Below are 57671 nucleotides of genomic sequence, written 5' to 3' on the forward strand. Positions count from 1 at the left end.
CCCTCCACCCCCCATGGAGGTGCGGTGTCGGAAGCTTGTGCTCCAGAGGTGGTCGCCGTTCGCGCCGAACTTGGCCACGAAGCCATCGACGTAATCCACAGACGACGTGAAGGGTCCACCGCCGAGGTCCACAGTGCCGTGGAAGTATCCGAGGAGCAGGACATTGCCCGTGCTGTCGATCGCCGTCGTGTGGCGATCCGACGTGGCACCCCCGAAGTGTCTGCTCCACAGATGGCTGCCCACGGTGTTGAATTTGGCCACCCAGAGCTCCTGGGCACTCCCCGTGAAGGGTCCGCCACCGAAGTCCACGGTGCCATCGAGGGTTCCGGTGATGACGATGTCGCCTGCGCCGTCGATCACGACCGCATTGGCGAATTGGCCGGATCCATCTCCGAAGCTTCTGCTCCACTCATGATTGCCGCCGGCATCGAGCTCGACCACGAAGATGTCTGCATTCCCCGCGGAGACGAGGGGGCCGCCGCCGAAGTCCACGGTGCCCTCGAAGGATCCGGTGATGATGACATGGCCCGCGCTGTCGACCGCCGTCGCAGTATCTCCATGCCAGCCGCCACCGAAGGAATTGCTCCAGAGATGCTTGCCACTCGGGTCCAGTTTGACCGCGTAGACGCCATCCCCGGGGAGAGGCCCGCCGCCGAAGTCCGTGCCGGGCGGGGAGAATCCCGTGAGCACGACGTTATCCTCACCGTCGATCGCGACGGCAGTGAAGTTGGCCCCGCCGCCGAGGAAGCCCTTGCTCCAGAGGTGGTTGCCGCCAGCGTCGAACTTGGCCACGAAGATGCCATAGTCATCCGTACCCACGATCGGTCCGCCGCCGAAGTCCACGTTATCAGAAAAGTATCCGGTGATGACGACGTTGCCCGCGCTGTCGATCGCGGTCCCCGTGGCCTGCTGCCAGTGGCCCAGTCCGAAGCCCCTGCTCCAGAGGTGGTTGCCGCCGGCGTCGAGCTTAGCCACGAAGATGGTGCCGACGCCCCCACCTCGGAGTGGTTCGCCGCCGAAGTCCAGGAAACCGGCGAAGTATCCAGCGATCACGGCATTGTCCGCGCCGTCGACCGCGATCGAGCCGGCGGATACCTCGCCGTACCCCCAGTGCTTGCTCCACAGCGGGAGCCCCTGGCAGCTGCTGGTCCCGTCACAATTGTCGTCCACGTCCACCGTCGCGCAGTCCTCCGGCTGCGGGGTCACCTGCCCCAGGCACGGCCCGAAGAAGCCACTCTCGCACGTGCGCAGCCCCATCGCGCAGATGCCCACCCCCACGGTGCCCGCCGGACCCGTGTAGCAGGAGCTGGTCTCCCCCGCGCTGCAAGCGCAACCATTCCCCGCCTCGTTGAGGAGCCCATCACAATTGTCGTCCAGCGGTGAGTTGCAGTCCTCTGCCTGCGGCAAGACCTCGCCCATGCAGTCCGTCCAGCCAGTCCCGCTCTCATTGCAGTATTTCTTGTTGCCGGTGCAGATGCCCACCCCGAGCGTCCCCGGAGGACCACCATATCCACAATCCTGCCACATCCCCGGCGTGCAGACGGAGTTCAGCGGTATCGTGAGCGGGCTCAACACCTCGCACGCGGCGCCATGGTCCGCGCAATCTGCGGCAGGACCGGATCCGATCACGGTCTGCGTCGCGTGAGGAGCGCTCTTGGAGCCCACCAGGATCTTCGCCTCACCGTTCAACAAGACGTCCACGCAGGCGCGCCCGTTGGTATCCGTCAGCACATGGGACGACACGCCCGTGTAGCTGACCCCGACCGCGCTCACCGAGATGCCTGCGACGTCGAGCCCGTCCGCCGAGATCACCGGCACGATGAAGCAATGCCTCTGCGTCCACGGTAGGTCGGAATTCCACCAGGAAAAATGCCCCACCTCGGCTACCCAGGCCGTCTTCCCCGGCTCGGCCAGAGACCCCTGTACCGTTCCCGCGCCCTCCTCGCGCCAGATTCCCGCGTCGAGGTCGAAATACCACGCCGGGATCGTCGTCCCCACCTGCACCTCGGCCGCGATCGAATCCGGCAGCACCAGCTCCAGCGTGGCCTTCTTCCCCGGCGCGAGCTGTACCTTCCGGTTCCCCTGCCACAGCGTCACCTCCGCCATGAACACGCTCTCCAGCCCGACCACCGCGCCATCGCCAGCAGCGATCCCTTCGAGCGGCCCCGGGGCGTGCGCGAGGCCCTGACTGGGATCCAGCGGGACGATGGTGGCCTCTGCCGTCCCGGTGACGGGTTCGCCATTTTGGTCGACGAGCGCGTCCGAGGGAATGGTCACGTGCACCGGCCCCTGGTCGAGCGCCGCGCCGGCGGTCGCGTCGAAGGGAATACGCGGAGGAAGGGGAAGCAGGTGCAGGTCCGCCCCCCCATGCGCGCCCTCGGGCAATTCGACGACCACGCTCGCGGGCGCATACCCGAAGCGCTCGACGCGCGCGGAGAATCGACCGGGCGTGAGGTTCTCGAAGAGGATGTAGCCCGCGCCGTCGGTCGGGCGCGGCGTGCCTCCCTGGGCCGTGACGACCGCGGAGGGAACCGGCTGGTTCTGGGAATCGAGGACCCTGACGAGCAGGCTCGTGCCCACGGGCTCGTGGATCGCTACGCCGCCGGAGCCACCCGAGCCACCCGAGCCCGCCATTCCGCCGGAACCACCCGAGCCACCCGAGCCCGCCATTCCGCCGGGACCACCCGAGCCACCCGAGCCGCTAGAGCCACCCGAGCCCCCGCCTCCGCTCCCGTTCCCGCCACTGCTTCCGCTGCTCGATGACGTGACGTCCCCGCTCGTACCCGGTTCCGGCGCATCGATGCACGCTGCCAGCGGCAATAGCAACACGGTCGTGGCAAGCCAGCTCGAAAAACGACCCATCGTAGAAATTGGCATACGTGTACTCCAGTTGCGACGCCGGATGCGGTGCAAGACGTGACGAAGTCCGGCGGCTATCGCCTTGCCCGCGTCCATTCCCGCGCGCTGCGGATGTGCGGGTGAGGATCGTCGAGCATGGTCCGCAGGACGCCGCCGAGCTCTCCGGCGTCCTGCATTCCAATCGCCTTGCCCCGCGCCCCATCGGACGCGACGCCGGCGGCTGCCCCTGGACGCAGCTATTGACAGCCGCCGCTGACGCAGGTCTTCCCGGAGGGACAGTGCTTGTTGCAGCGGCACGCCGGGTAGGGCTTGAAGTCAGGGGTGCAGGTACCGCTCGAACACCTCATGGAGATGCCGCAATCACAATCGCTGCTGCAAGGCTCCTTCGGCGCCTCGCAGGTACCATACTGTGCCCCGGAGGGGAAGACACAGGTCGTGTAACCCGGACATTGGCATGAGGCTGCGCAAAGGGGGCTCGGCGGGGGCGGACTGAAATTACCGATCGGCGTACATACCTTTGGCGCGCCTTCATACGACTTGCAGGCGGTGCCCAGCTCGCATTGACAGTCCCTGGAACATGGCGCGCCCGCTGGCAGCAGCGCGCTGATCGCCTCGTCGGTGTTCGCCTCGACATTCTCCTCCCGGTCGGGGCTCTCCATGAGACATGCGGCCGGGGCAGCGCAGAAGAGCGCGAGCGCGGCCAACGATTGGATCAAAGTTGCGAATCGACGAAGCATCTTGAACCTCCTCAGTGAATCGCGAGCCGGCGACGGCGCCATCGCGCGGCGCGGGCTGCTGCATGAGCGCGGCAGCCGTTCGCAATCCACGTGCCAGCCAGGCCCATCCCCCACCCTGCGTCGAGCGGCTCGGCACGCGCTCTCCCCATCCTCACCGGCGCCCGTCAGCGGTTGAAAAGAACCATCGAAGGGACTGCGGAGTGGTTGAAAAGAACCATCGTGGGAGCGGAAAATCCCAGGGCGGGCGCAAGGCAAAAGTTGGCCCTCACCGGAAGAGCATGGCAGGACACCTCGATCGTCGGCCATGATGCACCTCGTCGTCCGCGGAACCGGCCTGGTCCCATTCTCGATCCCCCTCCAGGCGGAGATGTGCGTCGGGCGGCACGAGAAGAATGATCTGGTCCTCGCGGACCACCGGATCTCCCGGCGCCACGCGAGGTTTTCGCCGGTCGAGAACGACTGGATCGTCTCCGACGAGGGCTCCACCCACGGCACGTTCGTGAACGGCGTTCGCGCGACCCGCCATCGCCTGCGCGATGGGGATCGTATCCAGCTCGGGAATGTCCTGCTCGAAGTGTCGACGGCGGAGGAGGTCGTCGGCGTCCTTCACAGCCTGTCCACGGCGTCCCTTCCGTCGATCGGGGAGGGCGAGGCCGAACGCCGCCTCGCTGTCGTCTACGAGCTCGCTCATGCTTTGCGCGCGCTCGACGACTCCGAAGAGCTCCTCGAGCGCATGCTCGATGCCGTCTCGCGAGCGCTCGGCTGCGAGCGCGCGATGATCGGCCTCGGCAGCGAAATGAGCGGCCTGCGTCGCATCGTGCGAAAGCGCGAGGACGGCAGGCCCGACGACCTCGTCCTCAGCCGCGAGGTGCTCCACACAATGCTCGTCGAGCGCGAAGCCGTTCTGCTCGGCGAGCAGCGTGGTCGGGCCACCGCCCGCGGCCCGCAGCGGTCGTCGGCGATGGGCGCGCCGCTCGAAGCCGGCGGGCGTGTCCTCGGCTTCGTTTATGTCGATGATCGAAGGCGCGCCGCGCCGTTCGTGCAGCGGGACCTCGACTACCTGATTGCCATCGCTCGGCTCGTCGTGGGGGCGCTGGAGTGCGCCGAGCAGCGCCAGCGAGACATGGCCCTCACGAAGGCCGCCGCCGCGGCGCACGGCATCCTCGGCGAGAGCAAGGCCATCGTCGCCTTGCAGGCGGAGATCCGCAAATACGGCCCCGCGACCGGGACGCACGTGCTGATCCGGGGCGAGAGCGGTACGGGCAAGGAGCTCGTCGCGGCGGCTCTGCATGCGGCCTCGCCGCGGGCTTCTCGGCCTCTCATCCCCGTGAACTGCGCCGCCATCCCCGATTCGCTCATCGAAAGCGAGCTGTTTGGTCACGTCCGGGGTGCGTTCACCGGTGCCTTGCGGGATCGAAAAGGCAGCTTCGAGCTCGCCAGCGGCAGCACCCTGTTCCTCGACGAGATCGGCGATCTGAGCCTCCCGGCCCAGGCCAAGCTGCTCCGGGCGATTCAGGAGGGCGAGATCCTGCCGGTGGGCTCGGAGCGGCTCGTTCGCGTCGACGTACGGATCATCGCGGCGACGCACAAGGATCTGCTGCGGGAGATCGAGGCCGGGCGATTCCGCGAAGACCTCTATTATCGCATCGCGGTGATCGAGCTCATGGTGCCGCCTCTACGCGAGCGGACCGAGGACATCGAACCCCTGGCCCACGTCTTGCTGGAGGCACAGATGTCGAAGATGGGCAAACGCCTTCTCGGCTTCACGCCGGGCGCTCTGGACGCGCTCCGGCGTTATGCCTGGCCTGGCAACGTGCGTGAGCTGAAGAATGAGGTGGAGCTTTCGGCGCTCAATGCGGCGTCTGGCTGGATCGATGTCTGTGACCTGAGATCCCGGGTGGCATCCGCGGGACAACGGCAGGGCCCCCATGCACCGGGGGCCCCGGTGAGTTCATCGCTATCCGCGCGCTTTTCGTCGCTGGAAGAGCAGGAGCGCGCGCTGGTCGTGGAGGCGGTCGAGACTGCGGGAGGGAACCTGGCGGAGGCCGCGCGGCTCCTCGGGATCACCCGACAGATGATGCGAGGACGGGTGGAGCGGTTCTCGATCAAGCACGCGGACACGGACAGGTGAGGCGAAATTCGAGATGGATCAGATCAGTTCACATCCTATTGGAGGCGAGATCGAGTCATGTTGATGCATGAATGGAAGTGGGCAAGGCGAGCGCTCCTGCTCGGAGCTCTCGTGGCCGTTCCGGCCTGCGGCGGAGCCGGAAACGCGACCGGGGACATCGAAGAGGGCGCTTGCGCAGAGGACGACTGCGAGCCGCCGAAAGAAGAGGAGCCGGACGCCGATGGGCCAGGCGGTTGTCTCCCGCCCTGCACGCCAATCCCGAAGTCTCGCGTTCCCGGCAGTCCAGACAGCAAGTCGCAGTAATGGGCCTCCCTTCGGCCGATTCCACGGTCTCATTCGGAGAGCAACGACTGTAACCACTTCTGGCATCCCCGCTCCCATTCATGCGCCGGCTCGAGCTCGCCGAGGGCGCGACGCGCGCCCGCGTCGTCGCCGGCCATGTGGTGGAAGAGGGTGCGCGCGAGCACTTCGCGGTAGTTTTTGGGCGACCCGAGGCGCTGGATCCATACCAGCGCGGCCTCGGGGTCCACGAACTGGTACGCACCTGCAAGGACCCACGCGGTGCTGGGATCACGCGCCGTGGCAGCACCATACTCCTTTTCGATGATCGAGAGGCGGCGCACGAGCCAGGGCGGCGGAGGCACCTTCCGCTGTGTCGCGATCTGGAACAAGCCGCGGATCGCCTTCGGCTCGACCCATTTGTTTCCCAGGCCCGCGGTGATGTACCCGAGCTCCTTTTCCAGGTGAACCTGCGCCTCGTCGAGCTTGCCGCGGCGGAGGAGCACCTCGGCGCGGGCGCCATGGGCCCCTATGGCGCCCGGCACTCCAGCGCGGCGGCTCAACGCCCGCGCGCCGAGCTCCGCCTCCTCTTCCGAAAATTCGACGAACCGCTGTGACATTTCATCCGCGAGCTCCAGCCTTCCATTCTGCAAAGCCAGCGCGACGAGGTGCGCGAGAACCGGTCCTGAAAGGCTCCTGTCGATTTCCAGGGCACTTTTGAGCTGCGTCACGGCCAGGTCGTCCTGACATGTGAGGTCGCTGAACCGAGCCATGATTCGCAACATTTCCGCGGAGTGAGGGAGCGCTCTCGCCGCGGCGCTGCAGGCGGTCAATGCGTGGGAGAGCGTCTCGTCCGTGGGGTACCCGTTGTTGAGCATGTTGCGCTGCATTTGCTGGCATCGCAAGAGCAGGGCACGCGGGTCGTCGGGAGCTATCGCGAGCGCGCCCTCCACAACGGAGAGCGCCTCGGAGAGCTTCTGGTTGTCAGCTGTGGCCTGAGCTTCGAACATCAAGAGCTCGGCCTGTTCCAGGAGCGCAGGCACATACCCTGGATCGGCCGCGAGCGCGCCGGCGACGAGGCGCTTCGCGGCGTCGAGGACCTCGATGCGCGGGCCGGGGCCGATCAGATCATAATAGCGGAGCAGCTCCTCACGAGCCGTCTTGTTCGATGTCCCTCTCTCGGCCCGGAGCCGCCGCTCATGGTCGCGCTGGAGCAGACGTACCTCGTCCATCGCGTGAACGCGCAATCGCTCCAGCACGTCTCGTTTGCGGTCGGGCTCGCCCTCCGCGTTGATGGCGTCGCCGGCGATCGAGCCGTCCGGCGCGCGGATGCGGGCCGTGACGCGAATCTGGTTTCCGGCGAGCTGCAGGGCTCCGCCGAGCGACCAGGTCGAATTGGGCACTGCCGCTGCCACGGACGAGAGCGCAGGGGACCCTTCGATGGCGTGAATCGCGCGCTCCCGCTGTAGCTCCGCCTGCACGACAGACGTCGCGGTTTGCGCCAGGCCATCCCACTGAGGATCACCGGTACGATTCTCGAACGGCACCACGATCATGGTCAGGCGATCCTCTCGCGCAGCCAGATCCCTTGGACTGTCGACAGGCGCCGCGGCTGCACGTCCCTCGATCTTGGATGACCCATCGACGATGCTCGCCAACGAGAGGGCCGCGCCCGCAATCAGGCAAAGACCGAGGACGGCCACCGCGCCGACCGGACCTCGCCCCTCGCGCCGCCTCTTCGCTGCCGTCGCGAGCCCGTCCGTGCTCTGTCGTTCGCGAGGAATCTCGGCTCCTTTGGGGGACAGGCCGCGCCGCGCTGCCGCGAGGGCCGCGCCAAGCTCCTCGATCGCGCGAAATCGCTCTGCGGGTCGTTTTGCCAATGCCCGAGCCAGCACGGCCTCGAGGGCCTCCACCACGTCGGATGACAGTCCGGGCACGACGAGCGGCACAGGGGGGGCGTCGAGAATCGCGCTGAGGATCTGCGGCGTCGCCCGCTGTCCGAACGGCCCCTCGCCCGAGAGCAGCTCGAACGCCAGGATGCCCAGCGAAAACACGTCGCTGCGCGCGTCGAGCGGCTCCCCTCGTATCTGTTCGGGCGACATGTACGCCGGCGTTCCGGCGCGCGACCCGGAGGCGGTGAGCTCGTGCGTGAAGCTGCGCGCCAGCCCGAAATCGACGAGCGCCACGCGGCCCTCGCGGCAGATCATGACATTTTCGGGCTTCAGGTCGCGATGAAGCACGCCCTGCGCGTGGGCAGCACCGAGCCCTGCGATGATCTGCTCCAGGATGGCGAATGCACGCTCCGGTTCCACCCGGCCCCGCGCGAGCAGCTCTCGCAGGGGTTGGCCCTGCACGAGCTCCATCGTCAAGAACTTCAGCTCACCATCCTCGCCGAGGTCGAACACCCGACAGACATTCCGGTGGGTGATCCGCCGAGCGAGCTTCACCTCGCTTCGAAGCCGCGCGAGCGTTCGGTCCTCTCCGATCTGCCACGGGAGCAAAGCCTTCAGAGCGACCTCCTCCTCCAGCTCACGATCGTAAGCGCGAAAGACCACGCCCATGGCTCCGGCGCCGAGGCGAGCACGGAGCTCGTAACGCCCGGCGATCACCTGTCCGGTGGTGACCGGGGCGCTCGGCTCGCGGAAGAGCAGCGGCGGACTCGGATCCGTGAGAGCACCCGATGGTTGCCGAGCATGCTTCTCGCTCATGCCAGCCCCCTGGCATGGCTGCGCCGATCCGGGCAAGTTTGCGGCCCGCGAGGCGCAGGACCCGCTCGCCGCTTCCCTTCCGTCACCGCACCCGCTCCCGCGGTCTTCGCGAAAAAAAGGAAGCGCATCGAATCGCTCGGCTACCTGAACGTATACCAAGAAAATTATACGATTTGCCGATGGAGTATTCGCTGCTATATTCGGCGCCTCGACCTGCTTACCACGAGGTGTTTCCAATGCGCTGTCTCGCTCTGCCCTTTCTTGCCATGAGCTTGGTCATCGTTGGTTGTGGCGGTGCCGATTCCCAGGAGTCAGCGGAGCTGCTCGGGACGCAGCAAGCGCCGCTCACCGAGAGCGACGTCGATGTGGCGCCGGAATGCCAGGGAATCATCGACTTCGTCAACGCGGCATCGTTCCAGACGCTGGACGCTTATCTGCCGAGCGACGTCGCATCGAACCTCGTGGGGTATCGCGCGGTTTCGCCCTTCGCGACGCTGGCGGACGTCTCCTCCGTTCCGCTCGTCGGGCCCGCTCGCCTCGAGCAGATTGAAGGCGGGGCGCGGAGCGAGGGGTATATCGGCTCGAGCTGCGTCGGAATCATGGACGAGCTGGCTGTCTCCGCCGACGACGCGGCCAGGATGGTTTCGCTGGTGAATACCGTCAGCTCCACGGAGCTGCACGACATCCTGCCCTACGCGTGGAATGGCGCGACGAACCTCCTCAACCTGCGACCCTTCAGCACGGTCGAGAGCATCGCCGCCACGTCGGGGATCAGCTCGGTGAGCCTGCGGAACATCCGGAACGCCGCGACGTTGAGCGATCCCCTCGAGGACCTGATCGCGGCGGTGAACGCGCTGCCGCAGCCCGATTTCGGCGCGAGGATGGCCCGCCACTTCGACAGGTACGAACTCACGACGGGATCGCAATACTATTCCCTGAATGGGCTGGAGTGCTTCGGGATCGATCCGGACTCCCTCCCCTATGGCGCGAGCATCCGAGCCAACCTCGCCGACGCTGCAGAGGTGCGCGCGGAGGTCGAGGACACGGTCGATTATGCGAATCGCTCGAATCAGCTCCCCGCGAGCGTCATCTCGGCAGGGCTCGCGAACCTCGACGCGCGGATCGCAGGGCGCTCGTTCAAGGGCTGCTATTTCAGCTACTCGAATGATCCCTGGAGCGGGAACAACGTCGCGTTCTTCGTCGATACCGTTTCCGGCTTCAGCGTGCTGACGGAGACGTACTGGAGCGAATGAGCCGGGTCGCTCCTTGCGCGGACGCTCAGGGCAAGTGACCCGCCACGACCCACGCGTGGCGATCCTCTCAGGCTTCCGCTTCCGCCTCCGCTCCCGCTACCGCCTCCGCCTCCGCTTCCGCCCCCACCTCCACCGGATCCTCCTCCAATTCCGGCACCAAAAACAAACCGGAAAGCGGCGGCAACGTCAGCACGATCGACTGCTCGAACCCGTGTGAAGGCACGTCCTCGCAGTCCACGCTCCCCAGGTTCCCCACCCCGCTCCCGCCGTACACCCGCGCGTCCGTGTTCACCACCTCGATGTATCGACACCGCCGGGGCACGCCGACCCGATAACCATAACGCGGCAGCGGCGTGAAATTGCCGACGAACACCACGAAGATCCCCTTCTGGATCCGCTTCGGGCACGGCTCCTCCGAGCCGTCCGGCTGCCGCGGGAATCGCACGAACGAAGCCACGCTCTGGATCGCGTCGTTCGCGTCGATCCACGTGAACCCCGCCGGGCTCTCGTCGAGCTCCCAGAGCGCCTCGTATTTGCGGTAAACCCCGTTCAGATCCCGCAAGAGCCGCGACAACCCCGCGTGGTCCTCCTCGCCGAGCAGCTCCCAATCGAGCGCGCGATCGTGGTTCCACTCCCTCCATTGCCCGAGCTCGCCCCCCATGAAGACGAGCTTCTTCCCCGGGTGCGCCCACATCATCGCGTAAAGCGCGCGCAGGTTCGCGTGTTGCTTCCAGCGATCGCCCGGCATCTTCGAGAGCAGCGCGCGCTTCAAGTGCACGACCTCGTCGTGCGAGAGCGGCAGGAGGAACCGCTCCGAGAATGCGTACATCAATCCGAACGTGATCTTCGTGTGGTGGAAGGCGCGGAAGATCGGGTCGAGCGCGAAGTAATCGAGCGTGTCGTGCATCCACCCCATGTTCCACTTGAAATCGAAGCCGAGCCCGCCCACGTACGTCGGCCGCGTGACTCCCGGCCACGTCGTCGACTCCTCCGCGCAGAGCACCGCCCCCGGGAATTCCCGGTGTACGGCGTCCGAAAGCTCGCGCAAGAACTTCACCGCGTCGAGGTTCTCCCGGCCCCCGAACTCGTTCGGCTCCCACTCGTCCGGGTGCGTCGCGCCGTAATCGAGATACAGCATCGAGGCGACCGCGTCGACGCGCAGCCCGTCCACGTGAAACTCGTCGAGCCAGTAGAGCGCGCTCGCGATCAGGAAATTGCGCACCTCTTTTTTGCCGTAATCGAAGACGAACGTCCGCCACTCGCGGTGCTCGCCCCGGCGCGGGTCCGCGTGCTCGTAGAGCGGCTCGCCGTCGAAGCGGCCGAGCGCGAAGGCGTCCTTGGGGAAATGCGCGGGTGGCCAGTCGAGCAGGACGCCGAGCCCACGCGCATGGCAGCGGTCGACGAAATAACGAAAATCGTCCGGACTGCCGAAGCGCGAGGTCGCCGCGAAATACCCCGTCACCTGGTAGCCCCACGAGCCGTCGAACGGATGCTCCATCACGGGCAAGAGCTCGACGTGCGTGAAGCCGAGCGAGACCACGTATTCGACGAGCTCGTCCGCGAGCTCGCGATACGAGAGCCACGCCCCCGGTCCGTCCCCCTTCCCCGGCGCGCGCTTGCGCCGCCACGAGCCGAGGTGGACTTCGTAAATGCTCATCGGCCGCACGTGCGGATCCGCCTCGCCTCGCGCCGCGAGCCAGTCGCCGTCGGTGAACACGAACGACCTCTCCGCCACCTTCGACGCGTGGCTCGGCCGCAGCTCCGCCGAAAACGCCACGGGATCACTCTTCATGAGCACGAGCCCGCTCGCCGTCTTGATCTCGTACTTGTACGTCGCCCCCGCGCGCACGTCGGGCACGAAGATCTCCCAGACGCCGGCCTTCGTTCGGCGCATCGCGTGGCGCTTTCCATCCCACCGATTGAAATCGCCGACGACGCTCACCCGGCGCGCCGCGGGCGCCCACACGGCGAACGCCGTACCGACGACGCCCTGCACCTCGCCCACGTGCGCCCCGAGCCGCCGCGGAAGCTCCCGCGCCGCCCCCTCCCCCGCCGGATCGAATTCGCCTTCCGCGAGCGACGGCGGAAAGGCATACGCGTCCCGCCCGATCGTCGCCCCGCGCGACGAGCGCACCTCGAGCCGGTACGGAAACGGTCCCTCTACGCCCTCGAACACGGCCTGGAAGATGCCGCCCGGGTGCACCCGCGCCATCACGCGCGGCGATAGGCTCGGATCGTCGGGACGCACGACGATCGAGAGCGCCTCCGGCCGGAAAGCACGCACGACGAGCCGCCCGTCCTCGCGATGCGGGCCGAGCGACCGGTGCGGATCCGTGGACTCCCCCGCCGCGATTCGATCGAAATCCTCTGCTCCCATCGATTCACCGCCGCCCGGACCGCTCCGCGACGAGCCGCCGGATGGCCTTCAGGTTCAAGGGTTTGACCTCGTGCGCGTCGAAGCCCGCCACCTGCGACAAACGTCGATCCTCGTCCTGCCCGTATCCCGTCATCGCCACGATGAGCGTATCCGAGAGCCCATGCTCGCGCATCACCCGGCAAGCGTCGTACCCGTTTTGCCCCGGCAAGCCAATATCGAGCAGCACCACCTCCGGCCGCTCGCGCAGGGCGATCTCCACCGCCGCCACGCCGTCGTGGGCCGTCAGCACCTCGTGGCCGTCGAACTCGAGCAGCATCGCCATGCTCTCGGCCGCGTCGAGGTTGTCGTCCACCACGAGCACCCGCACGCCCGGCGTCGCGCTTTCGGCCACGACCGCCCCCTCCACCGGCTGCACCTTCGGCTCGTCCGGCAGGACGGGCAGACGCACCACGAACTCGCTGCCCGTCCCCCGCCCATCGCTGTAAGCCCGCACGGCGCCGCCGTGCATCTGGACCAGCGTGCGGACCAGGGACAAACCAATGCCGAGCCCGCCCTCCGACCGGTCGAGGTTCCGATCCACCTGGTAAAACAGGTCGAAGACGTGCGGGAGCGCCGCCGGATCGATCCCGCGGCCCGTGTCGCGGACGCGGAGGAGGACGAATTTCGCATCGCCTGGATCCCGCTCCACGACGAGCCGGATCGTGCCCCCCGCGTCCGTGTACTTCGCCGCGTTGTTGAGCAGGTTGCCCACCACCTGCCCGAGCCGGGTCAGGTCGCCCTCCACGCGGATCGGCACGAGGGGCAGGATCACCTGCGTGTCGTGCCGCCGTGCTTCGAGGATCGGCCCGCTCGTGTCGAGCGCCTGCCGCACCACGTCGGCCACGTCGATCGGCTGCTTCTGGAGCTGGACCTTGCCGAGCGTGATACGCGAGACGTCGAGCAGATCGTCGACGAGCCGGACCATGTGCGAGACCTGCCGCTCGATCATCTCGCGCGCGCTCTCGAGCGTGGGCTCCTGCGGCCCGATCCGCCGGAAGATCTCCACGGCGTTCGAGATGGGCGCGAGCGGGTTTCGGAGCTCGTGGGCCAGCGTGGCGAGGAACTCGTCCTTGCGACGATCCGCCTCGCGCAAGGCCTCCTCGGCCCGCTTGCGATCGGTGATGTCCATCCCCGAGGGGATGAGGTGCGTAACGCACCCCTTGGCGTCGCGCATCGGCGCGATCATGAAATCGATGTCGATCCGCCCGTCCCCCGCGACGCGCACGACGGCGTCGTAGCGAAGCGTCTCGCCGTCCGCGGCGCGCTCGACCGCGTTCTTGAGCCGCGCGACCTCGGCCTCGTCGTGCGTCCACCACGCGCACTGCCAGAACTTGCGCCCGATGACCTCCTCGCGCGAGCAACCGCCCACGTGCAGCGCGGCCTGGTTCACCTCCATCAACGTGCCGTCGAGATCGAGAACGGCGACGAACCCGAGCATGTTGTCGATGATCCGCCGCAGGCGCTGCTCGCTCTCGCGCACGGCCGCCTCGGCCCTGTTGCGCGCCGTCACGTCCGTGAACGTCACGACCACGCCGTCGGCCCGGCCCGCCTGGTTGCGGTACGGCAGCACGCGCCGGAGGAACGTCGCGCCGCTCGCCGCCTCGATCTCGTCCTCGATCGGCCCGTCCGCGCGTTGCACCTCGTCGGCCTCCGGCAAGACCGGCATCTGCTTCATGCGGTGCGTGAAGTGCGCGAGCGGCCGCCCCACGTCGGACGGCGTCACGTTGTAGATGTCCCCCATCGCGGGGGTGATGCGCTGGACGCACCCGTCGTCGTCGAGGAAAAGCGTGGCGATCCGCGTGCTCGTGAGGAGGTTTTCGAGGTCGGTGTGGGCGCGCGTCAAGGCCTCGTTCGCGTGCTGCACCTCCTCCTTCGAGGTCTCGAGCTCTTCGTTCGCCGACTGGAGCTCCTCGTTCATCGAGAGCAGCTCCTCGTTGCTCGACTTGAGCTCCTCGTTGGCGACCTCGAGCTCCTGGACCGTCTTTTCGAGGTCCGCGCGCGTCGTGACGAGCTCCTGTTCGAGCTGCTCGAGGAGCACGGCGGCGTCCTCGGCGGCCTTCGTCCGCGCCTCTTCCCGCGCGAGGGGCAGGCCGACGTCCTGGAAGACCACGAGGAACAGGCCCGATTGCTCGCCCATCTGGGGCATCGGCTGCACCGTGATCATCACGCGCTGCATGCCGCTCGTGGTCCGCACCGAGAGCCCCTCGTGGACCACCTTGCGCCGCTCCTTGATCGCGAGCGCGAGCGAAGTCCGGAGGCCCACGGCGAGCCCCTCGCGCACGAGGCGCACGAGGTTATTGTGGAACGCGCCGGCCGAGATCGTCAGGTACTTCTCGAGGTTCCCCGAGGCCGAGACGATCTGCCCGTCCTCGTCGACGACGACCGACTTCGGCGCGAACTCGTCGAGGACGATCCGTTGCATGAGCAGGTAGATGTCGGTCTCGCCCGCGGACGGCACGTTCGGCGGGCGCACCGTGGCCGGCGGCCCGTCGCGCCCGGGCATGAGCCCCGGGACGTGCACGGCGGTCGGCAATCGCTGCGAGATCCGGTGCCGCGCGTCGATCGGCCGGAAGAGCTCGCGGTGCGCCGAGAGGCTCTCCGAGGGGCCGAGGAAGAGATAACCGCCGGGCCGGAGCGCATAATGGAAGAGCGGGATGAGCTTCTTCTGGAGGTGCGGGCCGAGATAGATGAGCAGGTTGCGGCAGGAGATGAGGTCGAGCTTGGAGAATGGCGGGTCGTTGATGAGGTTGTGGACCGAAAAAAGGACGAGCTCCCGGATCTCCTTGGTGATGTGGTAGTGCTGCCCTTTGCGGACGAAAAAACGCCGCAGCCGCTCGGGCGGCACCTCGTCCGCGATGCCGAGCGGATAAGCGCCGAGCCGCGCCGTCGCGAGGGCCTGCTCGTCGATGTCCGTGGCGAAGATCTGGATCACCGGCGCGGCGCCCGCGTTGCCCTGCACCTCGCGCACGAGCATGGCGATCGAGTACGCCTCCTCGCCCGTCGCGCAGCCGGGGACCCAGATACGCAAGGCTTGATCGGGCGATCGATCCCGGACGAGCCGCGCGAGGACCTCCTTGGCGAGGACCTCGAATGCCTCCGGATCCCGAAAAAACGCGGTGACGCCGATCAAGAGGTCCTTGAAGAGCTCGTCGACCTCGGCTCTGTCGGCCCGGAGCCGCAGCAAGTATCCGTGGGCCGATTCGATCCGGAGCACCTGCAGCCTGCGCAGCGTGCGTCGGATGAGGGTGCTCGTCTTGTAGTGCTTGAAATTGTGCCCGGTGCCCAGGAGGAGGATCTCGCAGATCGCGGGCAAGGCACCTTCGATGTCGCGCCGGAGCGTGTCCTCGTCGCCGGAGGTCGTCTTCCTGTGCTCGGCGTAGGCCACGAGCTCGGCGGCCAGCTCGTCGGGCGGGCGCACGCAATCGACGGCGCCGGTCATGAGCGCGCTTTGCGGCATGCTGTCGTGGCGCGCGGTGGCCGGGTCCTGCACCATCGTGAAGCCGCCGCCCTCGCCCACGGCGCGGAGCCCGAGCGCCCCGTCGCTGCCGTCGCCCGACAGGATGACCGCGACCGCGGATTCGCCGTACTCGCGGGCGAGCCCGTGGAGGAGGTGATCGATCGGCGCGTGCCGCTCCTCGGGGCACTGCGCGGGTACGAGGTGCAGGACGTCGTCGCGGATGGTCAAAAGGCAGCGACTCGGCGCGGCGTAGACGTGATCGGGCTCGAGCGGCATACCATCCTCGGCCTCGACGACGGGCAGCGTCGTGGCCTTGGCCAAAAGCTCGGAGAGCAGGCCACCCGTCGAGGGTTTGAGGTGGAGGAGGACAACGATCGAGAGCCCCGCGCCCTCCGGAATGCCGCGCAGGAACTCCTGCACGGCCGAAAGCCCGCCCGCGGATGCGCCGACGCCGACGACCAAGGGGTAGCCGGGCAGGGACGAATCACGTGGGCCTGGGGAGGAGCGCGTCATGGTGGGTGGTTTTGTTATCCCCTGGATTCGCGTCGCGGAAGCGAAAAACGAAATCCAGTGCACCATGCACGACCATTTGCCGCTGGGTAGCCCACGTACGGTCCGGGCCGGACGGACGAAGAGCGGAGGCTCCCTACACGGAAAGCCGGGACGGTCCGAGTTCGCCCGAGGCGGCGGTCGGCCACGATAGCCTGCTTTTTCGGAGGGCCGGGGGTAAGGAGCGGCGATGGGCGAGGGACGAGCAAGCGCACCGGGCCTCGGGGCGCAGGAGGAGGACGACGCGAAGATCCACCTCCCGACGCCGAAGGTGCTGATCGTGGACGACACGCCCGCGAACCTCCTCGCCTTCGAGGTCGCGCTCGAGCCGCTCGGCTACGAGATCGTGAAAGCGGCGTCCGGCCGGGACGCCCTGCGATGCCTGCTCTCGACGGATGTTTCGCTGGTCCTCATGGACGTGCAGATGCCGGACATGAACGGCATCGAGACCGTCAAGCTCATCAAGCAGAGCCGGCGGCACCGTTACATCCCGATTCTCTTCATCACGGCCGTTCATCGCAGCATGTCCTTCATCCTCGAAGGCTACGAGACCGGCGCCGTCGATTACGTCTTGAAGCCTTGCCAGCCGAGCATCCTCCGGTCGAAGGTGATGGTGCTCGTCGAGCTCTTCCGGCAAAAGGAGATCGTCAAGCGGCAGGCCGCGCTCCTCCGCGAGCGCGAGCGCGAGGCGATGGAGCGGATGCACGCCCTGCGCTACCAGGGGGTCATCGAGGCCATGCCGATCTGCGTGTGGACCGCGAACGGCAAGGGGCACTTCGATTATGCCAATGCCGCCTGGTCCCGCTATGCAGGGCTCGGCAGCCGAAGGGGCGTGGGGCGCGGGCTGCTCGAAGCGCTGCACCCGGACGATCGGGCTCACGTGGTCGCGCTCTGGCGCAAGGCGTTCGGGCGGAGGCTCGGCGTGGACGTGCAGGCGCGGCTCAGGCGATCGGACGGGACGTACCGCTGGCACATCGCGCGCGCGGTGCCGCAGCGGGACCTCGGCCAGGTGACGGGGTGGATCATCACGGCGACCGACATCGACGAGCAGAAACGCGCCGAGGAGGCCGAGCACCGGGCGCGCAAGGAAGCCGAGGCGGCGAACTGCGAGATCATGAAAGACGAGTTCCTCGCGACGGTCTCGCACGAGCTCAACACGCCGCTCACGGCGATCGTCGGCTGGTCGAGCTTGCTCCGCGCGGGCGCGCTCGACGGCCCGAGCCGAGAGCGCGGGCTCGACACGATCGCGCGGAGCGCCGAGGCGGAGCGGCGGGTCGTCGAGGACATCCTCGACGCCTCGCGTATCGCGACGGGCCGTCTCCAGGTCCACCTCGCGCCGATCGACCCGACGGCGATCATCGACGAAGCGGCCTTCGCCCTGCGCCCGCTCGCGCGGGCGAAGGGGATCACGTTCGAATGCGAGGTGGAATCGCGCGGGGCGATGATGATGGCGGATCCCGATCGCCTGTGGCAGGTGACGTGGAAGCTCGTCTTCAATGCGATCAAATTCACGCCGTCGGGCGGACGCGTGGACGTGCGGTTCGAGCACCTCGGCAAGCGATTCTTGCTGACGGTATCGGACACGGGCGAGGGAATTGCACAGGGCCTGCTTTCGCACGTGTTCGGGTATTTCAGCCAGGAGGACGGGTCGACGAAGCGCAAGCACGGCGGGCTCGGGCTCGGGCTGGCGATCGTGCGCAAGCTCGTGGAGATGCACGGCGGGTCGGTGAGCGTGTCGAGCGCCGGCAAGGGGGCGGGCGCGACGTTCACGGTCTCGTTACCGTCGCGCGAGGTGCCGGAGGGCGCAGGGCTGCCGGACGTGACGAATTACGAGCGGCGGATCCTGGAGGGGATCCGGGTGCTCCTGGTCCTGCCGGACGCCGAATCGAAGGGGCTCGTCGCGGACGTATTGCAAAGGCGAGGCGCGGCGGTGTTTTCGGTGTCGTCGGCGGAGGAGGCGGTGGCCTTCGTGGCGGAGTCGGCGCTCGACGTGGTCGTGAGCGACATGGGGCTGCCGGGGAGCGACAGCATGACGTTCGTGGATCGATTGCGGATGCGGGACGGAAGGGCGCTGCCGTCGATTGCGGTGCTGGAGGCGGGGGAAGCGGATCAGACGTGGCAGGCGCTGGCCGCGGGGTTTCGCGGGTACGTCGCGAAGCCGATTCATCCGGCGCACCTCGTGGCGGCGATTGCGAGGATCGTGCGGGGGCGGGGCGCGGAAGCGGGGGCGGGCGCGGAAGCGGGGGCGGAGGCCTGATCGGCTCTGGCTCGCGGACGAGCAAGGCCCGTCGAGCCCTTGCCCGCGTAGAAACGAGCGAAGATCCGCGGCAGGATTTCGGCCACGCCCGGCCCCTCGTCCCCCACTTCGACGCATCCGACGTCGCCCTCGTCCAGATGTTCCTTGCTGACGGACACGACCATGCGCGCATTCGTCCTGCTCGGCGCGGCGCCGGATGAGATGCTCGTTCCCTCCACGGCGAGCTGCGGGGGGCACGAGCGGGCCCCCTACGAGCGGTCGGCAAAAAAAACGGCGTGGGGCGGCCACGGAGGGCAGCATGGGGCGCTCGGCTGCGCGTGGCCACCTTGAATGGTCACCGCGTCAACGTGCCGGCCTTGCAGACGTCGATCGGCGATGTCGTGGGTGTGCACGAGCGACACGGGCGGCTGCATCTCGTGTACGTGGCGAAGGGGAGGATCCCGCGGGTTTATTTGCTCGACGCCGGGGCCGAACTCGGGATTCTGATGGGATGGGCCGCTTCGCGGCGCGGGCGCTAGGACCGGCGGCCGCGAGGCGGGCGGGCCCCATTGCACTGAAATCGTTCATGTTCCCGCGTTTTGATCTCATACGATACCGAATTCCGCGACCCTGGCGCTCGCGTGCGACATCCCTGCACGAGCTGGCTCCGGGAGACGGTCCCAGCCTGGACGCGGTTTGTCCTACTTCAACTCCTGGATCGTATATTGCTGGCGCGGGGAACGACGGAGGTAGCCATGCGAAAGCTCATGTTGGGTGTGGCGGCTGCGGTGCTCCTCGTGGCATGCCAGACGGAGCGTGGCGGCGGCGAGGTGCGCGGTCAGGACACCGGGCGGCAGGGGGCCGGACAGCAAGGCGCCGGGCAGCAGGGAACTGGGCAGCAGGGAACTGGGCAGCAAGGCGCTGGACAGCAAGGCGCCGGGCAGCAAGGCGCCGGGCAGCAAGGCGCCGGGCAGCAGGGCAGCGGCACGGGGCAGGGCCGCGGCCATTGAAGACTTTCCTCATCGACGACCGGCGCATCCGCTTCTCCCATCGTTCATGCAGCGTCTTGGCTTGACTTGCCGCTCGTGCTCACGACGACGTCCGATCCCGCGCTGCTGCCATCCGATTTACGAGGCACAATCGATCTCAGCACGCTCCGGGGTGGGCTCGAGCAGCTTCTCCTCGCCGTGGGACAGGCTGTCGGTGCATCACCCGCCTCGCGGCGGTGAGACAGCGTGCCGATCGTGCCGGCTGGGCCGTAGTGGCACACCAAAAAAGCTCGCGCTAGAAAACCTCACGCGGCTCGAACAAAATCTGAACAACGGAATGCGTCCATGAACCTCCATGTCCCCTATCTCGGGTTTCCGAACCACGTGCGCCTCGCGAGCGACACGGTCGAGCTCCTCCTCAGCACCGATTATGGTCCACGCATCATCCGGTACGCGCCGCTCGGGGGTGACAACATCCTCGCGGAGATGCCGCCCGGCGCGGGGCAGCCGACGCCTTTCGGCGAGCCCTGGCATCCGTATGGCGGACACCGGCTCTGGCACGCGCCGGAACACCCGGAGCGAACGTACTGGCCAGACAACCGCCCCCTGGCGAGCTCGATGGACGGCGATACGGTGACGGTGGTCCAGCCCATGGAGGAAAACACGCGCCTGCAGAAATCGATGCGCGTAAGGCTCGGCCCGCGCGGCAGCGAGGTCCGCATCGTGCACCGTATCGAGAATCAGGGCGCGTTCGATGTCGAGCTCGCCCTCTGGGCGCTCACCGTCATGGCCGCCGGGGGCACAGGGATCTTCCCTCAATCGCCATTCCGCCCCTTTCCGGAGCAGCTCACCCCGGCTCGTCCGCTCGTCCTCTGGCCCTACACGCGCCTCCACGATCCGCGCTGGACCTTCGGCGATCACCTCTTCTTGCTGCGGCAGGACCCCCAACGCTCCGACCCGCAGAAGATTGGATTCTACAACGAGGAAGGATGGATCGCCTATCGTCGGCGGGACGTGCTCTTCGTGAAGCGGTACGCCCACCTGCCAGGCCCTCACGCCGATTTCGGCTGCAATACGGAGACGTTCACGAACGCGGACATGCTCGAGCTCGAGACCTTGAGCCCGCTCGTGCGAATCGCGCCGGGCGGATGGGCCGAGCACGAGGAACGCTGGTATCTCTTCACGGGAATCGATTTCGGCGAGGGGATGGAAGGAATGGAAGCCGCGTTGAATCGAGCCATCGCCTTGACAAATCCCGTGGGCGAGTAAGAGCGTCCACCCTCGGAAGCGCATGACGAGGACGACGCCCATGGCGAGCGCATTGCGGACGATCCCCCGGAATTCCACAGCCGCCACCGATGTCGGCGAACATGTCGAGACCCTGTATCGCGACGGCATCGTTTCCCTGAAGGGCGCGTTCCCGCGCGACTGGGTGGAGCGGATGCGCGAGGACATGATGGCGGCATTCTGGGACGCCATCCAGCGCCCGGGCGGCGCCGTCGGCCGCGGGCCCCGGCGCTGGTATGTCGAGATCCATCCGCAGAATTTTCGCGGCTTCGTCGATCTCGTCACGCACCCCTGGGTGACGGCGATGTGCGAGGCCGTGCTCGGGCCGCGCTACGAGATCGTCGAAATCGGCTTCGATACGCCATTCCAGGGCGCCAAGAACCAGCCCTGGCACCGAGATTTTCCCTCCCCGCCCGAGACCTACGAGGGGCGACGCATCACCTCGCTCGCCTTCAACCTCACCGGCGTCGACGTGTCCGAGGACATGGGTCCTTTCGAGGTGGCGCCCGGCACGCAATGGGACGACGCCCGCGACTGGAAGGACCAGATGTTCCCGCCGCAAGAGCTCTGGCCCCGCTTCGCCGAGCGCGGCGTGCGCAAATATCCGCAGATGGGCGATATCTCCTGCCGCTCGGCGCTGACGATCCACCGCGGCACGGCGCACCCCTCCCCGATCGCGCGCCCTGTCATGGTGCTCGGCGTCGACGCGCCCGGCGCCGGGCATGCAGCCCTGCACGACATGATGGTGACGCAGGATTATCATGACGCCCTGCCGCAATCGGTGCGCGACCACCTCGTCTGCCGCATCGCCGACAAACTCATCCCGGTGACGCAAAAGCACGACATCGAAGGGCTCGTGATGGCGACGGATTGAGGCGCCGCCGACACATGAGGGTGGCCGCCGCTGCCCTGGCACGGTTCTCCATTCGGCGCTCCTCCCGGGACGACGGGGCTAGCCACGTCATGGCTAGGTACTAGGTCGTCACCATGGGGCATCAGGAAGCGATCGACCTGCCGCTGGTTCACGGACAGGTCTCACAGGTGATCGCCGCTCGCGCTTTCGGAGACCCGAGGCGCGGGCGGACAAACCAGCGCCCTGCTCCTCAGGAGAATACATGATGCCGCCCCCTTGCCGGCCGGGAACGCGTGGCTATCCTCGCCCCCAGCTCCGCCGGGCCGGCTGGAAATCGCTGGACGGCATCTGGGACTTTGCGCTCGACCGGCCTGCGCGCTGGACCATTCCTGAAGACGTCGCCTGGGACCGTACGATCCTCGTGCCATTCGCGCCCGAGGCGCAGCGGAGCGGGATCGGCGAGACGGGTTTCTTCGATGCATGCTGGTATCGGCGGCGGGTCGAGCCCCCCGCCATGCGCCCAGGAGAGCGACTCCTCCTCCATTTCGGTGCCGTCGATTACGACGCGACCGTGTGGGTCCAGCGCTCCATGGTCGCGCGCCACGAAGGCGGCTACACGCCGTTTTCGGTCGACATCACCGAATATCTGCCGTCGTCCGGCCCCATCGAGATCGTCGTGCGCGCCTTCGACGATCCGGCCGATCTCGCGAAGCCGCGCGGCAAGCAGGACTGGCAGCTCGAGCCGCACTCGATATGGTATCCGCGCACGACGGGCATCTGGCAAACCGTATGGCTCGAGCGCCTGCCCGCCTGTGCCATCCGGAGCGTGCGCTGGACGCCGAGCCTCGAGCGATGGGAGCTCGATTGCTTCGCGAAGATCGACGGCCGCTCGGCCGATCGGATGCGCCTGCGCCTACGCCTCGTTTCCCGCGGCAATCTCCTCGTCGACGACACCTACGCGGTCGTTTCGGGCGAGGTCCACCGCCGCATCGCGCTCTCCGATCCGGGCATCGACGATTACCGGAACAACCTGCTGTGGCGGCCCGGCTCGCCGACGTTGATCGAAGCCGAGCTCGAGCTCATCGGGCAGGACGGGCGCACGATCGACCGCGTCGAGAGTTACACCGCGCTGCGGGCCATCGCGCTGCAGGGAGACCGGATCCTGCTCAATGGGCGGCCTTATCCGCTCCGGCTCGTGCTCGATCAGGGGTACTGGCCGGAGACGGGGATGACGGCGCCGGACGACGCGGCCTTGCGGCGCGACGTCGAGCTCGCCCGCGCGATGGGGTTCAATGGCGTACGTAAACACCAGAAAATCGAGGATCCCCGTTACCTTTACTGGGCCGACCGACTGGGGCTGCTCGTCTGGGCGGAAATGCCGAGCGCCTATCGCTTCACCCGGCAGTCCGTCGAGCGTTTGACCCGGGAGTGGCTGGAGGCGATGGAACGTGATCACAGCCACCCGTGCATCATGGCCTGGGTGCCCTTCAACGAGTCGTGGGGCGTGCCGAACCTGCCCGACAACGCCCCCGAGCGCCATTACGTGCAGGCGCTCTACCACCTCACCAAGACGCTCGACCCGAGCCGCCCCGTCGTCGGCAACGACGGCTGGGAGAGCGTCGCCACCGATATCATCGGCATTCACGATTACGACTCCGATCCCGATCGGATCGCGCGCCGCTACCACGCCGAGGAGGCGCGGCCGCGGCTCCTCCGGCGCGAGCGCCCCGGCGGACGGATGCTGGTCCTCGAGGGGCCCGCCGCGGGCGCCGAGCACCCGCTCGTGCTCTCGGAGTTCGGCGGGATCGCGTTCGCGCCGGGGCAAAGCGGCACCTGGGGATATTCGCGTTGCGACGACGCGGGGATGCTCGCTGCGGCTTACGAAGGGCTGCTCGCCGTCGTGCGTTCGGTCGAGATGTTCTCGGGGTTCTGTTATACGCAATTCGCCGATACCTACCAGGAGGCGAATGGCCTGCTTTACGCGGACCGCACGCCGAAGTTCTCGCTCGAGCGAATCGCCGCGGCCACGCGGGGCCGGCACGCGCGGCCCTGGGAGCTGCCTGATTCGATGGAGCTGATCGCGCTGGAGGGCCCGCGCCAGGAAGGCGCAGCGTCGGAGCTCGAGCTCGGTCCGCTCGGCGAGCTCGGCGGCGAGAGCGAAAAAGAGAGTTCGCTCGATACGTCGTCGCCGACCGAGGGCGCGCGCGAGGCGAACGAGGAGGCGCAGCATGATTGACGCGGGATCCGGCTTTGCAGCGCTCTTCGGCCGCGCGCCCGACGTCACCGCGGAGGCCCCCGGACGGGTCAACCTCATGGGCGAGCATACCGATTACAATGGGGGCTACGTGCTCCCGATCGCGACGCCGCAAACGACGATGGTCGAGCTCGGGCCGCGCCGTGACCGCCGGGTGCGGGTATGGAGCGCCGCCATCGGCGCGGAGCCTCTGGAATACGTGCTCGGGGAGGAGGTCCGGCGCGGCGCGTGGATCGATTACGTGCAAGGCGTCACGCGCGTGCTCGCCGACGAGGGCTTCGCGCTCGCGGGGTTCGATCTGCGGATCACTTCGAGCGTCCCGCTGGGCAGCGGTTTGTCCTCGAGCGCCGCGCTCGAGGTGAGCCTCGCCCGAGGCCTGCGCGACTTGTTCGGCCTTCCGCTCGACGACGTCCGCATCGCAGTCGTGGGCCGGCGCGCCGAGAACGAATTCGTCGGGGCCCCGGTGGGCATCATGGATCAGATGGCGGCGAGCCTCGCGAGCACGTGGGCGGCGCTTTTTCTGAACACGCGCACGCTCGCCTACGAAATCGTCCCGCTGCCGGTCGACATCGAGCTCGTCGTCATCGACTCCGGGATCAAGCACGAGCACGCCGGCGGTGATTACCGGCTACGAAAAGCAGAATGCGAGCGCGCAGCGGCCCTGCTCGGCGTGGAGCAGCTCTGTGATCTGGGCGAGGACGCCGACGACCGGATACGGGCGCTGCCCGAGCCGCTCGATCGCAGGGTGCGCCATGTCCTCTCCGAAAACGCGCGTGTGCCCGCCGCCGTAGCGGCGATGCGCAGGGGCGATCTCGATGGGCTCGGGAGCCTGTTTCGAGCCTCGCATGTTTCCATGCGTGACGATTACGAAGTGTCCACGCCCGAGATCGACACCCTGGTCGAGTTTGCCCACGGAGAGGCGGACGTCTTCGGCGCCCGCCTCACGGGGGGTGGATTCGGCGGTTCGGTCGTGATGATCGCGCGGCGGGGAAGCGGCGCGGCTGCGGGCGCGCGGATTGCACGCGCTTATGCCGAGCAAACGGGACAAACGCCTGCCGTCCTCTTGCCGGACGGCCGTGGGGCGCTTTCTCACTCCAGTTAGGGCAAACTTCGCACGCCCATGGCCGCCCCCTGCGGCACGGAGCTTGAAGGATCCCGGGGGTGGAGGAAGCGCGATGATGATTCGAGGAGCGACCGCCCGTGTTGCCCCCGGCAACCGGGACGAGCGGAACCCCGACGTCGTTTGTCTCTCCCATCTCCGGTGGAACTTCGTGTTCCAGCGGCCGCAGCACATCTTGACGCGCTGCGCCCGCAGGCGCCGCGTGTTTTTCTTCGAGGAGCCCATGCTCGAGCAGGGCCCGCCGCGCCTCGCGCTGCAATCCGTGCACGAGGGCGTGATGGTCGCGGTCCCGCATCTTCCGCCGGACATCCCTGAGCACGAGCGCGACGCGCTCCTCCGACACCTCGTCGGTGAGCTCATCGACGGGCACGCCATCGCCGATTACGTCCTCTGGTATTACACGCCGATGGCGGTCTCGTTCACGCGGCACCTCGAGCCGATCGCCGTCGTTTACGACTGCATGGACGAGCTCTCGGCTTTCGCACACGCGCCCCCGGCGCTGAGAGAGCGGGAGGTCGAGCTCTTGCGCCGTGCCGACGTGGTATTCACGGGGGGCCACAGCCTGTACGAGGCCAAGCGCGACCTGCACCCGAACATTCACCCCATCCCGAGCAGCGTGGACGTCTCCCATTTTGGCACGGCCCGATCCGCGGCGCGCGAGGGCGAGCCCATCGATCAGGCCGCCATCCCGCGGCCGCGGCTCGGCTTCTTCGGGGTCATCGACGAGCGAATGGATCTGGATCTGATCGCAGCCGTGGCCGACGCGCGGCGTGACTGGCATATCGTGATGCTGGGGCCGGTCGTGAAGATCGATCCCGCCACGTTGCCCCGGAGGCCCAACGTCCATTGGCTCGGCATGAAGAAGTACGAGGAGCTGCCCGCCTATCTCGCCGGGTGGGACGTGGCGCTCCTGCCGTTCGCGCGAAACCAGTCGACGCGCTTCATCAGCCCGACGAAGACGCCCGAGTATCTCGCCGCGGGCAAGCCCGTGGTCTCGACGTCGATCCGCGACGTGGTCCGGCCTTACGGCGAAATGGGCCTCGTCCGGATTGCGGACGCGCCCGGTGATTTCGTGACCGCGATCGAGGCCTACCTCGGCGAGGCGGCGGAGGCGCGCGCCGAGAGGATGTCGCGGACCGATGATCTCTTGGCCCGGACCTCGTGGGATCGCACGTATGACCGGGTCGAGGAGCTCCTCCGACGAGCCTGCGTCGCCGGAGAGAGCGCGCTCTGCTCGCGGGGGGCCCGTCATGTTTGATTATCTGATCGTCGGCGCCGGCTTCGCCGGGAGCGTGCTCGCCGAGCGGCTCGCGAGAGGCTCGGACAAAAGGGTCTTGCTCGTGGACAAGCGCCCGCACGTGGGGGGCAATGCCTACGACCACCATGACGACGACGGCATCCTGATTCATCGCTACGGGCCCCACATCTTCCACACGAACTCGCGCGAGGTCTTCGATTACCTCTCGCAGTTCACGGCGTGGCGCCCCTACCAGCACCGCGTGCTCGCGTCGGTCGACGGCCAGCTCGTGCCCATCCCGATCAACCTGGATACGGTGAACAGGCTCTACAACCTGCGGCTCACGTCGTTCGAGCTGGAGGCGTTCTTCGCGGAGAGGGCCGAAAAGAAGGAGCGGGTCCGGACCTCGGAGGACGTCATCGTCAGCAAGGTCGGCCGCGAGCTCTACGAGAAGTTTTTCCAGGGCTATACGCGCAAGCAATGGGGCCTCGATCCCTCCGAGCTCGACGCCTCGGTGACGGCGCGCATCCCCGTCCGGACGAACCGCGACGACAGGTACTTCACCGATACGTACCAGGTGATGCCGCTCCACGGATACACCCGCATGTTCGAGCGCATGCTCGCGCATCCGAACATCAAGATCATGCTCGGCACCGATTTTCGCGAGATCGAGGGGGCCATCCCCCACGACCAGGTGATCTACACGGGGCCGATCGACACCTACTTCGATTACAAGTACGGCAAGCTCCCGTATCGCTCGCTCGAGTTCCAGTTCGAGACGAAGAGCGCTCGCGTGTGGCAGCCGGCGCCCGTGGTCAATTACCCGAACGAGCACGCCTACACGCGTGTCACGGAGTTCAAGTACCTCACCGGCCAGGAGCACGAGAAGACGAGCATCGTCTACGAGTTCCCGCGGGCTGATGGAGATCCGTACTACCCGATCCCACGGCCCGAGAATGCCGAGCTTTATCGAAAATACGAAGCGCTCGCGGCCGCCACCCCGAACGTCCATTTCGTCGGTCGGCTCGCGACGTACCGCTATTACAACATGGATCAGGTGGTCGCGCAGGCGCTCACCCTCTACACGAAGCTCGCAGGTCTCCCGCGGCAGAAGGTCTTTCCGAGGAAGGCCGCATGAAGGCGGGTGGCGAGAGAGCGCGCGCTCTCGAGCTCTGGGCGGGGGTCGAGTGCACGGTCAACCGAGTCGGGCACGGTTATTTCGATCAGCTCCGCCAGAATGGCCACGAGACGCGGCTCGACGATCTCGATCGCATTCTGGCGCTCGGCGCGCGTGCGGTGCGCTACCCGGTGCTCTGGGAGCGCACCGCGCCCGAAGGGCTCGCGCGGGCGGATTGGTCCTGGGCGGATGAGCGCCTCCGCGGGCTCGCCGCGCGGGGCATGCGCCCGATCGTGGGGCTCGTCCACCACGGCAGCGGCCCGAGGCACACGTGCCTCATCGAGCCGGGCTTCGCCGACGGCTTGGCCGAGTTCGCGCAGGCCGTGGCGGAGCGTTATCCCTGGGTCGAGGACTATACGCCGGTCAACGAGCCGATGACGACGGCACGCTTCAGCGGCCTTTACGGGCTCTGGTATCCCCACCGCCGCGACGACCGGAGCTTCGTGCGAGCGCTGCTCACGCAATGCCGGGCCACGGTCCTCGCGATGCGCGCCGTGCGCGCGGTAAACCCCTCCGCGCGCCTCGTCCAAACCGAAGATTTCGGGACGACGACGAGCACGCCGGCGCTCGCATACCAGGCCGAGCACGAAAACCAGCGGCGGCTGCTCGGGCTCGATCTGCTCGTCGGGCGTGTGGACGGCCGGCATCCGCTGTACGAATACCTCGTCGAGCACGGGGCGAAGCCCGAGGAGCTCGCGTTTTTCCGCGAGGCCCCGTGCCCCCCCGATATCATCGGCATCAATTACTACGTGACCAGCGATCGCTTCCTGGACGACCGGCTCGAGGGTTATCCGCGCTGCCATCACGGCGGCAACGGGCGGCACGTGTATGCCGACGTCGAAACGGTCCGCATTTCGGGCCACGCGATCACGGGTCACCACGCGCTGCTCTCCCGGCTCTGGGAGCGCTACCGCATTCCTCTGGTGATCACCGAGGCGCACCTCGGCGGGACGCGTGACGAGCAGCTCCGGTGGTTCGTCTGGGCGTGGCGCGGGGCCGAGCGCGCGCGCGCGGAGGGCGTGGATGTCCGGGCCGTGACGATGTGGTCGCTCTTCGGCTCGTTCAACTGGGATTGCCTGGTCACCTGCGAGGGCGACCATTACGAGCCCGGGGCGTTCGACGTCCGTGGTCCGGCGCCGCGCCCGACGGCGCTCGTCGCGCTCGGGCGGGCCCTCTCCGAGGGGCGGGAGCCCGACCACCCGGTCCTCGCCACGCCGGGGTGGTGGCTGCGGCCCGATCGCGTCCTTTACCCGGCTTCCGCAGGGCCGCGTGTCGAGTCCGTGAACGCCGAGACGCGCGAGACGCGCGCCCGACCGCTCCTGATCACGGGCGCCACGGGCACGCTCGGGGGCGCATTCGGTCGGGCGTGCACGGCGCGCGCCATTCCATATCGGCTCGTCTCCCGGAGAGAGATGGATATCGCCGACCCGGAGGCCGTGGAACGAATGCTCGCGGCGCTGTCGCCGTGGGCGGTCATCAATACGGCCGGGTACGTGCGGGTCGACGACGCCGAGCGCGATCCGCACCGCTGCGAGCGCGAGAACGTGCTCGGCCCGAGCGTTCTGGCCCGCGCTTGCAGGGAGCGAACCATTCGGCTGGTCACGTTTTCTTCGGATCTCGTCTTCGACGGCGCGCGGCGGGAGCCCTACGTGGAGAGCGATCCGGTGAGCCCGCTCGGCGTTTATGGCCAGAGCAAGGCGCTCGCCGAACGGCTGAGCCTCTCGGCGTGCCCCGAAACGCTCGTCATACGCACGGCTGCGTTCTTCGGGCCGTGGGACGAGCACAACTTCGTTTTTCAGGCGCTGCGCGCGCTCGCTCAGGGGGAGAGCTTCGTGGCGGCCTCGGACCTCGTCATCTCGCCGACCTACGTGCCGGACCTCGTCGGCACGGCGCTCGATCTGCTCGTCGACGGGGAATCCGGGATATGGCATCTGACCAATCGCGGCGCGGTGACGTGGTTCGAGCTCGCGCGACAGAGCGCGGACCTCGCGGGGATCGATCGCTCGGGCCTCGTGGGGTGCCCCGCGAGCAGGCTCGGCCTGGCGGCGCCGCGCCCGCCCTATTGCGCGCTGGGGAGCGAGCGAGGAATCCTTTTGCCGGGGCTCGAGGACGCCCTCGCGCGATACACGAACGAGCGGGCGATCCCCATCGCAGGCGGCGGGATCGCTCGAGGGAGGGACCCATGCGCGTCTTTTTGACTGGCGGCGCCGGCTACATCGGCAGCGTGGTGGCGGAGGAGCTCGTCGCGAGCGGGCACGAGGTGATCGTGTACGACGACCTCTCCAAGGGCCATCGCGACGCGGTGATCGAGGAGGCGACGTTCGTCGAGGGGGATGTGCTCGATTACGACACCCTGCTCGGCGCCTTGCGCGAGCACGCGGTCGAGGCCGTCGTCCACATGGCGGCGCGCTCTCTGGTCGGCGAATCCGTCTCCCATCCGGCGGATTATTATCGGACGAACGTCACCGGAGGGCTCGTGCTGCTGGAGGCCATGCGCGCAGCGGGCGTCTCGCCGATCGTCTTCTCCTCGACCGCGGCCGTGTACGGCGAGTCGGCGAAGCAGCCCATCGAGGAGACGGACCCCATTTCCCCCACGAACCCCTATGGAGAGACGAAGCTCGCGTACGAGCACGCGCTCCGCTGGTTCGATCGAGCCTACGGGATCCGCTACGTCAGCCTCCGCTATTTCAATGCCGCGGGCGCGACCGCGAGGTGCGGGGAACGGCACGATCCGGAGACGCACCTCATCCCGCTGGTGCTGAAGGTGGCGGCCGGCGAGCTCCCGGAGGCCGTCGTCTTCGGCGACGATTATCCGACCAGGGACGGGACGTGCGTGCGCGACTACATCCACGTCAAGGACCTCGCGCGCGCGCACGTCCTTTCGCTCGAATCACTCGCGCGCGGCGCCGAGAGCCGCATTTACAACCTCGGCTGCGGCGGCGAGGGATATACGGTGCAGGAGGTCATCGAGGTCGCCCGCGACGTCAGCGGTCGGGACATCCCCGTCCGCAAGGGGCCGCGCCGGGCCGGCGATCCCGCAGTGCTCGTCGCGAGCTCCGCGCGGATCGCCGAGGAGCTCGGCTTCCGGCCAGCGCTGTCGGATTTGCGGGAAATCGTCGCGTCGGCGTGGAGCTGGATGCAGGCGAAGGCGTCCCATCGCGACGCGGCATGATGGCATCCATTCAAACGGAAAACCGCATGTCAATCCTCGGCGCTCTCAGTTGCACGCGCAAACCCCACCATGCCGCGAGCAACAGCCCCGATGCACCGTCGTGCAGGTCGGCGAGACCGTCCCATCGCAGCAGCAGACGCGCCCCACGGGCTCCTGGCGGGGCGTAGGGGGCGCGGGACGGGTCGGAGCCGGGTTCTGACGAGGCGGCGTCGCCTTGGACCGCTGGTGGGCGGCGGCCTCCAGGGTCGAGAGCTGATGCTCGAGCTTCTTGCGCTCCTGCGTGCTCGCGGCGGCGGCGAGGACGAGCTTCGTGGCCTCGGCGTCGCACGAGGTGCCCGCGCAGGCGCTCTGGAGCTCGTGCTCGCGTTGCGCGGGGGTCATTGCGGCGAGCTTCGCGTGACGGGCGGCGAGTTGCTTGTCCTCGGTCGAGGTCTGCTCGTGCATGCGTGACGGCGTGTACTCCGTGGTAACGGGCTCCGGGCGCGTGCGTTTGGAGTCGTCGCCGCCAAGGCCGCAGCAGCCCAAGCACACGCCGGCTGCGACCACGAGCACGCCCAGCCCTCCGAGCCCCACACCGCCCGCCCTGCGAACACGCTGACGTCCCATGTTGTCAGGATTGCAGAACTGGCGCGCGGATGTCCAGCGCTAAACCCGTATCGGGCATCAATGGCCTCCCCCCTTCGGGACCGCCGCCTGCGCGTCGAGCACGGTACGGAACCCGCGCGCAAGCTCGGCCACCGGGCCTTTCGCCCAGAAGTGCGTGAAATAAGAGCTCGGCTGCTCGCCGACCATGTGGTTGTGAATGGCGACGACATGGAAGCCGGCGCGGCGCATCGCCCGCAGCACAGGCTGCATCTCCTCCGCCGTCATCATGAAGTCACCGTCGATCGCAGCGAGCGCGTCGCTCCCCGAGAATGCCGCCCACGTGGTGAGCCCCATCGAACCGCCGACCCGCACACCATGCATGGTCCAATCGCGGCCGATGGTGACCTTGGCGACGCCGTCCTGCACCGTCACCTTTTGCCCCACGATGCGCTCGATGGCGGCGGCGTCGATGCTCCCGGCCGCAGGCACCTCGCCGGGGAAGCTGGTCGCAGGCTCGGGTTTGGCGCGTCGAACGTCTCGGATCGCACCCCAAACGGCCTTCACGCCCTCGGCCAGGCGTACCGGATCACCCATGCCGCCGATGTGCATGAAGTAGACCTTGGGCCGATCGAAGAAGAAATGGTTATGGAGCGCCGTGATTTCGAGACCGCTTGCGAATGCGGCGTCCATGGCGGGCGTCACCTCGTCCTCGAAGACGACGGTGTCCCCCATCATCATGGCGCCTCCGTGCGCCGCGGTGAACGCGGCCCAGGAAGACAGCCCTGCAACGGGCTTCAACGCCATGCCGTCCACGGACACCGGCGTTTCCTTTCGAGGCCACGAGAGCCGCACCACACCGTCGGGCGTCACGCTCGGCTCCGCGCCGGCTGCCTTCCCGATGGCGGCGGCGTCGAGGGGTGCCGAAGGTGCGGGCGCCTCCGCGCGGGGAGCATCGGCCGCTGGTGTGGCAGCACGGTCGCTCGAACACCCTGCGAAAGCATGCGCCGCGAAGAGCGCCGTCACGATGAGGGAAATGGTTCGCTTCACGGAAGACCTCCCGAGCCGAAGCTCGTCGCTGTCGCGTTTGTCAGAGTAGGTGATGGCGTCGTCCCTCGTCCACACGCCTCTGCATGCTCGTGCCGATGATGAATGTCCGAGACGTGCGGATGCTCGTGTTCGAGCGATTCGTGCCGGTGCATGTGCCCGTGCCGGGCACGCAGGATCATCACGACGCCGGCCAGCATGAGCGCCCCACCCACGGCATCCCAGGCCCTCGGTCGTTCGGTGAGGACCAAGATCGACACGAGCGCCCCGACGAATGGCGCCGTCGCGAAGATCGCCGCCTCTCTCGCGGCCCCGAGCAGCCGCAAAGCGATGTTGTCGAGCACGATGCTGAGGCCATAGCCGAGCGCCCCCACGAGCGCGATCCATGGGTACATCGAGGAGTGGCGGGCAGGGGGCCATCGGGCGAACGATGGCGGGGCCTGCTACGGCTTCCTGGTGGACCAAGCCCGTTTGGTCGGGCTCGTCCCCGAGGACACGCTCGCGCGCGCTCGGAGTGAGTGTGGGGGGCTCTGCCGAGAACAAGCGGCTCGGGGCTCCTTCAACCCTGGCGTCCTGGAGGGGAAGTGTCGAGAAGCGGGGCTCCTCCCGTGAACACGCGGAGCTCACACGGCCCCTTCCCACGAGGCTGCGAACAAGGCCGAGTCCATCGCGGGGGCGACCGTGGACGGCGAAACTTTTACGGTTGGATGAGCGAGCCTTGCCGGGGGTGCCTGCTCCGCGGGATGCGGGCAAGGGCGATTGAGGCAGGATAGGGGCCCCCCACCGACATCTCCCGAGCCGCCCGAGCCTCTTCTTTCCTCCGCTTCCTCCTCCGATCTCGCTGCCGCACCCTCCGCCAGGGTGCATTCCTTCCGTGCACATTCGTCCCCTGCCCATCCCCAGGGTGGCTCGACGATGTCCACGTACATTCCCTACCCACCCCCAGGGTACCTCTCCGAGAGGGACACACCACGCGTACCTCGCGGGAGGGGGCCGGGACGACGTGGCTCGATGGCCGCGAGCCTCCCTCGGGGTATCTCTCCGAAATGGACATGGGACGCCACGGTGCCCGGAGGATGGCTCCTGGCGATAGATCCATCGAGCACAGCCACCCTGGGGGTGGAGCGGCGCGTCGATGATTGTGGGGGCGGGGCCTTGCAGGGCCTCGTTGGTCTTGTCGGTTCGTCGAGGGATCCCGGGTCGGGGGCCGAGGACGATAGGGAGAGAGGGCGCGGAGCCTATTCGGGCCATGGTGCCGGAGGCCAGAGAAAAAGGGAGGTGTTTGTGAGGGGTATGTTGGGAAGTTGTCTGCTCTTGAAGTTTCGGATTCCTTGCCATCATGGCTCGCCGCCTCGTCGCCTGGTGCCTGCCGCTCGCCCTTCTCGTCCTATGCCTGCCGATGGTCGCCCATGCGGAGATCCCCGTCTGTGTGCGGCTCCCGGGGCAACCGAAGATGGACAGGTGGGCCCTCTCCGGGAGCGCGACCGTCATCACGAAAGACTGGGCGGTCTTCACGGCGAAGACGAGTGGCCTCACGGTCTTCGTGTACGCCCCCGATGCCCCGCACGAAAATTTGCGATGCGTGTTGCCGAAGCGGGACGAGGTGCACCCACCGAAGTGCCTGGACGAGCATTGCACGCTGGTGGATCGGGGCGGCGCATTGCCCGAGCGCGTATCTCGACCCGGAGCGCCGCTCTCCAGTGTGGCGTCCTGCGAGCAGACGAAGGAGGGTTGCAAGGGCAAGGGAAAGCCGAAGACGCGGCTCGAAGAGATCGCGCTGGAGCTCGCGATCGCGTCCGCCATCGCGAACGGCGAGATGAACGCCGACCTTGCGCGGAAGGACGGCAAGCAATTCGGCGTCATCGGGGGGTCGAACGAGGACGGCGTCGACAACCCCATCGTCCAGGCGGCCGTGGCTACCGCGGCGATCGCCTCGGGCGTGCTGCTCGGGCAGGCCGACAAGTTCGTGAAGAAGCTGGAGGAGGCGTGCGCGAAGAAGGCGCCGCTCATCCTTCAGGGGACCGGGAGCTGTCGAAGGAGACGGCCGAGTTCCTGGCCAAGCAGTACGGGGCGGACATCGCGCATGCGCTGGAGCAGAATGGCGTGATCGGCGCGTATGAGGTGATGAGCAAGTTCACGAAGGACCTCGGCGGGTCGTACCAGGCGCATCACATCCTGGAGGAGGCCATGGCGAGGAAGTTGGAGCTGGTGAAAAACTTCGACAAACTGCCGGCGGTGATCTTGACGGAGGCGCAGCACAAGAATATCACCCGATTTCTCAACAGGAAACGCCCGAATCTGAAAGCCGAGGAGCTGTGGAAGCTATACGAGGAGGTATACAAGCCATTCCCTCACTGGCTCGAAGCCATCAAGCCGTATTTTGGAAAGTAACCAAAATCGAGGCGCTACATGCGGACGGAAGTAGAAATCACGGTCATTCATGACCGCATTCCGGGTGGACCGCAAACGGTCCTCGGCCCAGCGGGGTGTGGTCCTGACGTGGCCGTCGCCGATGAAGGCAACTATTCGACCGACATTACCCTCGATGAAACGGATGAACGCCTGCCGCTCCTCCTCAGCTTACTCGAGGAGCGCGGAATCACCTGGCTCGAACGACGCCGTGACCGCTTCACCGACGAGGAGCTCGAAGCGGCGCATCTCCTCGTCGTCTAATATTTCTCACCGGAGGGAAGCATCTTCGCGGGGCCGCGGGTAGGCACGACCTATGACATGTCCGAGGCGTGCAAGCATTGCGGCGCCGGGGCCAGGCAGACGTCCGCGCAGGTTGTCGATGGCCAGGAGCTCCATGTCCTCGAGGGCCGGCGTGCGGCGGCGACCTGCTACAACGACATGCTCGTCGACGAGAAGCTGGCCGCCACGCTCGCGCAAAGCGGTGCTACCGGGATGTCGTTCCGCGGCGTCTTCGCGGCGTTCGAGAAGCGGGGCCACTTTCAGCTCCCGTGGCGGCAGCTCTGCGCCACCCATACCTTGCCGCGCATGTCGCCCCGATCGACGGGGGTCGAGCCCTACAAACCCTGCACGTGCGGGCGGAGTAGTTTCTCCTGGGAGGACAAGGTCCCTCTCCGCCTCGTCTACCGCGCCTCGGACGTCGCCGATATCCGCGACGTGAACGTGACCTGGGAATGGTTCGGCGAGGTGAAGTTCAACGGCGACGTGAGCGAAGCCCTCTTCCCGTATCCCCTGTTCCTCGTCACCCCCAAGGTCTGGCGCATCTACCGCGACGCCGGCGCCACCGGGTTCGATTGGATCCCCATTCGCATCGAGAACGACTGACCCCGGAAGACCGGAAGTGCTGAACGCCCCGAGGAGCTTCCTCCTCCAGGGAAAACGTTCAAGGGAACGACCCCTCGGGCCGTAGGAACTCCTTCCGAAGGATCCCCCATTCGTCCTCCGTCATCTCCCAGTCCGAGTAGAGCGCGATGCCCTGGTAGCTCGCCGGGAGAGCTGGATACGTCCGCAAGGCCGCGTGCGCCCCGGCGAGCGCATTCGGCACGTTCTCGACGGCCGCGTCGTGGTAACCGACGCCCGGATCGTCATAGGCAGGCAGCCCGAGGAGGACGGGCGTGGCCCCCGCCCAATCGAGCACCTCGCGTGTCCACTGCGTGATGAGGCTCTCGTAGAGCTTCACGTTCGTGAGCGCCGTGTCGTACAGCATCACCGCGAGCTGATCCGCACGCTTCGCGACCTCGCGGAAATAAGCTTCCTCCCAGTGGACGCCCGTGAAGGGATGCAAGACGGTCGGCGGCGGGTAAGCCGCGACCGACAAGAACTTTCCCTCCGGCATTCCCGCGCGCAGCTCGTCGAGCAGCGTCAAAAACGGCGCATGGCCGCTCGGGCAGGGCTCGATGTTGACGTGGATCCCGGCGAGGCGCGGGTGGGCGTCGAGGAGCGCGCGAATGGAGCGCGTGAAGGCACGACGAAAGGCCGGATCGCCCGGCCGGGCGGACACGTCGAGCACGCCGCCGACCCAGGGCATGACGCGAAAGGACGCGAATGCGTCGAGGAACCGCTCGGTCTGGATCGGGTCGTGGGACGCAATGGCCCCGCCGGGCTCCGCGGGGCAGAGGTGCGGGAAGACGTCGCGGATCCGGTGGCGGCGGAGCCGATCCGCGGCCTCGGCGAGCTTTCGCGGATCCCGGAAGAGCGGCTTCTTCGCCTCCTTGCCATACCGCGTGAACCAGACATCGCCGCCGAGCCAGCCGTGCTGCATCCAGATGCCGTTCGTGCCGAGATCGTGGCGGCCGTCCCCGACCTTCGCGCCGGGCGACCACACGACGTACGCGAGGGTCGATGCTCCCACGACGGCGGCGCCGGCGAGCAGTTGCCGGCGGGAGAGATGGTGCTGGGACCTGGAAGGGGGCATGGGATGAATGCGCTCGTGGTGAACGAATACCACAGGAGGCCCCGGAAGTTGCCGGTAAGCGGGCCCGAAGGTATCCCTCGGGCGATGAAACACATCGGCTGGCTGCTCGCGGCGCTGACCCTCCTCTGCGGCTGTGGCTCGGAGATCGGTCCGAATCAAGCGGACGGGAGCGATTGCAACGTCCTCAAGGACGAAGCCGCATGCGGCCCGGCGTCGTACTGCGATCCCGGGGACCGCGTGAACGGCGTATACCCGCGACGCCACACCTACGGGCTGACCCGCGACAAGAGCCACATGGTCGGCACCTGCAAGCCGAAGGGCGGCCCCGGCGCGGCGTGTATGAGCTCCGATGCATGCATCAGCAAGCGCTGCATGCACGCCGCGGTGGAGCCGGTGCCGGAGAGCAAGGGCGTCTGCGACTAGGCTTCGCGCTACGAAGCCCCGTCGAGCTCTTCCCCTATCTCGCTCAAGAGCCCCCGCAGCCAGCTCACCCCCGAATCTCCCTGCCGCCGCTCGTGCCACGCCGCGCGTACGAAAAATCCCGGTAGCTCGACCGGGAGCGGGAACGCGCGTACGGCGAGCCCGGCGGCGTGCGCGCGCGAGAGCCGCATGGGCGCCGTGAGCACCATGTCCGTCTCGGCGACCACACGCGGCGCAGCGAGATAAGTGCTGCACGCGCAGCGCGACCCGCCGCGAGAGCCCCATCCGTTCGAGCGCGCTGTCCACGAAGCTCCCCGGCCGCCCGCGCGGCGCCACGAGCACGTGGAGGAGCCCCGCGAACGTCTCCGGCGAGAGAGCATCCCGCCCCGCGAGCGCCGGATGCCCCGCCCTCGCCAGACACACGAAGTTCTCGCCGAAGAGCTTTCGCGTGTAACCCCGGGGCGCTCGTAAAACATCACGCCCACCGCCAGATCCACGGCCCCCTCCTCGAGCTGCCGCTCGATGTCGTCCCCGCTCGCCGTCACCGGATGCCCGGGTGGGTCGTGGACGCGCTCGTCGATTACGTGCGCTTCTGCATCGAAGGAGGCGCCGCGCCGGCGACGGACGATTTCGAGAAGCTCACCGGGAAAGCGCCCATCTCGTACGAGCAGTTCGTGCGCGACCACGCCGCGCAGTTTTGACGCTCGTCGTGGAAAGCGGTAAGACGGATGCATGCGCCTGCCCACCGATCTCACCGTGCTGCCTCCTCGATGCGCCCGCGTGGAGCGGCTTTTCGGGCCTCGGACTCAGCGAACGGGATCGAAGGATCCTCGAGCTGACGCGCGGCAAGCTCGTGCATGCTTCGGTCGATTTCGGCGAAGCCGTGCGTGCGCTCGGTGAGGCGGTCGAGGAAGTCATTCCCGCGGGGCACACGTACGTGCTCGGCCAGAGCGCGTCGGGTCCGATCATCGGCTCGCTCGTCTCGGGCGTCGGCATCGTCCCCGGCGACACGGGCATCCTCGTCGTACGTGTGGATCGTGAGGGCCTTCGGACGACGCTCGGAAGGCTCGTGCCATGAAGGCGTCGTTCGGATTCGACCCGGCGGACCACGAGTATGGCGCGGCGACGCCGTACGTACGGCGCGTCTTGAGCGAATTCTTGGCCATCGATTGGTTCGTCCCTCCGAGCTGCGCTTCCAATCGAGAGCGCGCCGTGGCACTGCTCGGCGAGCACAACGAGCTCGCGAGGATCTACGAGCCAGGGCTATTTCCGGCGCCGGAGGACATCACGATCCGCACGGAGATCGCAGATTGGTCGAGGTTCCTCGATCTGTGTGAGCTCGCCAGGGCCGTGTCAGGGGCATGGGATTGGAAATCCGGCGCGCTCAAGGAATTGCTGGTGCGCCACAGGAACGGCTGGAGTCGCCTGGAACAAGCGCGGGAGCTCCAGCCGCGCACCCCTGGCGAGCACCGCCCCGGTGATCTCTACATGTGCATGGGTGACAGCGTGCAGTGGTGCCTGCAATACAACCTGGACAGGAGTGGCCTTGCCAAGGACCAGGCGGATGCTGCATCCTGGTATTTCGAATATGCATACATCGACATGATCGAGTGCCTCGAATGGCAGTTCGCGCAAAAGAACACCGTCCTCGAGACGAATCCATTTTTCGCCCTCCTGCGCTGCTACGCGACCGGCTTTTATCCGTTCCGCCTGAAGCCCACCTCGTTCGTGCTCTGCGCGCTCGGGGCTTGACGAGCCACGGCCGGCTGGGATTTCCTGTCCCCACCGCTCGACCGGTATCGAGGCCCTCATGAGATCACTCCTCCTCGGGTGCGTGTTCGCCACCTGCGTACTCGCTTGCAGCAACAACTCTGCTCAGCAGCCGGCGCCGGGTCCCGGCGCGGCCCCCGAGGCGCGACCGATCGCGGCCGCCAGCACCCAGGCCGACGCGCGTGCCGCGGCGACCGCGGCCGATCTGCCGCTCCTCCGGACCGCCGATCGCGCGGTCGTGGCCTGGTCCGCCGGCGGCACGGCCGAGAAGCGCGGGCAGGAGCTTTCGGCGCTCGTGGAGGCCCTGCGCGTGACCGATGCGCAGCCGAGCGGCGGCAAACAGTTCGCGCAGATCACGTTCTATCGCGGCGAGACGCTTCTGCGCGAGGTGTGGGTCTTCGCCGACGGCGAGTGGGGGTTCGTGCGTCCTGGCACCGCCTGGACGGTGGGCGCGTCACCGGCCCTGGGTGATTTGGTCAAGCGTTAGTCCGCGATCGGCGCCCTCGAACCGTGGTAGAAGGGGGCATGGAATTCGATACCGCCTCCGGCCGCGCCTTCCTCGAGCTTCCGGAGGGCTACGCGCTCCCGGACATCGACAACCTGATGCACGACGCGCGAGCGATCCTGCTCCACACGGTGAACCTCCGGACCGAGACGCGCGCCGCCGGGATCCAGATCTCGCCCATATGGGAGCCCCACGACGGACAGGCCGCGCTCCGCGCGACGATCGTGCCCGCCGAGATCGAAGCGCGGCACTTCGAGGGCAAAGGCATGATGGCCCTCCGCAATCCGGAGGCGCTCACCATGATCGCCGACGTCGTCGAGATCCTCGCGGACGAGCCGGCCGTCGCCGCGCAGGCGCTCCTGGTGACCGCGTCGGTCTGGATCAGCAAGGAGGCGCCGATTCGTCCGCTCGGCCTGCCCTACAAGGGCCACTTCAAGCTCTTGACGCTGGTCATTGCGGATTTCTTGCGCAAGATCGGCGCCGGCTTCGACGAGCTCGAATGGCTCACGTCGATCGGGCTCCTCAGCGCCTACCACAATCCCGACGAAGACCCTCCGGCCGAGCAAGTGCGCGCCTCCGCGCGCGACAAGACGCTGCAGCTCGTCGCGGAAGAAGAGGCGTGGATGGCGGCGCTCATGAACAAAGCGGAGTGATCACCGCTTGAGCGACAAGAGCGCAGGCCCGGCGGACGTGTTTCCGCAGGTGGCCGTGAGCTCGTCGCAGGCCGAGACGTTCACGTCGACCACGACGTCCTTGCTCCGGCGGAACGGGGACGAGCCATTCGGTACCACGAGGATCAGCGTTTCCTTCGGCCCCCCGTCGCATACGAGGGCATCTTCGAAGGCAGACCCGTTCACGACCTCGCTCCCGGACGCCTGGTAAAGCTGCACGAACACGCTCGGGGACGTGCTGCCCTTGGGGCACGTGTACACGATCGGAATGCCGATCAAGGCTCCGTTCAGGAACTGGGCCTTGGCGCCCATCTCGATCGAGAGCCCCTCCATCGCGTGCGCCGTCCCCGGCACGAGCGGCAAAGCCGTCCCCGCGAGCCCGAGAACCGCCCCGAGCGTGCAAAGCATCTGTTTCATGTCCATTCCCCCCATGTGTGTATTCGGATCAGCCCCCATGAGCGCAAGAGGCCTACACGAAATCGAGGGGGGGACGCCCCAAATCGAGAGGCTGTCATCGTTCCGGACGAAGGGTTCGTTTCAGGCGCGACGTCGCCCGCGCGCAGGCGGAGCGGGCGCCGGCTCCGTCGGCAGCGTCGCGCGAAGGTGCGAAGCGATGGCATCGATGCGCGGCGAGCCGCGATTTTCGATCCGATAGAGCGCATACACCGGCACGAGGGGCAGCGTCGCCTCCGGCAGGAGCACGCGCAAAGAACCGTCGGCCATGGCGTCCTTCACGACGAAGTCCGGAAACGCGGCAATGCCCAGGCCCGCCTCCACCGCCGATCGAATGCCGAGCAACGTGGCCACCCGAAGCTTCGGCACCATGGTGACCGTACGCTTCTCGCCATCCTCGACGAAGTGCCACGTCGCGGGGCTCGAAAGGCCGAGCACCGCCGCGTGGCTCGCGAGCGAATCGACCGTGCGCGGCAGCCCGTGACGACGAAGATAGGCCGGTGACGCCACGAGGACGCGCGGGAACGTCGCGATGGACTGCGCGACGAGGTTCGTCGTATCCGGCAGCGCCATGCCCGCGCGCACGGCAATGTCGACGCCTTCGCCCACGAGCTCGGCTTCGTGGTCCTCGAGGCGCATCTCGAGCTCCAGCGCCGGATGGGCGTCGAGCAGCGCAGGCAACGCCGGCACGATCCGCATCACCCCCAGCGTGACGGACGCGGAGACGACGACGCGGCCCCCGATCGCCCGGTCGGGCCGCACGCTCGCCATCGCGGCGTCGGCTTCGCGCACGAGCCGCGTCGCGTGCTCGAAAAACCGCCTCCCCTCGTCGGTGAGGTGAAGGCTGCGCGTCGTGCGCACGAAGAGCTTCGCGCCGAGCTCCTCTTCGAGCGTGCCGATCTGCCGGCTGATCGCCGCGAGCGAGAGCCCGAGCGAACGCGCCGCGGACGAGAACGAACCGGCTTCGACGATACGAACGAGCGTGCGCGCCCGGCCCAGGAAGTCCATGGACCGGATGCACCGCATCCTTCAGCTTTTTGCAAGAGTAGATTGCAATTGTCTCGTCTGCCGCAGCTCGACGGGCGGGTGCATGTTCTGCGCATCGATGCCGGACGGGGACCGCGAAGGCCGCGGGACACCGGCTCGCTGGAGAGCGAACATCATGGGCAAGCTGCAGAACAAGGTCGTCCTCGTCACGGGTGGAACCACGGGCATCGGGCTCGCCGCGGCTCGGCTCTTCGCGGCCGAAGGCGCGAAGGTCACCGTCACCGGCACGAATCCGCGGTCGGTCGAAGCCGCCCGCAAGGAGCTCGAAGGCATTGCCGAGGTCGTCGTTTCGGACGCCGGATCGAGCGCAGACATCCAGGCGCTCGCCGGGCGTTTCGCCGCGGAGGGCACGGGCGTCGACGTCCTCTTCCTCAATGCGGGCGTCGCCAAGTTCGGCCCCATCACCTCGCTCGACGAGGCCGCCTTCGACGATTCGTTCCGCATCAACGTGCGGGGCCCCTGGCTTTACATCAAGCACTTCGCGCCGCTCCTCCGGCGCGGCGGCGCCATCGTGGTGAACAGCTCGATCAACAATCAGCTCGGCATGCCGGGATCGAGCGCCTACGCGGCCTCGAAAGCGGCGCTCCGGTCGATCGTGCGCGTCGCCGCGGCGGAGCTTTCCGAGTCAGGCATTCGCGTGAACGCCGTGAGCCCCGGACCGATCGAGACGCCGCTCCACGATAAGCTCGGCTTCCCCGCGAGCTTCGCGCAAGCGCTGATTGCGCAGATCCCCATGCGGCGCTTCGGTACGGCGGACGAGGTGGCCAAGGCGGCCCTCTTCCTCGCGAGCGACGACGCCTCGTACATGACCGGCGAAGAGATCGTGCTCGACGGCGGAATGACCCGGGTGTGATGCCGTGGACCGCTCGCCGGCGATCGGCAGCGATGGCACGCCCTCGGGATCGGGGACGCCCTTGCTCGCGGGGCGCCTTCGTTCCGGACAGCAGCCGCGTGGGCGCCGTCCGAGGTGCGAGTTCTCCGTATTGAAGCACGCCGCCCCTTTGGCTACGTTCACCGACGACCGTGCCGGCGAAGAGCCCGCGCGGATGCGCGGACGCGCACGATGCGCCGGGCCGATCGCTCGGCTTTCCTGCGAGGAGGATGAAATGGGCCAGGTGGTGATGGACCGAGGGGCGGGGAGCGTTGCGGGGAGCGGTCCGGGCGCCAATGGGCACGCGGCGACGAAGATCCGGAGCTACGCGCCCGCCACGGGCGAGCTCCTCGGCGAGGTGAAGGTCACCTCCGCCGACGAGGTCAAGCGAGCCGTCGAGCGGGCGCGGCGCGCGCAGGAGGCCTGGGGCGCGCTGCCCGTCGAGGAGCGCTGCGAGCGCGTGCTGCGCTTCCGCGACGCCATCGTCGACCGCGTCGACGAGATCGTCGACCTGCTCGTGCGCGAGTGCGGAAAACCCCGCCACGAGGCCCTGCTCCACGAGGTCATGGTCGCCGCCGACATCGCGACCTTCTTCGCCAAGGCCGCGCCGAGCGTCCTCGCGCCGCACGAGGTGAAGCTCCACCTGATGAAGCACCGCCGGAGCTTCATCCACTACAAACCGCGCGGCGTCGTGGCCGTGATCTCGCCCTGGAACTACCCGTTCCAGCTCCCCTTGCGCGACGCCATCCTCGCGCTGCTCGCGGGCAACGCCGTCGTCATCAAGCCGAGCGAGGTCACGCCGCTCATCGCGCAGAAGGCCAAGGAGGTCTGGGACAGCGCGGGCCTGCCCGAGGATCTGCTCCAGATCGTCCCCGGCTTCGGGCCGACGGGCGCGGCGCTCATCGAGGCGCAGCCCGACTTCGTGATCCTCACGGGCAGCGTCGCCACAGGCCGCAGGGTCGCGGCCGCGTGCGGCGAGCGGCTCATCCCGTGCGTGATGGAGCTCGGCGGCAAGGCGCCGCTCATCGCCTGCGCCGACGCCGACGTCGAGCGCACCGCGCGCGCCATCGTGTTCGGCGGCTTCTCGAACGCGGGCCAGGTCTGCGTCTCCGTCGAGCGCGTCTACGCGCACCGCGAGGTGCACGACAAGCTCGTCGATCGCGTCGTCGAGCTGACGAAGGAGCTCCGGCAGGGTGATCCGAGCGCCGAGTTCGTCGACGTCGGCGCGATCATCTTCCCGCACCAGATCGACGTGGCCGAGAAGCACATCGCTGACGCGGTGCAGAAGGGCGCCACGGTGCGCGCGGGCGGCAAGCGGCGTGAGGGGCCGGGGCAGTTCTTCGAGCCGACCGTGATCGACGGCTGCAACCACCAGATGACCGTGATGACCGAAGAGATCTTCGGGCCGATCGTGCCGATCATGCGCGTCTCGACCGAGGAAGAGGCGCTTCGCCTCGCGAACGACTCGCACCTCGGTTTGAACGCGTACGTCTTTTCGCGCGACCGTGATCACGCGACGCGTCTTGCCGAGCGCGTCGAGGCGGGCAGCGTGCTCGTGAACGACGTGCTGACGAACGGCGGCACGCCCGACACGCCCTTCGGCGGCATCAAGGCGAGCGGCTTCGGCCGTGCGATGGGTGAAGAGGGACTGCGGGAGATGTGCAACATCAAGCACGTCAGCGTCGAGCGTGTCGGCATGGGCAGCAAGGACCCGCTCTGGTTCCCGTACACGGCCCAAAGTTATGGCTGGTTCCGCAAAGGGCTCCGGGCGCTCTTCTCCGGCGGCGGACTCTTGCAGCGCATTGGCGAGATCCTGTAATCAGGTGGCACTCGGGGGTGGTGGATGGGACCGGGCGCCCCACGCCACCGCCCCTGCCCTCCCTGCGCCGCGCATGAAGTCCTGTCCCACGTGCAGCCTCCGCTATCCGAGCGAGAGCAACACTTGCTTCGCTGACGGCTCGACGCTCGTCGTGCTCCGGGATCCGTGGCTCGGCAGCACCGTCGCGGGCAGGTACGTGCTCGACGAGCTCATCGGCATCGGCGGCATGGCCTCCGTGTACCGCGCGCGCTTCCTGCTCACGGACAGACCCTGCGCGGTGAAGCTCCTGAACCCGCAGCTCGCCTCGGATCACACGACGCGTGAGCGCTTCAACCGCGAGGCGAAGCTCGCGCAGAGGCTCGCGCACCCGAACATCATCGAGATCTTCGATCACGGCGACGCGGAGGACGGCACGCCGTTTCTCGTGATGGAACTGCTCGAAGGCGAGAGCCTCTCGGAGGTCATCGCGAGCGGCCCGGTGCCTCTCGCGCGCGCGCTGCCCATCGCGATCCAGATGACGCGCGCGCTCGCCCGCGCCCACGACTTCGAGGTCATCCACCGTGATCTCAAGCCGGAGAACGTCTTCTTGCTCCGGGGCGACCGGGTCAAGCTCCTCGATTTCGGCATCGCGCGCTGCGCGCAGGACGTGCGCCTGACGAACGCGGGCGAGGTCTTCGGCACGCCCGAGTACATGGCCCCCGAGCGCGCGACGTCCTCGGACGCGGGCCCGCCGGCCGATCTGTATGCGCTCGGCGTGATCCTCTTCGAGATGCTCACGCAGCGTCTGCCCTTCGACGCGCCGAGCCCCGCGCAGATCCTGAACAAGCACATGCTGGAGCCGCCGCCGCGCCTCGGCGAGCACCTGCCGGACGCGCCGCCCGCGCTCGATCAGCTCGTCTACGACCTCATGGCGAAGGGCCCCGACGGCCGGCCCGTCGACGCGCACCGGGTCCTCGCGACGCTCCAGGAGGTCAGCGAGGCCGCGCGGATCCCCTCGCCGCCCGATCTCGACGTAATGCCGATCGCGCCGCCGCGCCCTTCATCCGCGGCCGCGGCGCAGCGCTGGAGCACGCGCGTCGAGATCGTCGAGCGCCTCGTCGGCAAGACCTACGGCGGCGCCCTGCCAGCCGAGGTCGCGCGCACGCTCGAGCAGATGAAGGCGTGCGTGAAGGAGCTCGCGGAGCTCCGCGAGCGCGGCATCGAGGAGCAACGCGCGCTCGACACGATCCACCGCGAGTGGAAAGAGGGCCGCTTCCGCCAGGGCAAGGCGATGGATCGGCTCACGGTGGACATCTCGCGGACGCGCGAGGAAGCGCGCGCGACCCGGGCCGGCATCGCGCCGCTCGCCGGCGCCGCGAGGTCGTTCGCGCCGCGCGTGCGCGAGGCACACCGGGAGCTCGTCTTCTGGGAGGGCCGGAGCGGCTTCCGCGAGCCCTACCGCGAGCTCGCGGCCGCGTACCGCGCGCTCGCCGATCTCGTCGACCTCTGGGCGAACGCGCGCCACGCCGAGCTCGAGGTCGAGGCGGCGGCGGTCGAGAAAGAGCGCGCGGTGGCCGAGGTGGATCAGCAGATCCGCGAGCTCCGGCACAGCCTCGTGATCGCGGATCGGGCGATGGAAGATCGCAAGGCGAAGCATTTCCTCGCGCTCGCGGACGTCGGGCGGCGCGCGGAGAAGCTCGAGATGGAGCTCTTGCGATCGTCGGGTCGGATCTGCGCGCCGCTCCGAGGCCGCGCGGATCTCGCGCCCTTTTTCGCGGAGCTCGCGGGCGCTCCCCCTCTGGCGGCGGCGCCCGCGTAGCTTCCCCCGAGAGAGCTGTTGGGGATGACGTGACGTTTGTGAGATGATGTCTGCGGGGCGGGAGATCGCGCCGCGTTTCGAGGCGCGAGACCTCGCGAAAGCATGTCGGGGAAGGTCAAGCAGATCATCGACGCCATCGTCGCCCATCGATCGCGGGGCAACCCGACGATGGCCGGGTTCGTCCGCGCGAAGCTCATGCTGAAGGGCATCGATCCTTCGAAGCACACGGACACCACCTCCGACGATCCCGAAGTCCTGCGCAAGCTCGAGGCCCTCGCGCGCGAGCTCGGCGTCGACCTGTCGGCGCAGCCCGCGGGCGTGTCGTGGCGACCGCCGCCGTCCTCGGGCCCGCAACGCTAGCCATCTTCTTCGAGAGCACGCAGGAGGAGTGTCAAACGTGCCCGTTCGAACTGCCCATGCGACCGTGATCGGCGCAGACGACGTCGCGCGCGCCATGCGCGCGGAGCTCGCCTCGGTCGAGCCCGTCGTGGTCCTGTATTTCGCCGGCGGCCGCCGCGATCCTCGCGCCCTCGCCGAGGCGATGCAGCGCGCGTTTCCAGGCGCGCTCGTGGTCGGCTGCACGACGGCCGGCGAGCGTGAAGGCCGCGCATGGCGCAAGGGCTCGGTCGTCGCGATGGCGCTCGGCAGCGAGATCGTGCGGGACGCGGCCGTCGCCGTGATCGAGGACGTCCGCAGTCGCGCCGACGTGAAGGACGCGCTCGCACCGCTCGAAACGCACTTCGGCCGGCCGCTTTCGAGCCTGGATCCCTCGCAGCACGTGGGCCTCCTGCTCATCGACGGCCTCAGCAACGCCGAGGAGCGCCTCATGGATCGGCTCGGCGACCTCACCGACATCCCGATCCTCGGCGGCTCGGCGGGCGACGACCTCACCTTCACGTCGACGTGGGTCGCGAAGGACGGCATGGCCTTCACGAACGCCGCGGTCCTGCTCCTGCTCGAACCAGCCGTCCCGTTTCGCGCGTGGAAGACGCAGAGCTTCCGCCCGCTCGATCGCACGCTCCGCGTCACGGCCTGCGACGAGGCCGGGCGCGTCGTGCATGCGTTCGACGGCAAACCCGCGGCGGCTCGGTACGCCGAGGTGCTCGGGATCCCGCCGGAGGAGCTCGCGCATCACTTCCAGAACCACCCGCTCGGCCTGATGGTCGGCGACGAACCTTTCGTGCGGAGCCCGCAGCAGATCCGCGGCGAGAGCGTGGTCTTCTACTGCAACGTCCCCGAAGGCACGGTCCTCACGGTGCTCGAAGCGAGCGACATCGTGGAGGACACGCGCCGCGCGCTCGCGACGGCCCGCGAGGAGCTCGGCGGCGCGTCGGCGCTCATCGGCTTCGACTGCGTGCTGCGCACGCTGGAGATCGAGACACGTGGCCTCGTCGAGCCATACGGCACGATCTTCGAGGGCATCCCGACGGTCGGGTTCAGCACGTACGGCGAGCAGTTCCTCGGCCACGTGAACCAGACGGCGACGATGCTCCTCTTCGGCTGAGATCACCGCCTCGCACGAGCTCGCCGCGGGGCTTCCGATGGGCCAGCGTGGGCTCCATCTGCCCTTGCATGGCGTTCGAGGGGATCCTCTTCGACGTGGATGGCGTGCTCGTCGATTCGCCGCACGAGCGGGCCTGGCGGGAGACCTTGGAGGAGCTCATGCGAGGCCCGTGGAAGGACCTCGCAGCGCGATCGCGGTACACACCGGCGCGCTTCGACACGGCGGTCTACCAGGAGATCGTCGCGGGCAAACCTCGCGAGGACGGGGCACGCGCAGCGCTCGAGTACTTCGGCGTCCCCGACGCCGCGTCCCACGCCGCGGAGTACGGCGCCGCGAAACAAGCGAAGATCCTGGGTCTCATCCGGGAAGGCGCGTTCCAGGCCTTCCCGGACGCGTTACGGTTCGTGCTCGCGGTGCGCGACATGGGCTTGCCGATGGCGGTCGCGTCGTCATCGAAGAACGCAAACGAGCTGCTCGCGCGGATCGCCCTGCCCGAGCCGATGCCGGGCATCCGGCCGGATCCGCTCGGAAAAGAGCCGGGCACGACGCTCGTCGACCTCTTCGACGCAAACGTCTGCGGCCGGACGTTCCCGAGGGGCAAACCGTACCCGGACATCTTCCTCGGCGCCGCAGCAGAGCTCGGCGTGCAGCCCGAAGCAGCGCTCGTGGTGGAGGACGCAACGTCGGGCGTTCAGGCCGCAAAGGCCGGCGGAATGCGGGCGATCGGGGTGGCGCGTCTCGGGGACGAGGATCTCTTGCAGGCAGCAGGCGCGGACCTCGTGGTGACGTCCCTCGACGAGGTGGATCGGGACGCACTCGCGCGGGGGAACCTCGCGCGCGTCAGGAAGGCGGCGTGAGCTGAGCTGAACCGTGGAGCCGGGGCGCTGCCCCGGACCCCGCGGGGGCTGTCCGCCCCTCGACCCGGACCAGGCACGGCCTGGACCGAGGGCGGAAAAACCGCGCGATGCGCGGTTTTTCCGACGGGCCGGTGGCAAGACCAGGGACGACGTTGCCGATCGAAACCGTCTTGGGTGGCAGTCTTGACTCGGCCTGTTCGATGAACTGCGCATCGCGCAGTTCATCGACCCCGGGTCCAGCGCTTGCGCTGGTCCGGGTGCAGGGGCGGATAGCCCCTGCTGGGGCCTGGGGCAAAGCCCCAGCGCTACGGTCAAATCACGACAAACCGCGCAACATCAGGTTCCAGTACATCCAGGGCAGCCCGTACCGCTTGAGCAGGTACATGTCGTGCCGCTCCTTCTGCGTGTCGATGAACGGGATCGACGGCGTGGGTTTGCCGCTGTAATCGAATTCCGCGAGGAGCATCGTGTCGTAGGAGGTCACGAGTGGGCACGAGGCGTAACCGTCGTATTTCGCCGTGGGCTCCTTGCCGTTCATGACGGCGAGCAGGTTCTCCACGAGGACCGGTGCTTCTTTGCGGATGGCCGCGCCCGTGCGCGAGGTCGGCAGCTCCGAGGCGTCGCCGAGCGCGAAGACGTTCGGGTAATCGGGGTTCTGCATCGTGTGCTTGTCGGCCTTGGCCCAGCCCTTGTTCGGACCTTCTTTGTGCGCGATCGGGCTCCGCTTGATGAAATCGGGCGCGCTTTGCGGCGGTACGGCGTGCATCATGTCGTACCGGATCGTCTCGCGTGTGCCTGCCGGATCGCCTACGACTGCGAAGACGGCCTCTTTCCGATCCGGATGCACCTCGACGAGGTTGCGCTCGAATTTCGTTTGGATGCCGTAGCGCTCGATGACCTTCTCGAGCACCACGCGGAATTCCGCGACGCCGAAGATTGCCTTCTGCCCCGAGCCGAGGATCACGCTCGACCGATCGAGCAGGCCCGTCTTGCGCCAGTGATCACAGGCGAGATAGGCGATCTTCTGCGGCGCGCCCGCGCATTTGATCGGCCCTGTCGGGTGCGTGAACAGCGCCGTCCCGCCGCGGAAGGACTCGATGAGGCGCCAGGTCTTCGGTGCGAGGCGGAAATCGTAATTGCTCGATACGCTCTCCGTCTTCAGCGCTTCTCGCAGGCCGGGGACGGCGTCCCAGTCGAGCTGGATGCCTGGGGCGACGACCAGGAAATCGTAGCCGATCCGCCCGCCGCCGCGGACGCGCACGGTTTGCGCCACCGGATCGATCTCCTCGGCGAAGTCTTTGATCCAGCGCGCGTGCTCGGGAATGTAGGCGGCCTCGTCGCGCGCTGTTTGCTCTGCGCTCACGATGCCCGCGCCGACCAGCGTCCAGAGCGGCTGGTAGTAGTGTTTTTCGGAGGGCTCGAGGATTGCGACGTCTTCCACGCCGGCGCGCGCGAGCCGCGCGGCCACGGAGATGCCGGCTGTGCCGCCGCCGATGATGACGACACGCGCGCGCCCGAGCTCCGGGGTCGCGGCGGACTCGGACCGCGGGTGGCTTGCTTTCGGGGAGGTCGGTGCGGGCGTGATCGTGGCCATCTCGTTTCCTCTTCCAGGGGGTTCCGTTCGTCCGGGCCCAAGCAAGCAAGATGCCACCCTACGCTCCACGCGCCAGCGCTTCGACGAGCGCGCGACGCGCAAAACCGAGGGCCAGCACGTTCCAGCCGCGTTTCACGAATGTTTCACGATGTTTCAACGCGCGTGGTGCGCGGGAACGCCCGCGGCGGACGCGCAACATGCGGGCGTCTCTGCGGGCGCCAGCATGGATCGAATCGGCGGCGTCATCACCCAGGCCGCGGCCGCGACGAGCGCGAGCGCGCCGACGTTTCTCGCGAAACGGCCCGAAATGCGCGCCGCCACGTTCGCCGACAAGGCTGCCGGCAGCATCAAGAGAGGCGCGCTCGCCGCGGCAAACACGAGCATCATGGCCGCGCCCAAAGGGCCCGAGCCCGCCGACGACGCGGCGACGACGCCCGCGAAGAGCGCCCCGCAGGGGAAAAGCGCCGTCGCGAGGCCGAGCCCCATCCCGCGCCGCGGTATGTACCGCGCGATTTTCTGAAAAAACCTCCCCTCCCGCGGGCCGCGCCCCAGCGCGACCAATTTTTCCCCCGCTGTGGGCCGCACGAGCACGATCGCCCGATACACGAGCGCCGCGGCCACCAGGATCGCCAGCACGAGCCGCACCACGTTCCCGGCGGACCCCGCGGCAAACGGCGCGCCGAGCGCTCCCGCGGCCCCGCCGAGCGCCGTATATCCGAGGGCCCGGCCTCCCAGGTATCCGAAGGCCCGCCGCGCGTCGAGGCGCCCTTCCCGGCTCGTGCCGACCGCCGCGATCGGGCCACACATCGCCGCGCAATGCACGCCGCTCGTCGCGCCGAGCGCGGCCGCCGTCCCGAGCGAGATCCACAGGCTCATGGCGCACCTCCCTCCGATTTGCCGATGCCCGCGGTCGGCCCGACGAACGTCCCCTCCACCACCCGCTCACCTTCGGGGCCCCGCACGTGAATTCGAATGGGCACGTTGCCTTTCAACGCGGCGCGTTTTGCCGTCACCGTGACCGGCAGCGAAATGCCTCCGAGTCCGCCGACCGTCGGCTCGCCCGTCGGGACAACCCACGAAAGGCCCGGCGTGGGCTCGGGCTCGACCTTGAACGTCGCCGCGTCCGGGCGCTTGTTCACGAGGTGGATCGTGAATGCGTTCCGCACCTCGTCGCCGTCGAGCACGAAGGGCATTCCGGGCACGCGGAGGAGGTTCGCCTCGAACGTGGAGCGCGTCCGCGTCGCGACCGTCGCCACCACGAGGCCCACGAGGCCGAGCACGAGGTAAAGCCACACGCGCGGCCGCAGCAAACGCGTCTTTCCACCCGCGAGGCCCTTCAGCGAATCGTATCGCACGAGCCCGCGGGGCCGCCCGAGCTTGTCCATCACCTCGTCGCAAGCGTCGATGCAGGACGTGCAGGCGATGCAATCGAGCTGCAGGCCGTTGCGGATGTCGATGCCCGTGGGGCAGACGGCGATGCACCGCTTGCAATCGACACACGCGCCCGCCTCGGGATCCGAAGCCTTCCCGCGCGGCTCGCCCCGCGTCTTGTCGTACCCGACGACGAGCGAGTCCTGGTCGATCAGCACCGATTGCATGCGCCCGTAGGGGCAGAGGCCGATGCAGAGCTGCTCGCGGAAGCGGGCGAAGTTGCCGTAAAACACGGCCGTGAGGGCCGCGGCCCAGGCGAAGGCCTCGGGGTGCTCGGCGGGACGGCTCTTCATCATGGCGAAGAGCCGCGGCACGCTCACGAAATACCCCACGAACACGTGCGCCACGAACGCCGCGAGGACCACGAACGCGACGTGTTTTCCGACCTTCCGGAGGATCTTGTCGGCGTTCCAGGGCCCCTTGTCGCGGCGAATGCGCATTTCGCGCGGCCCCTCGATGAGCCGCTCGACGGGGCGGAAGAGGCCTTCGAGGAACACGGTCTGCGGGCAAGCCCAGCCGCACCACACGCGGCCGAGGAGCGACGTCAAGAAGACCAGCGAGAACCCGACGCCCGTGAGCAGGAAAAAGAGCAGCCACAGATCCTGCGCATTGAACGTCGCGCCGAACAGGAAAAACTGCCGGTGCTCGACGTCGAGCATGAGCGCGGGCCGGCCGTCGATGCGCACCCAGGGCACGACGGCCCACGCCGCGACGAGCAGCAGGAACACGGCCTTCCGCGCGCGAGCGAAGCGCCCGCGCACGTCGGCAGGCTGTACCCAGTTTCGCGAGCCGTCCGCGCGCAGGGAGCTTTGCATCTCCCCGCCCTCGGACGAGAGCACCGGCAAATGGACGCGTGACATTTACGGCTCCGGCGCGCCTTGCGGCGCTTTGCCCCCCGGAACGTTCGTGCCTTTGATCGAAAGGACGTAAGCAGCCGCGAGGCGGACGCGCTCTTCACCGATCAGCGCGCCCCACCCGGGCATCCCGCCTTTCACGTAACCATCCTTGATCGTCGCGTACACCTGCATGGGCTTGCCGCCGTGCAGCCACGCTCCGTCCGTCAGGTTCGGGCCAATGCCGCCGCCCCCGTTCGCGGCGTGGCAGCTCACGCAGTTTTTCGTGAAAACCTCCTTCCCTTCGGACGCGGCGGCGACGTTTTTCGCCATCGCCACGAGGTTCTCGTCGCTCGCCGCGCCCATGGCCTTGAGCTTCTCGGCCTCCGCGGCCGCGGCCTTCGCCTGCTCGACCGCATACGCCTCGCGCGGCGAAGGCAGCATCTTGAAGGCCTCGTAGCCCATCCAGTACAGGGCGCTGAAGGCAATGGCGCCGTAGAGCGTCATCAACCACCAGCGCGGCAGGTGGTTGTCGGCCTCCAGGATTCCATCGTATTCGTGGACGATCCCCTCCCCCGAGTCGGGCGGCGGGGCCTCTTTCGTCGTGACGTGTCGTTCAGTCGACATGGGTCACCTCCGGACGCTGGTCGGCGCGGCGCTGCCCGGCGTCGTCATGCAGCGGCAAAGCTGCGATCTCGGCGTAGGCCTCGGGCCGCTTCGAATAGGTGCGGATCACCCAGGCCGCGAAGACCGCGAGGAACAGAAACAGCGCGGAGAGCGGCAAGAGGAGCAGCGGGCTCTGCGCAATGGGAGCGAGGAATGCTTGTTTCACGGGATCCTCCTGCCTTTCAACGGGCCTTCTCGTCGGTCATCGTCACGGGCACCGGCGCGGCCGGCGGCGGGGGCGGCGGCGGGTTCTTGCCGATGCGCTGCAGATACGCCGTGATCGCGACGAGCTCGCTCGACGGATTCGCGGCGATCCCCTGCGTCTCGAGATCCCGCACGATCTCCGCGGCCTGCTTCTCCGCGTCGACCGGCGCGCCCGCGATCTCGTCGGGCGTGTAGGGCACGCCCAGGCTGCGCATGGCGCGGAGCTTGTTCTCGATGCCCGCGAAATCGACGCGGCCGTGTTCGAGGTGCGCGTACGAGGGCATGTTCGAGCCGGGCGAGACCGAGCGTGGATCGAGCATGTGCTGCCAGTGCCACGCATTCGGATATTTCCCGCCGAGCCGCGCGAGGTCCGGCCCCGTGCGCTTCGAGCCCCACTGGAAGGGGTGATCCCAGCGCGAATCGTCGAGCGTCGAGACCTCGCCATACCGCGACGTCTCGAACCGGAACGGCCGGATCATCTGCGAATGGCAGGTGTAGCAGCCCTCCTTGATGTACACGTCGCGGCCCTCGAGCTCGAGCGCGCGATACGGCGCGTTCGTCTTCTTCGCGATCTCGGCGTCCGTTTGCCTGAGGACGATCGACGGCACGATCTCCGCCACGCCGCCGATGAGCACCGCGAGCACGGTCAGCACCGTGAAGAGCAGCGCGCGCCCCTCCAGGATCGCGTGCCACGTGGGTTTGTCGGGGCTCTTCCCGAGCGTCAGCACGAAGATCCCCGTGAACCCGACGATCCCCGCGAGCAAGAGGAGCCCCGCCGTCCCCACGGGGTTCGTGAAGGCAATGGCGAAGAGGAGCACGAGGCACACGGCCGCGATCACCACGGGCGGCCCGAACACGATACGCTTCCAGTCGATCTCCTTCGCCGGCTCGACCTCCACGACCACCTCGGCCTCGCCGTCCGTGGCCTTGCCGCTCTTCGCGGTCATGTAGAGGTTCCAGCCCATCATGACCATACCGGCGAGATACAGCGTCCCTCCGAAGAGGCGCATCCAGTACATCGGCCGGATCGCGAGGAGCGTCTCGACGAAGCTCGGATACATCAGGTTGCCCTGCGCATCCACGGCGCGCCACATCATGCCCTGCGTGATACCGCTGACCCACATCGCGATGATGTAGAGCAGGATGCCCACGGTGCCGATGTAGAAATGGATCTCCGCGGCGCGGCGCGAATGGAGCTTCGTGCCGAAGAGGCGGGGCACCATCCAGTAGAACATGCCCGCGGCCATGAAGCCGTTCCAGCCGAGCGCGCCGCCGTGCACGTGGCCGACGATCCAGTCGGTGTAATGGGCGAGCGACGAGACGCTCTTGATCGAGAGCAGCGGGCCCTCGAACGTGGCCATTCCGTAGAACGTGACGCCGGCCGCAAAGAACTTGAGGACCGGATCCTCGCGCACCTTGCCCCACGCGCCGCGCAGCGTGAGCAGGCCATTGAGCATGCCGCCCCAGCTCGGCGCCCAGAGCATGAGGCTGAAGAGCATGCCGAGCGTCTGCGCCCAATCGGGCAGCGCCGTGTTGAGCAGGTGGTGCGGGCCGGCCCAGATGTACACGAAGACGAGGGCCCAGAAATGGATGATGCTGAGCCGGTAGCTATAGACCGGGCGCTCGGCCGCCTTGGGGAGGAAGTAATACATGATCCCCAGGATCGGGGTGGTCAGGAAAAACGCGACGGCGTTGTGCCCGTACCACCATTGCACGAGCGCGTCCTGGGCCCCGCCGAAGACCGAGTAGCTCTTCAGGAAGGAGACGGGGATCGAGAGCGCGTTGACGACGTGCAGGACCGCCACGGTCACGATCGTCGCAATGTAGAACCAGATCGCGACGTAGAGCTGCTTTTCGGCCCGCTTCGCCAGCGTCCAGAAGAAGTTCACGGCGAAGACGATCCAGATGGCGGCGATCGCGAGATCGATCGGCCATTCGAGCTCGGCGTACTCCTTGGCCTGCGTGATGCCGAGCGGCAGCGTGACGGCCGCGGCGACGATGATGCCCTGCCAGCCCCAGAAATGGATGCGGCCGAGGAGCTTCGAGGCCAGCGTCGCCTTCACGAGGCGCTGCGTCGAGTAATACACGCCGGCAAACATCATGTTGCCGACGAACGCGAAGATGGCCGCGTTCGTGTGCAGCGGCCGGAGCCTGCCGTACGAAAGGATCGGCAGGACGTTCGCCTTGAAAAACGCGAGCTCGAGCGCGGCGAACGCGCCCGCGAGCATGGCCACGATCCCCCACGCGACCGAAGCGAAGACGAACCAGCGCGCGATCTGGTCGTCGTAGGTGATCGTCCGTTTCTGGACGTTCGCCCGATGAGCGCTCGCCTCCTCGATCGAGGGTTCAGCGAGTTTGGCCGGAGCCGACATGACGTTCCTCTCCTCTGCTATGAGGTCTGGTCTTCTCGTCCTCGATCGGCAGGAGTGCGAGCCGATCGGCGTGCTCGTCGTCGCGCTGACGCGCGCTGTAGGCGAAAAGCAAAATCGAGCCCAGGACGAGCAGGAAGCTCACGAAGATCTGTAGGTATATCGCATCCATGGTCAAGCCGTCCGGAGGCGCGCCTCCGGCGGGGGCAATGGGCAGGTCGCGGGCTGCGCGACCTCTGCCTTTTCACCAAGCAAAATCAGGACCGCGAGGATGGTGCTGAGCGACGAGAGCGGCATCAACACCGCGCAGAGCAGCGGGGTCATGAACCCCGCGCACGAGAGGCCCACGGTCACGACGTTGTAAGCGAGCGCAACCGAAAGCGTGATTCCGAGCACGCGGCGCAAACGCTGCGCCGAGGCGAGCGCGAGGCGCACGGGGGCGAGGCCCGGCGTGACGAAATAAAAATCGGTCCGGGCCGCGAGGAAGGGTCGATCGATGGCGGGCGTGCCGCTCACCGTGGCCTCGGTCGCGACGAGTGCATCATTGATGCCATCGCCGAGGAACAGGAGATCGCCGCGGTCGTGCTCGCGCACCCATTGCGCCTTCGCCTCGGCGCTCTTGCCGCCCACGGTTTTTTCGGGGGCAATGCCGCACGCCGCGGCGACACGCAAGGCGCGCTCGTCGAGATCACCGCTCAGAATGCCGACGTCGTAGCCCATGGCGCGGAGCGCGCGGATCTCGGCGGGCGCGTCGGGGCGGAGATCCTCGACGGTATGGAACGCGGCCAGGACCCGCCCATCCACGCCGAAGGCCACGTCGGCGTCGCCTTCCGGCGCGGCCGGGTCGATCCACGCGCTCGCGCCGAGTCGATACAGATGGCCCTCGTATTCCGCCTCGACGCCGCGGCCCGTGACCTCTCGCGCGTCGAGCTCCGCGACGAATTGATCCGTGCCGAGGGCCTGCGCGAGCGCCGCACTCTTCGGGTGCGTGCTGCGCGCCGCGAGGTTCTTGAGGAGTCGTTTTTCCTCGGGCGAAAGCACGGCGGCCGGAGCCGTGTCCTCGATCCGGAGTTTTCCGGTCGTCAACGTGCCCGTCTTGTCGAAGACGACCGTACGCACGAGCGCGGCGCGATCCAGGAAACTCCCCGAACGCACGAAAAGGCCGGCCCGGCGGAGCCTCGCGCCCACGAGCTCGTACGCGAGCGGCGTGGCGATCCCGAAAGCGCAGGGGCACGTGACGATCAAAACCGCGGTGACACGTTCGAGCGCGGCGCGCGCGTCGTGCGTGGCGAAATACCCGATGCCGAGCGCGAGCACCGCAATCACGAGCACGGCCGCGACGTACACCCGCGCAAACGTGCGCCAGAAGGCCGCGCCGCGCTCGTCACGGCCCTCGCCGGGCGCGGCGCGGAGCAGATCGACGAGGCTGCCGGCGGCGAAATCGGTGTCGGCGCGCAAAGTCAGCGCGCGCGCCCCCGAAAGAAATGCGCCGGCGGGGACGATCGCTCCCGGCGGGAACACGCGCGGCGTGCTCTCCCCGTTCACCCAGTCGAGCGAAAACGAGGCGTCATCCTGGCCGAGAATCACCGCCGGGACCGGGACGACGTCGCCGGACGCGAGGACGAGCGTATCGCCGTTTCGGATCTCCACGGCGCGCCGCAAAACCACTGTGTCGCCTTCGAGCCTGCGCGTGTAAAGGCCCTCGGCCCCGTCGCTCTGGAGCAGGCGCTTCTGGTTGCGCTCGATGAGGCGCATCTGGAGGAAGCGGCCGACGAGCATGAGGGCGACGAACACGGTGAGCGTGTCGAAATAGGTCGTCAGCCCGTGCGCGAGCCACCCCCACGTGGAGGAGGCGTACGCGAGCAGAATGCCGAGCGCGATCGGCAAATCGAGGTGCAAAACCCCGCGACGGAGGCCCGCGAGGGCCGTCTTCCCGAAATACGATCCGCCGACGAGCACGCTCGCCGTCGCGAGCCCGAACGAGAGCGCGAGAAAGAGCCGGTGGAGCGGCCCCTCCGAGAGGCCCGCATACACGGAGATCGCCAGGATCATCCCGTTCATCGCGAGCGCGACGGCGATCCCCATCCGCAGGAGCAGCCCATTCGAGGGGCTCTCCTCGCTCTTCAGCTTCG

49 protein-coding genes (2 of these 49 cut by a window edge) are annotated in these 57671 nt (G+C 67.8%); 29 read left to right on the top strand and 20 right to left on the bottom strand.

Going from position 1 to position 57671, the window contains the following annotated elements; genetic code table 11:
- Positions 1-2670 carry the 5' portion of a carboxypeptidase regulatory-like domain-containing protein gene (locus tag QHF84_RS04800; protein WP_281311970.1) on the bottom strand. 126 nt of this gene lie to the left of the window's left edge, so only the first 2670 of its 2796 coding nucleotides appear in the window; the start codon lies at positions 2668-2670; its stop codon lies off the left edge, out of view.
- Between the two features lie 1230 nt (positions 2671-3900).
- On the opposite strand from QHF84_RS04800, the gene QHF84_RS04805 reads away from it, so the two are divergent.
- Complete coding sequence (locus QHF84_RS04805; RefSeq protein ID WP_281311971.1) at positions 3901-5727, top strand: sigma 54-interacting transcriptional regulator; 1827 nt, start codon at positions 3901-3903, stop codon at positions 5725-5727.
- Positions 5728-6059: 332 nt separating this feature from the next.
- On the opposite strand, the gene QHF84_RS04810 is transcribed toward QHF84_RS04805, so the two are convergent.
- Entirely contained in the window at positions 6060-8951 is a 2892-nt protein-coding gene (locus QHF84_RS04810) for a serine/threonine-protein kinase (protein ID WP_281311972.1), read from the bottom strand.
- Positions 8952-8980: 29 nt separating this feature from the next.
- Here QHF84_RS04810 and QHF84_RS04815 point away from each other — a divergent pair, with 29 nt between their 5' ends.
- The gene (locus tag QHF84_RS04815; RefSeq protein ID WP_281311973.1) at positions 8981-9967 is read left to right on the top strand and encodes a hypothetical protein; all 987 of its coding nucleotides are present in this window, start codon (positions 8981-8983) and stop codon (positions 9965-9967) included.
- Between the two features lie 67 nt (positions 9968-10034).
- Here QHF84_RS04815 and glgB read toward each other — a convergent pair whose 3' ends face one another.
- A complete protein-coding gene (glgB, locus tag QHF84_RS04820; protein WP_281311974.1) occupies positions 10035-12344 on the bottom strand; it encodes a 1,4-alpha-glucan branching protein GlgB in 2310 nt (769 codons plus the stop codon).
- A 4-nt stretch (positions 12345-12348) separates the two neighbouring features.
- Positions 12349-16353, bottom strand: coding sequence for a CheR family methyltransferase (locus tag QHF84_RS04825; RefSeq protein WP_281311975.1), 4005 nt, complete (start codon positions 16351-16353; stop codon positions 12349-12351).
- Between the two features lie 226 nt (positions 16354-16579).
- Between QHF84_RS04825 and QHF84_RS04830 the strand changes: the two genes are divergently transcribed.
- From QHF84_RS04830 to QHF84_RS04840, 3 genes are all read left to right on the top strand, one after another.
- Entirely contained in the window at positions 16580-18646 is a 2067-nt protein-coding gene (locus tag QHF84_RS04830) for a response regulator (RefSeq protein WP_281311976.1), read from the top strand.
- A 162-nt stretch (positions 18647-18808) separates the two neighbouring features.
- Positions 18809-18976 carry a hypothetical protein gene (locus tag QHF84_RS04835; protein ID WP_281311977.1) on the top strand — a complete coding sequence of 56 codons (168 nt, stop codon included), beginning with the start codon at positions 18809-18811 and terminating at the stop codon, positions 18974-18976.
- A complete protein-coding gene (locus tag QHF84_RS04840) occupies positions 18964-19164 on the top strand; it encodes a hypothetical protein (RefSeq protein ID WP_281311978.1) in 201 nt (66 codons plus the stop codon). Before QHF84_RS04835 ends, QHF84_RS04840 begins: the two co-directional genes overlap by 13 nt.
- A 162-nt stretch (positions 19165-19326) precedes the next feature.
- Here the strand turns inward: QHF84_RS04840 and QHF84_RS04845 are convergent, their stop codons facing one another.
- Positions 19327-19632, bottom strand: coding sequence for a hypothetical protein (locus QHF84_RS04845; RefSeq protein WP_281311979.1), 306 nt, complete (start codon positions 19630-19632; stop codon positions 19327-19329).
- Positions 19633-19959: 327 nt separating this feature from the next.
- Between QHF84_RS04845 and QHF84_RS04850 the strand changes: the two genes are divergently transcribed.
- The 8 genes from QHF84_RS04850 (at position 19960) to galE (ending at position 30714) form a co-directional block, all read left to right on the top strand.
- A complete protein-coding gene (locus QHF84_RS04850) occupies positions 19960-20883 on the top strand; it encodes a hypothetical protein (protein WP_281311980.1) in 924 nt (307 codons plus the stop codon).
- A 22-nt stretch (positions 20884-20905) separates the two neighbouring features.
- Positions 20906-21775, top strand: coding sequence for a phytanoyl-CoA dioxygenase family protein (locus QHF84_RS04855; protein WP_281311981.1), 870 nt, complete (start codon positions 20906-20908; stop codon positions 21773-21775).
- A 244-nt stretch (positions 21776-22019) separates the two neighbouring features.
- Entirely contained in the window at positions 22020-23990 is a 1971-nt protein-coding gene (locus QHF84_RS04860) for a glycoside hydrolase family 2 TIM barrel-domain containing protein (protein ID WP_348652839.1), read from the top strand.
- Positions 23983-25110, top strand: a complete 1128-nt coding sequence (gene galK, locus QHF84_RS04865; RefSeq protein ID WP_281311983.1) for a galactokinase — start codon at positions 23983-23985, stop codon at positions 25108-25110. Before QHF84_RS04860 ends, galK begins: the two co-directional genes overlap by 8 nt.
- 73 nt (positions 25111-25183) lie before the next feature.
- Entirely contained in the window at positions 25184-26386 is a 1203-nt protein-coding gene (locus tag QHF84_RS04870) for a glycosyltransferase family 1 protein (RefSeq protein ID WP_281311984.1), read from the top strand.
- Positions 26379-27503: a UDP-galactopyranose mutase gene (glf, locus tag QHF84_RS04875; RefSeq protein ID WP_281311985.1), complete on the top strand. Its 1125-nt coding sequence runs from the start codon at positions 26379-26381 to the stop codon at positions 27501-27503. Before QHF84_RS04870 ends, glf begins: the two co-directional genes overlap by 8 nt.
- Entirely contained in the window at positions 27500-29740 is a 2241-nt protein-coding gene (locus tag QHF84_RS04880) for a family 1 glycosylhydrolase (protein WP_281311986.1), read from the top strand. The genes glf and QHF84_RS04880 overlap by 4 nt, the downstream gene beginning before the upstream one ends.
- Positions 29725-30714, top strand: coding sequence for a UDP-glucose 4-epimerase GalE (galE, locus tag QHF84_RS04885; protein WP_281311987.1), 990 nt, complete (start codon positions 29725-29727; stop codon positions 30712-30714). The genes QHF84_RS04880 and galE overlap by 16 nt, the downstream gene beginning before the upstream one ends.
- Before the next feature lie 45 nt (positions 30715-30759).
- On the opposite strand, the gene QHF84_RS04890 is transcribed toward galE, so the two are convergent.
- The 3 genes from QHF84_RS04890 to QHF84_RS04900 all read right to left on the bottom strand — a co-directional run bounded on the left by QHF84_RS04890 (position 30760) and on the right by QHF84_RS04900 (position 32738).
- Positions 30760-31158 (bottom strand): hypothetical protein, encoded by a 399-nt coding sequence (locus QHF84_RS04890; protein WP_281311988.1) that lies wholly within the window; start codon positions 31156-31158, stop codon positions 30760-30762.
- A gap of 219 nt (positions 31159-31377) precedes the next feature.
- Positions 31378-32346: a DUF1259 domain-containing protein gene (locus tag QHF84_RS04895; protein WP_281311989.1), complete on the bottom strand. Its 969-nt coding sequence runs from the start codon at positions 32344-32346 to the stop codon at positions 31378-31380.
- Positions 32343-32738: a DMT family transporter gene (locus tag QHF84_RS04900; protein ID WP_348652835.1), complete on the bottom strand. Its 396-nt coding sequence runs from the start codon at positions 32736-32738 to the stop codon at positions 32343-32345. Before QHF84_RS04900 ends, QHF84_RS04895 begins: the two co-directional genes overlap by 4 nt.
- 944 nt (positions 32739-33682) lie before the next feature.
- Here QHF84_RS04900 and QHF84_RS04905 point away from each other — a divergent pair.
- The 4 genes from QHF84_RS04905 to QHF84_RS04920 all read left to right on the top strand — a co-directional run bounded on the left by QHF84_RS04905 (position 33683) and on the right by QHF84_RS04920 (position 35637).
- On the top strand, positions 33683-34450 hold the full coding sequence (locus QHF84_RS04905; RefSeq protein ID WP_281311990.1) for a hypothetical protein: 768 nt from the start codon (positions 33683-33685) through the stop codon (positions 34448-34450).
- Between the two features lie 17 nt (positions 34451-34467).
- Positions 34468-34734 carry a hypothetical protein gene (locus tag QHF84_RS04910; RefSeq protein WP_281311991.1) on the top strand — a complete coding sequence of 89 codons (267 nt, stop codon included), beginning with the start codon at positions 34468-34470 and terminating at the stop codon, positions 34732-34734.
- Between the two features lie 108 nt (positions 34735-34842).
- Positions 34843-35016 carry a hypothetical protein gene (locus QHF84_RS04915; RefSeq protein ID WP_281311992.1) on the top strand — a complete coding sequence of 58 codons (174 nt, stop codon included), beginning with the start codon at positions 34843-34845 and terminating at the stop codon, positions 35014-35016.
- Positions 35017-35073: 57 nt separating this feature from the next.
- Positions 35074-35637, top strand: a complete 564-nt coding sequence (locus tag QHF84_RS04920) for a hypothetical protein (RefSeq protein WP_281311993.1) — start codon at positions 35074-35076, stop codon at positions 35635-35637.
- 58 nt (positions 35638-35695) lie between these two features.
- Here QHF84_RS04920 and QHF84_RS04925 read toward each other — a convergent pair whose 3' ends face one another.
- Positions 35696-36664: a hypothetical protein gene (locus QHF84_RS04925; protein WP_281311994.1), complete on the bottom strand. Its 969-nt coding sequence runs from the start codon at positions 36662-36664 to the stop codon at positions 35696-35698.
- Between the two features lie 147 nt (positions 36665-36811).
- Here QHF84_RS04925 and QHF84_RS04930 point away from each other — a divergent pair, with 147 nt between their 5' ends.
- Positions 36812-37150, top strand: a complete 339-nt coding sequence (locus QHF84_RS04930) for a hypothetical protein (RefSeq protein WP_281311995.1) — start codon at positions 36812-36814, stop codon at positions 37148-37150.
- A gap of 8 nt (positions 37151-37158) precedes the next feature.
- Here QHF84_RS04930 and QHF84_RS04935 read toward each other — a convergent pair whose 3' ends face one another.
- Positions 37159-37374: a hypothetical protein gene (locus tag QHF84_RS04935; RefSeq protein ID WP_281311996.1), complete on the bottom strand. Its 216-nt coding sequence runs from the start codon at positions 37372-37374 to the stop codon at positions 37159-37161.
- Between the two features lie 321 nt (positions 37375-37695).
- On the opposite strand from QHF84_RS04935, the gene QHF84_RS04940 reads away from it, so the two are divergent.
- From QHF84_RS04940 to QHF84_RS04960, 5 genes are read left to right on the top strand one after another with little or no spacing between them, the layout of a single operon-like run.
- A complete protein-coding gene (locus QHF84_RS04940) occupies positions 37696-37848 on the top strand; it encodes a hypothetical protein (RefSeq protein ID WP_281311997.1) in 153 nt (50 codons plus the stop codon).
- An 8-nt stretch (positions 37849-37856) separates the two neighbouring features.
- Entirely contained in the window at positions 37857-38225 is a 369-nt protein-coding gene (locus QHF84_RS04945; RefSeq protein WP_281311998.1) for a hypothetical protein, read from the top strand.
- Positions 38222-38899 carry a hypothetical protein gene (locus QHF84_RS04950; protein ID WP_281311999.1) on the top strand — a complete coding sequence of 226 codons (678 nt, stop codon included), beginning with the start codon at positions 38222-38224 and terminating at the stop codon, positions 38897-38899. The genes QHF84_RS04945 and QHF84_RS04950 overlap by 4 nt, the downstream gene beginning before the upstream one ends.
- Before the next feature lie 58 nt (positions 38900-38957).
- On the top strand, positions 38958-39404 hold the full coding sequence (locus tag QHF84_RS04955) for a hypothetical protein (protein WP_281312000.1): 447 nt from the start codon (positions 38958-38960) through the stop codon (positions 39402-39404).
- A 38-nt stretch (positions 39405-39442) separates the two neighbouring features.
- Complete coding sequence (locus tag QHF84_RS04960; RefSeq protein WP_281312001.1) at positions 39443-40075, top strand: hypothetical protein; 633 nt, start codon at positions 39443-39445, stop codon at positions 40073-40075.
- Here the strand turns inward: QHF84_RS04960 and QHF84_RS04965 are convergent, their stop codons facing one another.
- Positions 40076-40510 carry a hypothetical protein gene (locus QHF84_RS04965; RefSeq protein ID WP_281312002.1) on the bottom strand — a complete coding sequence of 145 codons (435 nt, stop codon included), beginning with the start codon at positions 40508-40510 and terminating at the stop codon, positions 40076-40078.
- 120 nt (positions 40511-40630) lie between these two features.
- The gene (locus QHF84_RS04970) at positions 40631-41554 is read right to left on the bottom strand and encodes a LysR family transcriptional regulator (RefSeq protein ID WP_281312003.1); all 924 of its coding nucleotides are present in this window, start codon (positions 41552-41554) and stop codon (positions 40631-40633) included.
- 154 nt (positions 41555-41708) lie between these two features.
- On the opposite strand from QHF84_RS04970, the gene QHF84_RS04975 reads away from it, so the two are divergent.
- The 6 genes from QHF84_RS04975 (at position 41709) to QHF84_RS05000 (ending at position 48442) form a co-directional block, all read left to right on the top strand.
- Positions 41709-42446: an SDR family oxidoreductase gene (locus QHF84_RS04975; RefSeq protein WP_281312004.1), complete on the top strand. Its 738-nt coding sequence runs from the start codon at positions 41709-41711 to the stop codon at positions 42444-42446.
- Positions 42447-42699: 253 nt separating this feature from the next.
- Positions 42700-44283 (top strand): aldehyde dehydrogenase family protein, encoded by a 1584-nt coding sequence (locus tag QHF84_RS04980; RefSeq protein WP_281312005.1) that lies wholly within the window; start codon positions 42700-42702, stop codon positions 44281-44283.
- A 73-nt stretch (positions 44284-44356) separates the two neighbouring features.
- Positions 44357-46081 carry a serine/threonine-protein kinase gene (locus QHF84_RS04985; protein ID WP_281312006.1) on the top strand — a complete coding sequence of 575 codons (1725 nt, stop codon included), beginning with the start codon at positions 44357-44359 and terminating at the stop codon, positions 46079-46081.
- Between the two features lie 102 nt (positions 46082-46183).
- On the top strand, positions 46184-46441 hold the full coding sequence (locus QHF84_RS04990) for a hypothetical protein (protein ID WP_281312007.1): 258 nt from the start codon (positions 46184-46186) through the stop codon (positions 46439-46441).
- Between the two features lie 37 nt (positions 46442-46478).
- Complete coding sequence (locus tag QHF84_RS04995) at positions 46479-47585, top strand: FIST N-terminal domain-containing protein (RefSeq protein ID WP_281312008.1); 1107 nt, start codon at positions 46479-46481, stop codon at positions 47583-47585.
- A gap of 68 nt (positions 47586-47653) precedes the next feature.
- Positions 47654-48442, top strand: coding sequence for an HAD-IA family hydrolase (locus QHF84_RS05000; RefSeq protein WP_281312009.1), 789 nt, complete (start codon positions 47654-47656; stop codon positions 48440-48442).
- Between the two features lie 316 nt (positions 48443-48758).
- Here QHF84_RS05000 and QHF84_RS05005 read toward each other — a convergent pair whose 3' ends face one another.
- The 8 genes from QHF84_RS05005 to QHF84_RS05040 form a co-directional block, all read right to left on the bottom strand.
- Complete coding sequence (locus QHF84_RS05005; RefSeq protein WP_281312010.1) at positions 48759-50036, bottom strand: FAD/NAD(P)-binding oxidoreductase; 1278 nt, start codon at positions 50034-50036, stop codon at positions 48759-48761.
- A 153-nt stretch (positions 50037-50189) separates the two neighbouring features.
- A complete protein-coding gene (locus QHF84_RS05010) occupies positions 50190-50912 on the bottom strand; it encodes a sulfite exporter TauE/SafE family protein (protein WP_281312011.1) in 723 nt (240 codons plus the stop codon).
- Positions 50909-52327, bottom strand: coding sequence for a cytochrome c oxidase accessory protein CcoG (gene ccoG, locus QHF84_RS05015; RefSeq protein WP_281312012.1), 1419 nt, complete (start codon positions 52325-52327; stop codon positions 50909-50911). Before ccoG ends, QHF84_RS05010 begins: the two co-directional genes overlap by 4 nt.
- Positions 52328-52927 carry a cbb3-type cytochrome c oxidase N-terminal domain-containing protein gene (locus QHF84_RS05020; RefSeq protein ID WP_281312013.1) on the bottom strand — a complete coding sequence of 200 codons (600 nt, stop codon included), beginning with the start codon at positions 52925-52927 and terminating at the stop codon, positions 52328-52330.
- Positions 52917-53132: a hypothetical protein gene (locus tag QHF84_RS05025; RefSeq protein WP_281312014.1), complete on the bottom strand. Its 216-nt coding sequence runs from the start codon at positions 53130-53132 to the stop codon at positions 52917-52919. Before QHF84_RS05025 ends, QHF84_RS05020 begins: the two co-directional genes overlap by 11 nt.
- A 16-nt stretch (positions 53133-53148) precedes the next feature.
- A complete protein-coding gene (ccoN, locus tag QHF84_RS05030) occupies positions 53149-55542 on the bottom strand; it encodes a cytochrome-c oxidase, cbb3-type subunit I (protein ID WP_281312015.1) in 2394 nt (797 codons plus the stop codon).
- Complete coding sequence (locus tag QHF84_RS05035) at positions 55517-55711, bottom strand: hypothetical protein (RefSeq protein ID WP_281312016.1); 195 nt, start codon at positions 55709-55711, stop codon at positions 55517-55519. Before QHF84_RS05035 ends, ccoN begins: the two co-directional genes overlap by 26 nt.
- Before the next feature lie 2 nt (positions 55712-55713).
- Positions 55714-57671, bottom strand: partial view of a heavy metal translocating P-type ATPase metal-binding domain-containing protein gene (locus QHF84_RS05040; protein ID WP_281312017.1) — the 3' portion only. Its footprint extends 442 nt past the window's final position; the window shows 1958 of its 2400 coding nt (coding positions 443-2400); its start codon lies beyond the right edge, outside the window; it ends in the stop codon at positions 55714-55716.

The sequence above is a fragment of the Polyangium sp. y55x31 genome (assembly GCF_029946505.1).
Lineage (GTDB): Bacteria > Myxococcota_A > Polyangia > Polyangiales > Polyangiaceae > Polyangium.

Excerpts from the sequence above, each read along its gene's own strand:
- QHF84_RS04805 (WP_281311971.1), top strand. The coding sequence starts at position 3,901 with ATGATGCACCTCGTCGTCCGCGGAACCGGCCTGGTCCCATTCTCGATC.
- QHF84_RS04815 (WP_281311973.1), top strand. The coding sequence starts at position 8,981 with ATGAGCTTGGTCATCGTTGGTTGTGGCGGTGCCGATTCCCAGGAGTCA.
- glgB (WP_281311974.1), bottom strand. The coding sequence starts at position 12,344 with ATGGGAGCAGAGGATTTCGATCGAATCGCGGCGGGGGAGTCCACGGAT.
- QHF84_RS04825 (WP_281311975.1), bottom strand. The coding sequence starts at position 16,353 with ATGACGCGCTCCTCCCCAGGCCCACGTGATTCGTCCCTGCCCGGCTAC.
- QHF84_RS04830 (WP_281311976.1), top strand. The coding sequence starts at position 16,580 with ATGGGCGAGGGACGAGCAAGCGCACCGGGCCTCGGGGCGCAGGAGGAG.
- QHF84_RS04835 (WP_281311977.1), top strand. The coding sequence starts at position 18,809 with ATGCGCGCATTCGTCCTGCTCGGCGCGGCGCCGGATGAGATGCTCGTT.
- QHF84_RS04845 (WP_281311979.1), bottom strand. The coding sequence starts at position 19,632 with ATGGCCGCGGCCCTGCCCCGTGCCGCTGCCCTGCTGCCCGGCGCCTTG.
- QHF84_RS04850 (WP_281311980.1), top strand. The coding sequence starts at position 19,960 with ATGAACCTCCATGTCCCCTATCTCGGGTTTCCGAACCACGTGCGCCTC.
- QHF84_RS04855 (WP_281311981.1), top strand. The coding sequence starts at position 20,906 with ATGACGAGGACGACGCCCATGGCGAGCGCATTGCGGACGATCCCCCGG.
- QHF84_RS04860 (WP_348652839.1), top strand. The coding sequence starts at position 22,020 with ATGCCGCCCCCTTGCCGGCCGGGAACGCGTGGCTATCCTCGCCCCCAG.
- galK (WP_281311983.1), top strand. The coding sequence starts at position 23,983 with ATGATTGACGCGGGATCCGGCTTTGCAGCGCTCTTCGGCCGCGCGCCC.
- QHF84_RS04870 (WP_281311984.1), top strand. The coding sequence starts at position 25,184 with ATGATGATTCGAGGAGCGACCGCCCGTGTTGCCCCCGGCAACCGGGAC.
- glf (WP_281311985.1), top strand. The coding sequence starts at position 26,379 with ATGTTTGATTATCTGATCGTCGGCGCCGGCTTCGCCGGGAGCGTGCTC.
- QHF84_RS04880 (WP_281311986.1), top strand. The coding sequence starts at position 27,500 with ATGAAGGCGGGTGGCGAGAGAGCGCGCGCTCTCGAGCTCTGGGCGGGG.
- galE (WP_281311987.1), top strand. The coding sequence starts at position 29,725 with ATGCGCGTCTTTTTGACTGGCGGCGCCGGCTACATCGGCAGCGTGGTG.
- QHF84_RS04890 (WP_281311988.1), bottom strand. The coding sequence starts at position 31,158 with ATGCACGAGCAGACCTCGACCGAGGACAAGCAACTCGCCGCCCGTCAC.
- QHF84_RS04900 (WP_348652835.1), bottom strand. The coding sequence starts at position 32,738 with ATGTACCCATGGATCGCGCTCGTGGGGGCGCTCGGCTATGGCCTCAGC.
- QHF84_RS04905 (WP_281311990.1), top strand. The coding sequence starts at position 33,683 with ATGGCTCGCCGCCTCGTCGCCTGGTGCCTGCCGCTCGCCCTTCTCGTC.
- QHF84_RS04910 (WP_281311991.1), top strand. The coding sequence starts at position 34,468 with ATGAGCAAGTTCACGAAGGACCTCGGCGGGTCGTACCAGGCGCATCAC.
- QHF84_RS04920 (WP_281311993.1), top strand. The coding sequence starts at position 35,074 with ATGTCCGAGGCGTGCAAGCATTGCGGCGCCGGGGCCAGGCAGACGTCC.
- QHF84_RS04930 (WP_281311995.1), top strand. The coding sequence starts at position 36,812 with ATGAAACACATCGGCTGGCTGCTCGCGGCGCTGACCCTCCTCTGCGGC.
- QHF84_RS04940 (WP_281311997.1), top strand. The coding sequence starts at position 37,696 with ATGCCCGGGTGGGTCGTGGACGCGCTCGTCGATTACGTGCGCTTCTGC.
- QHF84_RS04950 (WP_281311999.1), top strand. The coding sequence starts at position 38,222 with ATGAAGGCGTCGTTCGGATTCGACCCGGCGGACCACGAGTATGGCGCG.
- QHF84_RS04955 (WP_281312000.1), top strand. The coding sequence starts at position 38,958 with ATGAGATCACTCCTCCTCGGGTGCGTGTTCGCCACCTGCGTACTCGCT.
- QHF84_RS04960 (WP_281312001.1), top strand. The coding sequence starts at position 39,443 with ATGGAATTCGATACCGCCTCCGGCCGCGCCTTCCTCGAGCTTCCGGAG.
- QHF84_RS04965 (WP_281312002.1), bottom strand. The coding sequence starts at position 40,510 with ATGAAACAGATGCTTTGCACGCTCGGGGCGGTTCTCGGGCTCGCGGGG.
- QHF84_RS04970 (WP_281312003.1), bottom strand. The coding sequence starts at position 41,554 with ATGGACTTCCTGGGCCGGGCGCGCACGCTCGTTCGTATCGTCGAAGCC.
- QHF84_RS04975 (WP_281312004.1), top strand. The coding sequence starts at position 41,709 with ATGGGCAAGCTGCAGAACAAGGTCGTCCTCGTCACGGGTGGAACCACG.
- QHF84_RS04980 (WP_281312005.1), top strand. The coding sequence starts at position 42,700 with ATGGGCCAGGTGGTGATGGACCGAGGGGCGGGGAGCGTTGCGGGGAGC.
- QHF84_RS04985 (WP_281312006.1), top strand. The coding sequence starts at position 44,357 with ATGAAGTCCTGTCCCACGTGCAGCCTCCGCTATCCGAGCGAGAGCAAC.
- QHF84_RS04990 (WP_281312007.1), top strand. The coding sequence starts at position 46,184 with ATGTCGGGGAAGGTCAAGCAGATCATCGACGCCATCGTCGCCCATCGA.
- QHF84_RS05000 (WP_281312009.1), top strand. The coding sequence starts at position 47,654 with ATGGCGTTCGAGGGGATCCTCTTCGACGTGGATGGCGTGCTCGTCGAT.
- QHF84_RS05005 (WP_281312010.1), bottom strand. The coding sequence starts at position 50,036 with ATGGCCACGATCACGCCCGCACCGACCTCCCCGAAAGCAAGCCACCCG.
- QHF84_RS05010 (WP_281312011.1), bottom strand. The coding sequence starts at position 50,912 with ATGAGCCTGTGGATCTCGCTCGGGACGGCGGCCGCGCTCGGCGCGACG.
- ccoG (WP_281312012.1), bottom strand. The coding sequence starts at position 52,327 with ATGTCACGCGTCCATTTGCCGGTGCTCTCGTCCGAGGGCGGGGAGATG.
- QHF84_RS05020 (WP_281312013.1), bottom strand. The coding sequence starts at position 52,927 with ATGTCGACTGAACGACACGTCACGACGAAAGAGGCCCCGCCGCCCGAC.
- ccoN (WP_281312015.1), bottom strand. The coding sequence starts at position 55,542 with ATGTCGGCTCCGGCCAAACTCGCTGAACCCTCGATCGAGGAGGCGAGC.
- QHF84_RS05035 (WP_281312016.1), bottom strand. The coding sequence starts at position 55,711 with ATGGATGCGATATACCTACAGATCTTCGTGAGCTTCCTGCTCGTCCTG.